This window comes from Novosphingobium sp. FG90 (assembly GCF_057808725.1).
On sequence record NZ_JBMDIO010000010.1, the window covers coordinates 1 to 57210 of the forward strand.

A 57210-nucleotide genomic window follows, 5' to 3' on the forward strand; every position below is an offset into this window, starting at 1 on the left:
AGCGAAGCGAAGAAATCCAAGGCACCGATACACCCCCCTGGATTGCTTCGCTGCGCTCGCAATGACGAAGCGAGATTGGCCTCGCCTTCGCAACCAGCGGCACGGCCTTCAATTTACCTCCAGCACTGCTGCTTTTTCACTGGCGTTGCGCGCGCGTGTAACTAAGTTACGCGCCATCGCCGGTCGTCCTGACCCGGCCGAAATATCCTGTCGCCCCCGTCCGAAAGGTCACGACATGCTTCGTTATGCCGGCAAGGCGCTCCTTGCGAGCGCCGCGCTTTCCGTTCTCGCTTTCACCGCCCCCGTTTCCGCGCAGGATGCCGCGCCCGCAGCCAAGCCCGCGCTCGCGCCCTCGGCCGACTGGGGCAAGTTCGGCGTCCAGACCCAGTGGATCGACACTGCGGCCAAGCCGGGCGACGATTTCGACGCCTACGTCAACGGCGTGTGGAACAAGACCGCGGAGCTTCCCGCCGACCGCACCCGCTGGGGCTCGTTCATCGAACTGAGCGACCTTTCGGAAAACCGCGTTCATGGCATCCTCGACGATCTGGTCGCCGCCAACCCGGCGCCGGGTTCGGACGCGGCGCGCATCGCCGCCGCGTGGAAGGCGTTCATGGACGTCGATGCGATCAACAAGGCGGGCCTTGCTCCCGCGCGTCCGTACCTCGACCGGATCATGGCCGCGAAGACCCCGGCGGACATCGCCACGCTGTTCGGCGCGCCGGGCTATGTCTCGCCGATCAGCCTCTACGTCGGTGCCGACGACAAGCAGAGCGACATCTATGCGCTCAACGCCAATATCGGCGGCATGGGCCTGCCCGACCGCGACTATTACCTCAAGACCGACGCGCGCTCGATCGAACTGCGCGACAAGTACGAGGCCTACCTGACTTTCGTGCTCGGCAAGGCCGGCTACGCGAATGCCCCGGCCGCCGCTTTGGCGGTGCTGAAGCTGGAAACGCAGATCGCCCGCGCCGACTGGGACCGTGCCGCCGCCCGCAACCCGGACCTCACGTACAACAAGGTGCCGCTCGCCGAATTCGAGGCGATGGGTTCGCCCGGCGTCGTCAAGGCGTTCCTGTCGGCCGTGGGCGCCGAGAAGGCCAGCTACGTCCTCATCGGCGAGATGCCGCCGACGGCCGAGGAGTTCAGGAAGGCGGGCATCGACCCGGCCAAGACCGGCAACCAGTTCGGACCCGGCATGCCCGCCGTGGTCAAGCTGATCGAGCGCACCCCGATCGCCACCTGGCAGGCCTACCTCGCCGCGCACTTCCTCAGCAGTAACGCCGCCATCCTGCCGTCCGACATCGACGCCGCGACCTTCGACTTCTACGGCAAGACCCTGAGCGGCCAGCCCGAGCAGCGCCCCCGCTGGAAGCGCGGCATCGACGCGGTCGAGGGTATGGCGGGCGAACTCGTCGGCAAGCTCTATGCGGCGAAGTATTTCCCGCCCGCGCAGAAGGCGGCGATGGCTGACCTCGTCGCCAACTTGCGCAAGGCGATGGCGGCCAACCTCAAGGACCTCAAGTGGATGAGCCCGGTCACGCGGGTGAAGGCCGAGGAAAAGCTCGACGCCTTTACCCCCAAGATCGGCCAGCCTGACGTGTTCAAGACTTATGAGGGCCTGACCTTCTCGGCCACCGATCCGCTCGGCAACAGCATGGCGGCGAACAAGTGGCAGACCGCCTTCGACATGAACCGCATCGGCGGCCCGGTCGACCGCACCGAATGGGGCATGCTGCCCGAGACGGTGAACGCCTACTACAACCCGGCGATGAACGAGATCGTCTTCCCGGCTGCGATCCTGCAGCCGCCGTTCTTCAACCTGAGCGCTGATCCGGCCGTCAACTACGGCGGCATCGGCGCGGTCATCGGCCACGAGATGAGCCACGGCTTCGACGACCAGGGCGCCAAGTACGACGGCACCGGCAACTTGCGCGACTGGTGGACGCCGCAGGATCTCGCCGCGTTCCAGAAGCTGCAGGCGGCGCTGGCGGCGCAGTACGATGCCTTCTGCCCGTTCGACGACGGCAAGGACGGCAAGGCCTGCGTCAACGGCAAGCTGACGATGGGCGAGAACATCGGCGATCTCGGCGGCCTCAGCCTCGCCTACCGCGCCTACAAGCTCTCGCTGAACGGCAAGGAAGCGCCGGTGATCGACGGCGTCACCGGCGACCAGCGCTTCTTCATGGGCTGGGCGCAGGTCTGGCGTTCGAAGGTGCGCGAGGCACAGGCACGCCAGTTCCTCGTCACCGACCCGCACTCGCCGCCGCAGTACCGGGTCAACGGTATCGTGCGGAACTTCGACGAGTGGTACAAGGCGTTCGGCGTGAAGCCGGGCGACAAGCTGTACCTCGCGCCCAAGGACCGCGTGCGGATCTGGTGATCGCCGCAATTCCTCCCCGAGCTGGCTCGGGGAGGGGGACCGCCGCCGTAGGCGGTGGTGGAGGGGGATGGATCGCGCCCCCCTTCCGTCAGCGCTTCGCGCTGCCACTTCCCCGAGACAAGCTCGGGGATGAATTTCCTCTCTCCACCTCACAATTCCGCAATGCAGCACGTCCCCGGTTGACTTGCCCGCCCGGTACGGCATGACCTCCACCCATGGACCTGACCCTTACCGCGATCCTCCTCGGCATTGTCGAGGGCCTCACCGAGTTCCTGCCCGTCTCCTCGACCGGCCATCTCATCCTCGCCACCCGCCTGTTCGGCTATGATTCGAGCCAGTGGGCGACGTTCAACATCGTCATCCAGCTTGGCGCGATCCTCGCCGTGATCGTGCAGTTCTGGCGCACCTTCTGGGCGGTGGGCATGGGGCTGCTCAAGCTCAACCCCACCTCGATCCGCTTCGTGCGCAACGTGCTGCTGGCCTTCATCCCCTCGGCGGTGCTGGGCCTGCTGTTCAACAATTATATCGAGGGTCTGCTGGGCGAGCCCGCCGTTGTCGCCTGGGCGCTGATCATCGGCGGCATCGCGATCCTCGGCATCGAGAAGGTCGCGAAGCCCGGCCCGCTCACCGGCGTCGCAGAACTGCCCGCCGCCAAATGCATCGGCGTCGGCTTCGCGCAGTGCCTGGCGATGGTGCCGGGCGTCAGCCGCTCGGGCGCGACGATCATGGGCGCGCTGTCGATGGGTATCGAGCGGCGCACTGCGGCCGAGTTCAGCTTCTTCCTCGCCGTGCCCACGATGGTCGGCGCGACGACGCTGGAACTGCTCAAGCACCACAAGGAACTGATGGCGGGCGCGGGGCCAGTGGGCTGGAACGAGATCGCGATCGGCTTCGTGGTCTCGTTCATCGTCGCGCTGGTGGTGATCAAGGCTTTCATGGCCTTCGTCAGCAAATCCGGCTTCGCTCCCTTCGCGTGGTATCGTATCGTCGCCGGTGCGCTGGCGCTGTTCCTGCTGTCGAGGGTATGAAGCCATGAGCAACGGGGAGAAACTCGGCCGCAAGGATTACGAGAAGCTCCTCGAGCCGATGGAGGAGGAACTCGTCGGCATGGCGCGCTGGGCACAAGTGTCCGGCGCGCGCATCGTGGTCCTGTTCGAAGGACGCGACACGGCGGGAAAGGGCGGCGCGATCAAGGCCGTCGCTGGGCAACTCAACCCCCGCCAGTGTCGCACAGTCGCCCTTGCCGCGCCGAGCGAGCGGGAGAAGGGCCAGTGGTACTTCCAGCGCTATGTCGACCATCTCCCGGCCAGGGGCGAAATCGTCCTGTTCGACCGCTCATGGTACAACCGTGCCGGTGTAGAGCGCGTCATGGGCTATGCCTCGCAGGCGGAGGTCGAAGCCTTCCTGCGCCATGCCCCGACATTCGAGAAGATGCTGATCGACGACGGCATCCTCCTGTTCAAGTACTGGCTCGCCTGCGATCAGGACAAGCAGGAAGAGCGCCTGCACGAGCGGCTGGACGACCCGCTCAAGCGCTGGAAGCTCTCGCCCGTCGACATCGCCGCGCGTGAGAAGTACGGCGATTACACGCTTGCGCGTGAAGCGATGCTGGAGGCGACTCACACCGCCCATGCGCCCTGGACGCTGGTGGATTTCAACGACCAGCGGCTCGGCCGCCTGACCCTGATTCGCGATCTGCTGGCGCGGTTGCCCGATACGAAAGTGGAAGCGCCGGAACTCGACCTGCCGCCGCTCGGCACCGAGCCCAAGCGCGAGAAATTCGGCGTCCTGGAGCCGATAAAGCCGTTCGCGCTGCCTTGAGCATTACGCGAATCGCTGGCTCGCCCTTGACTTTGCGGGGGCAATCCAGCAAGGGGCGCAACCTTGAAGGGCGGCGCCTCGGTGTCGCCCCTTTATAGTTTTTCGTAACGCCGGCCTGCCAGGGCGGCTGCAACTTAGAAAGTACAGGATACCGCCATGGCGAAGCCCGCAACCGTCAAGATCCGTCTTGTCTCGACCGCCGACACCGGCTTTTTCTACGTGACCAAGAAGAATCCGCGGAACACGACCGAGAAGTTCAGCTTCAAGAAGTACGATCCCGTCGTGCGCAAGCACGTCGAGTTCAAGGAAGCCAAGATCAAGTAAGGTTCACTGTCGGTTCAAGGCGGTGGACCCAACGGGAAAGCCATGAACCACGTGATGAAAACCTTTCGATCCTGTGTGAGCGCGGCCGCTTTGGCCGCGCTTTCCGTGTCCGCCACGCTCGTTCCGGTGGCTGCCGTTGCGGCGTCACCCGATGACACGAAGCAAGTCGAGCAGGCCGTCGCGGCCTTGCGCGGCATCGGCACGATGAAGGCGAATTTCGTCCAGACCGACCGCTCGGGCCAGTCCGTCAGCGGCGTGCTGACGATGAAGAGCCCCGGCAAGATCCGCTTCCAGTACGAGCCCAGCGCCAAGATGCTGATCGTCGGCGACGGCAGGGCGCTGAATTTCATCGACTACGAAGTGCGCCAGGTCCAGCGCTGGCCGATCAAGAACAGCCCGCTCGGTGCGCTGCTTGATCCCACTCGCGACGTCGCGAAGTTCGGCAAGCTGGTGCAGACCGGCAATCCAGGTGTCGTCAGCATCGAAGTGCGCGATCGCTCGCACCCCGAGTACGGGGTGATCACCCTGATCTTCACGCGCAAGGCGTCGGCCCCGGGCGGGCTGGAACTGACGTACTGGGTCTCGCTCGATTCGCAGAACAAGCGCACCACCATAAGCCTGTCCAACCAGCGCTACGGCGTGCCGGTGACCGACAACGACTTCCGCTGGAACGACCCGCGCCCGCGTAACCGGCGTTAAGTACCCACCTCCTGATCGTCGATGGCGGGGGGCGTTTTGTCGCCGAATGTGCGGCCTTAGCGACAAACGGCGACAGTTTTCTTAACTTCGTTCACTTGGCAGTCAGGAGCGCCGCCCCATATAGGTTGTGTCAGAACGGTTGTGAGGCGGGTTTCCCCCCTGTTGCCCGCGCCTCCTGAGTGACCGCTCTGATACTAGCGTGACGAACGCTTACAGGAACCCTCGAGCCTCTGCCCCCGGCTCGAGGGTTTTCTGTTTTCTGCGGTCAGGATTGGCCCATGCCGGGCTGCGAACGGCACCGTTCTCGCTCCGGCCTGAGCCAATCCTGACCCAAGAAAAGCACACGCATCCTCCCCGGAACGGGGAGGGGGACCATCCGCAGGATGGTGGAGGGGCACCCTCGGTTTACGCGAGCCCGGGGACTGGCATTTCCCAAGCGCCATCCCTAAAGCCACGCCCATGAAGATCGCCACCTGGAACATCAACTCCGTCCGCCTGCGCATCGATCAGGTCGAACGTTTCCTCACCGAACAGGCCCCCGACGTGCTGTGCCTGCAGGAGATCAAGGTGGCGGAGCCCCTGTTTCCCTACGAGATGTTCGAGCGCCTCGGTTACACCCACCGCGCCATCCACGGCCAGAAGGGCTACCACGGCGTCGCGACGGTCTCGAAAGTGCCATTCCGCGACTTCTCGAAACATGACTGGCAGGACAACGGCGAAGCCCGCCACATCGGCGTGGAACTGCTCGGCCCCGGACAGGGCATGGTGCTGGAGAACGTCTATATCCCGGCCGGGGGTGACGTCGCCGACCGCGAGGTGAACCCCAAGTTCGGCCAGAAGCTCGACTTCCTCGAACGCATGACCCGCTGGGCCGACAAGATCGACCGCCCGACCCTGATCGTCGGCGACTTCAACATCGCCCCGCTCGAATCGGACGTCTACGACCACAAGGCGCTGCTCAAGGTCGTCAGCCACACGCCGATCGAGGTCGAGACGCTGAAGCGCTTGCAGGACGCGGCGGGCTTCGACGATCTCGGCCGCCGCTTCATCCCGGCGCCGGAGCGCAACTACTCCTGGTGGTCCTACCGCAGCTACTGGCGCCAGAAGGACCAGGGCCGCCGCCTCGACCACATGTGGGCCTCGCCCGAGCTCGCCCCGCAGGCGCGCGGGCACCATTTCGTCGAGGAAACCCGACGCTGGGAGCAGCCGAGCGACCACATCCCGCTCGTGACCGAGTTCGAACTCTGAGCGAAGCGCCCGCCTCGACGCGGCGTGTGGCGCTGGCGCTCGATGCGCTGCGCCATGGCTGGCCGATCCGCGTCGGCGGGCAAGCCCTGCTCCCCGCCGAGACCGCCTTCGCCCCCGGCGTAACCGCCCCGCGTATGCTGATCTCGGCCGCGCGCGCGGTGACGCTGAAGCTCGCCAACCAACGCGAGGCCGCCGTGCCCGAAGCGCCGGTGCTGATTCGCGCCGCCGAGCCCTTCGATCTCGACACCGCGCGCGCGGTGGCCGATCCGGCGCTAGACCTCGCTTATCCGATGAAAGGCCCGTTCGCGGCCGAGCACATCGAGGATGGCGATGCGGCGCGCACGGCGATGGAACTGGCGCGCCTTGCCGGCATCCTGCCCGCGTTCCTCGTCGCGCCAAATCAGGATGGCGAGGCGCAGGACGTTTCCAGCGCCGACCTCGCCGCGTGGAAGGATACCGCGCACCTCGCCATCGCCTCGCGCGCGAAGTTGCCCGTCGAGGCGGCGGAGAATGCCGAGATCGTCGCTTTCCGCGCGCTAGACGACTTGCGCGAACATGTCGCGCTCGTCATCGGCACGCAGGACGGCGACCGGCCGCCACTGGTGCGCCTCCATTCCGAGTGCCTGACTGGCGACATCCTCGGCAGCCTCAAGTGCGACTGCGGGCCGCAGCTGAACGCAGCGCTGCGGGCAATGTCGGCGGAGGCCGGAGAGGGGGGCTGGGGTGTGCTGCTGTACTTGAGGCAGGAAGGGCGCGGCATCGGCCTCGTCAACAAGCTGCGCGCCTATGCGCTGCAGGATGCAGGCTACGACACGGTGGACGCCAACAACCGCCTCGGCCTGCCGACCGAGGCGCGCGATTTCCCGGTGGCGGCGCGGATGCTGGACCTGCTGGGGGTCCATGCGATTCGCCTGATGACCAACAATCCCGCCAAGGTCGCGGCCTTGGAGGGTGTTGGGGTCGAGGTGGTGGAGCGGGTGCCGCACCAGCTTCCAGCCAACCCGCACAACGCGCGCTATCTCGAAACCAAGCGCGACCGGACGGGGCATATCCTCTGACCCTTCGACAAGCTCAGGGTGAGCGGAGGTAGTGTATGCCCTATCAATCCCGCTCAGGCTGAGCTTGTCGAAGCCCCATCGGCAAAGCGCCGCGTTCACGATTGGCGTCCGGCCTCAAGCACCCTATCTACCCTTCGATGCCTGAACTTCCCGAAGTCGAAACCACCGTGCGCGGCCTCGAGCGCTTCCTCGATGGTGAGCGGATCGCCCGCGTCACGCTCAACCGTGCGGACCTGCGCCGCCCGTTCCCGCCCGATCTGGTGCAGGTACTGACCGGCGCCCGGGTAACCGGCATGGGGCGGCGGGCGAAATACGGCCTCATCCATACCGACCGCGAGCAGACCATGGTGTTCCACCTCGGCATGTCCGGGCGCTGGCGGATCGAGCCGGAGACGCTCGACAAGCACGATCATCTCGTGCTGGAGACGGGCTCGGGTCACGTATTGGCGCTGAACGACGCGCGGCGGTTCGGTTCGGTCGATCTGGCCCCCACGGCGGGCCTCGCCGGCTGGGGCGCCTTCGCCTCGCTCGGGCCGGAGCCGCTGGGCGACGATCTCACCCCGGCGCATCTGCGCGCGGCCTTTGCGGGGCGCATCGCGCCGATCAAGCAGATGCTGCTCGACCAGACCATCGTGGCGGGGCTCGGCAATATCTACGTGTGCGAGGCGCTGTTTCGTTCGGGCATCCGGCCGGACAAGGAGGCGGGGCGCGTCAGCCTGCCTGCGCTGACCCGGCTGGTGCCCGCGATCAAGCAGGTGCTGGGCGAATCGATCGCGGCGGGCGGCTCGACCATCAAGGATTATGCTCAGCCCAACGGCGAACTCGGCTACTTCGCGGCATCGTGGCAGGTCTATGGGCGCGAGGGTGATCCCTGCACATGCGGCGCGCCGGTGCTGCGCTTCGTGCAGGGCGGGCGGAGCACCTTCTGGTGCCGCAAGTGCCAGAAATAGGCGGTTTCGCGCCACTGCCTCGGCTTGACGGAACCCCGCCCGAACTGTAAGGGGCGCGCTTTCCGGCGAGTCCGTTCGCCGAATAGATTCGTTAGGCAATTGGGGCCGCTCACCGTGTTGGCCGCCCAGACAGAGGAATATCGATGGCCAATACGCCGCAAGCTCGCAAGCGCATCCGTCGCAACGATCGCCGTGCAGAGATCAACACCAACCGCGTCAGCCGCATCCGCACCTTCCTGAAGAAGGTCGAAGGCGCCCTGGCCGGTGGCGACAAGGACGCGGCTGTTGCCGCCCTCAAGGAAGCGCAGCCCGAGCTGGCTCGCGGCGTTGCCCGCGGCGTGCTCCACAAGAACACCGCAGCGCGCAAGATGTCGCGTCTGACGAAGCGCGTCGCCGCGCTTTGATCCGGAGCGCTCTCTCTGATTCGAGAGAGTGATTCGCAGGCTGGGACCGGTTGCTAGTCACCTGTCTCAGGACGAAACGAGAACGGAGCCGAGGTCGCCTGACCTCGGCTCCGTTCTCGTTTTTGCGGCGTTGCAGCATAGCTGAAAGCAAAGGCCCGGAAATGCTGCGATTCGGAGTGCTGCATTGCGCAACGCATTGATTTTGAAGCGCATTACAGTTTGGCTACGGATTTTAGGCACTCACACGTGAGTCAACCTTCATAATTTTTTTTATTTGGGGACCGCTGTCTTGCCTGCGCTGCGAACGGGTTTCTAAAAGGGTTCCCGGCCGTTGCGGAACGGGCCGGGGATACAGCGATTCACAGTGGAACAACCGCCGCGAGCAAGCGTTCGCGGTACGGGGAAGTTTTCACTCTGGGGCCGCTGGCGACCTTGTTTCGCGTCACCGGCGGGATCACGCGATGCGAGCACAGGGGGTTCGAAACGATGTCGAATACATCTGCAGGACGACCCTCGATGCATGGAGCCTCGGTGAATCCCCCAGTGGCTTCGCTGGGGGAAGTCGCCCCGATGGTCGAAGGTACAAACTTGAATAGGAAGTCGAAGGCGGTGCGAGTGGCGATGGAAGAGGATCAGGAAGCCGTAAATCTGGCGGCGGACTGGGCTGACATCAGCCAGGGCCTGCGCAAGGATCTTGGGCATCAGGCGCACAGCCAGTGGATCAAGCCGATCCAGCCCGGCAACTGGTGCAAGGAAACCGGCACGCTCGATTTGTACCTGCCGACGGAGTTCTCCGCGAACTGGGTCAACGACCGATTCGCCGATCGCCTCTCGCTGGCGTGGAAGATCGCGCGTCCCGACGTGCGCCATGTGCGTATCCTCGTCCATCCCGGCCGTCGCCAGCTGCCCGAACTGCGTCTGGGCGGCGGTGGTGGACGTCCCGCCAGCGCACCGGCCAATGATTCGGCCGTCGGCGTCGCCGATCCGCTGTCGGTCGCGCTGGCAGGCGAATCGTTCGCCTCGCTCGGACAAGGCCCGGCGGGCATCGACGCTTCGCAGACCTTCACCAGCTTCGTGACCGGCACGTCCAACGTGCTGGCCTGCAACGCCGCGCAGCGCATGGCCGCCACCGAGCAGCCGCAGTTCTCGCCGCTCTACCTCAAGGCCGCGACCGGGCAGGGCAAGACGCACCTGCTGCACGCGATCGGCCACGCCTATCTCGCGGCGCATCCCCATGCGCGGATCTTCTATTGCTCGGCCGAGCGTTTCATGGTCGAGTTCGTGCAGGCCCTGCGCCAGAACCAGATGATCGAGTTCAAGGCGCGCCTGCGCGGCTTCGACCTGCTGCTGGTCGATGACATCCAGTTCATCATCGGCAAGGCTTCCGCGCAGGAAGAGCTGCTCTACACGATCGATGCGCTGCTGCAGGAAGGCAAGCGTCTGGTCTTCGCCGCCGACCGTGCGCCTCAGGCGCTCGACGGTGTCGAGCCGCGCCTGCTCTCGCGCCTGTCGATGGGCCTCGTCGCCGACATCCAGCCCGCCGACATCGAACTGCGCCGCTCGATCCTCGAGAATCGCCTCGGCCGTTTCGCTTCGGTCGAAGTGCCTGCCGACGTCATCGAGTTCCTGGCGCGCACCATCAATCGCAACGTGCGTGAACTGGTCGGCGGTCTCAACAAGCTGATCGCCTACGCGCAGCTGACCGGACAGGCGGTCTCGCTCCAGCTTGCCGAAGAGCAGCTGACCGACATCCTCTCGGCCAACCGCCGCCGGATCACCATCGACGAGATCCAGCGCACGGTCTGCCAGTTCTACCGCATCGACCGCACCGAGATGAGCAGCAAGCGCCGCGCCCGCGCCGTCGTGCGCCCGCGTCAGGTGGCGATGTACCTCGCCAAGGTGCTGACGCCGCGCTCGTACCCGGAGATCGGCCGCAAGTTCGGCGGCCGCGATCACTCGACGGTGATCCATGCGGTGCGCCTGATCGAGGAACTGCGCACCCGCGATGCCGATATGGACGGCGACGTCCGCTCGCTGCTGCGTCAGCTTGAGAGCTGACAGGTTCTCCCGGCGTCATGCCGGGATATGAACGGGTTTTGCACGAAATTATCCACAAGGGCCGGGGGCTGGTTCCCCGGCCATTTTCGTTTGCCTGCAAGCCAAGGTTAACGCGGCGTTTCATCACGTAATTTAACGTTTGCATAAGATTCCGCCCCCTAACCGGGAGGCGGCGCAATCGCGTTTCATTCTCAATTCCAGCAGAAGAGGCATTCCCCCCATGCGCTTCTACCAGGCCACGACTTTCCTTTTCCCCCGCAGTTATGAGCGGCGGATCCTTTTCGTATGCTTCGGCGCCGTCCACGTCCCTCTGATCGCCTGCATCGTACTGCAGGCGACGACCGGGCATTGGCAACTCGACACCCTTCTTACGCTGCTCGTCGCGACGCTCGTCGGCACGGGCCTCGGCCTCGCGGCGATCCATGCGCTGCTCGCCCCGATCGGGCAGGCGACGACGATGCTCCAGTCGATCCAGATGGGCGAGCGCATCGCCATGATCCCGCAGGGCGCCGACGACCTCGTCGGCCGACTGCTGCACGGCGTCACTACGGCAGCCCACGAGACCGCGGCGCGAATCGAGCGCCTCGTCGATGCGGCCGAGCGCGACCCGCTGACCGGCATCCGCAATCGCCGTGGCTTCCTCGATTCGGCAGAGCAGGTGCTGCGCGGCCGCTCGAATGCCGTGCTGGCGCTGATCGACGTCGACCATTTCAAGAGCATCAACGACGAGTACGGCCACGCCGCCGGCGACCTCGTGCTCAAGTCGCTCGCGCGGCGCATCGAGGATCACATGCGCCGCAGCGACATTGCCGCGCGCTGGGGCGGCGAGGAATTCGCCGTGCTGCTGCCCGACACCACGCTCGACGAAGCGCGCCTCGTCATGGAGAGGCTGCGTGCGACCGTGGCGCTGGATACCAACCTGGGCGTCGAGGACCGCGCCGTCACCTTCTCCTGCGGGCTGGCGCCGGTGCGCGACTTCGCAATGCTGAACGATGCCACGAAGCAGGCGGACGGCGCGCTCTATGCCGCCAAGACCGGCGGTCGCAACCGGGTCCACGTGCTCGGTTCCTGAACCCTTGCCCGAAGGATTGCGTGGAGGCGCCAGAGTCTCCAGCGCCTCCACGCAATCTGCTTCACCGGCCCGCCCGCATGATGTAGGCGCTTGAGGCATGATTCCCGCCACGTTCTCGCAGGCCCTGCTACGCGGCCTTCGCAGCCGTTGCCCGCGATGCGGCGAGGGCAGCCTGTTTCGCAAGTGGCTCAAGCCGCGCGAGCGTTGCCCGGTCTGCACCCTGGACCTGACGCCGCAGCGCGCTGACGACTTTCCCGCCTATATCGCGATGATCGTCACCGGGCACCTGATGGCGCCGCTCATCATCGCGCTCTCGGTGGACTACGATCTCGGGCCGATGGCGATGTTCGCGATCCTGGTGCCGCTGGCCGTCGCGATGATGATCGGGATGCTCCAGCCCGCCAAGGGCGGTGTCATCGCGACGCAGTGGTGGTACGGCATGCACGGCTTCGTGAAGGAGCGGGTGCCTGAGCCCGCCGTATCGGACGCGGGCGGGGACGAGCCCTCGCGATGAGCCTGAGCGCGGATCGCCTTGGCCGCTTCGCGCGGCATATCGTTCTGCCTGAAGTCGGCGGAGTCGGGCAGGTTGCGCTCAGCAAGGCGCATGTGGTGCTGGTCGGCTGCGGCGGGATTGGCAGTCCATCCCTGCAGTATCTCGCCGCAGCCGGCATAGGCCGCCTGACCCTGATCGATGATGACGTGGTCGACGTCAGCAACTTGCAGCGTCAGACGATTTATACGCCGTCGGATGTCGGCAGGCCCAAGGCGGAAGCGGCGGCCGAATGGGTGCGGCGTTTTGATCTTGGCCTGGAGGTCGATCCCGTCGTGGCGCGGCTGGGGGATGACAACGCGCATGACGTCCTTTCCGGCGCGGACCTCGTACTGGACGGCTGTGACAACTTCGCGACTCGGCTGCTGGTGTCAGATACCTGCGTAAAACTGGGAATTCCGCTGACCACGGCAGCGATCGGGCGGTTCCAGGGACAAGTCGCCAACTTCGCCGGACACTTGCCGGGGCAGGCCTGCTATCGCTGTTTCGTGGGCGATGCCTTCGATGCGCAGGACTGCGACACTTGCGCCGCCGATGGCGTGCTGGGGGCGATGGTTGGCATGGTCGGCACGTTCGCCGTCATGCATGCGATGCGGGTGCTGCTGGCGGGGCATACCGCGCTGGGCGAGCCGCAGTTCGGTACGTTGCACCTGATCGACGGGCTCGCGCCTTCGATGCGGCCGCTGAAGATCGCCAAGGACCCGGCATGCCGGGGATGTGGCGGTTAGAGGCAGTTTGTTCCGACCTTTTCGTCCTTGCTTCGCTGCGCTTGCAATGACGAGGAAAGTTGGCCGATCAGGTGCGCGGTGAGCCCAGCACCTCATCCACCCAGGCAGGCACCAGTTCGCTTGCGGGACCGTGCCGCGCCTCGTCGAACCACGCGGTGCCCTGCGAGGGTTCGAGGTTCAACTCCAGCGTGTCCACGCCCAGTTCGCGGGCGTTGCGCACGAAGCCTGCCGCCGGGTAGACCGCGCCGGAAGTCCCGATCGAGACGAACAGGTCGGCCTGCTCCAGCGCGGCGAAGATCTCTTCCATGCGATAGGGCATTTCCCCGAACCACACGATGTCCGGCCGCAGCGCTGCCTCGCCGCATTCGGGACAGGCAGGGCGATCGATCAGCGGTCCGCTCCAGCGGGGACGCTCGTTGCAGGCCATGCACCAGGCGTTGAGGTGCTCGCCATGCATGTGGAGCACGCGCGAGGTGCTCAAACCGACTTGGGCTCCGGCACGTTCGTGGAGGTCGTCGACGTTCTGGGTGACGATGAGGAGGTTACCCTCCCATTCGGCGTCCAGCCTTGCCAGTGCGAGGTGGGCAGCGTTGGGCGCCTTCGTCTGGATCGCTTCGCGGCGCATGTCGTAGAAGCGCAGGACGAGGTCGGGGTCGCGCGCGAAGGCCTCCGGTGTGGCGACGTCCTCGACGGCATGGTTTTCCCATAGACCGCCTCCGCCACGAAAAGTGTCGATGCCACTTTCGGCTGAAACGCCTGCTCCCGTGAGAATCACGATGTTTCGGATCGTCGTCATAGCTTCGACTATGACCGATGTGCTTTATGTGGCCAATGATGGAGCAAGACCGTCGCCAGCGATGTGAAGGCAGACGTCAGCGACGTGGGTCAATTGCCGGAAGGTCCAGAAGGGGACGGAAGCGGGCACGATTCCGGCCAGCGCTTTATCGGAGCCGTTGCATACCGCTATCGGACCAACGTGCCTCCACTTCTCTAGGCTGGCTGCGAATGCTATCTGTCCCCTTAAAATAGAAGATCGCACCATTGGTTTCACATGATACAGAACTCGATGACAACGCCACCATGCTCGAGGCAATCCACGAATTAAGCTGATTTATGTCTGATTTATCAGCAATATTATCGCCCACGGCGATGCTGATAACTTCTACCACGCCAAGTCCTTGCCGCACCCTAAGGATTACCGTCTTAGAGTTGTCGCAGTAATACTCATCTCTCAGGAGCATCCCTTGAGGTGGCCGTGAGTGATTAAGCGGAGGTGGGGGTGGGGACGAATCGGCTGCTCCGGGGGCATTCGCAGAAACCAGCATCAACGCAGCCGCAATAGGGATCATCGTCGTATCTCAGTAGTCTATCTGCCAACTGAGATTTTGCACAGCGACTGCTGCTTGGTCCAGATTAAACGTCTGAAATGCGGCGCTTCCAGAATGGCGACCGGCATGGCAGCCACCCTCGCACCGCTCATCCTTGTGCTTGCAACTCTTCACCGGGGCTCGACGCGGTGCTGTTCCCAAAAGCCGCCGCCTCCACGAAAGGTGTCGATGCCGCTTTCGGCGGAGACGCCCGCGCCGGCGAGGACGACAATGTTGCGGATGCTGCTCATGCCTCACCATAGCTTGCGGTCGGCAGTCGTCGAAGGGCGCGCTTGTCGAACCGGTGTGTTTGCGCCATGCGGCCCTGACAGGACTTCAGGGCCGGACGGAGACAGCAGCGTGGCACGAATCGGAATTATCGGCAGCCAGGGGCGTATGGGCCAGGCGATCGCGGCGGCCATCGTCGATGCTGGCGAGAATCTGGCCGGCGGCGTGGACAAGGACGGTGACGTCTCGACCGTAGCATCCGGTGCCGACATCCTGATCGATTTCTCCAGCCCTTCGGCGCTCGAAGGCAATCTCGATGCCGCCATCGCCGCCGGACTGCCCATCGTCATCGGCACCACGGGCCTTGAAGAGCGCCACCACTGGCTGATCGATTCGGCCGCCGGGCACATCCCCGTGCTCCAGACCGGCAATACCTCGCTCGGCGTGACCCTGCTGGCCCATCTGGTCCGCGAGGCGGCATCGCGGCTGGGCGAGGACTGGGACATCGAGATCGTCGAGACGCACCATCGCATGAAGGTGGACGCCCCCTCCGGCACCGCCCTGCTGCTGGGCGAGGCTGCTGCCAATGGGCGGGCCGTCGATCTGGCGGACAACGCCGTGCGCGGCCGCGACGGCATCACCGGCAAGCGCGAGACCGGCACCATCGGCTTCGCGGCGCTGCGCGGCGGCACCGTGGCGGGCGATCACACCGTGCATTTCCTGGCCGACAACGAACGCCTTTCGCTCTCGCACCTCGCCGAGAACCGGGGCATCTTCGCCAAGGGCGCGGTGCGTGCGGCGCAGTGGCTGCTGGGCAAGGAACCGGGCCGCTACACGATGCCCGAGGTGCTGGGCCTGTGAGGAGTTTGGGTCTTTGAAGAAGGACCAGATATTCGAATTCTTCCGCCGTCTCGCCGAGGAAAATCCCTCGCCCGAGACGGAGCTGGAATTCGGCAATACCTATCAGCTCCTCGTTGCCGTGACGCTTTCGGCGCAGGCGACCGACGTCGGCGTCAACAAGGCGACCCGCGCGCTGTTCGCGAAAGTGAAGACGCCGCAGCAGATGGTGGACCTCGGCGAAGAGGGGCTGAAGGAACACATCAAGACGATCGGCCTGTTCAACACCAAGGCGAAGAACGTCATCGCGCTCTCGCAGATCCTGGTGGACCGCCACGGCGGCGAAGTTCCCGAGGATCGCGATGCGATGGTCGAACTGCCCGGCGTCGGTCGCAAGACCGCCAACGTGGTGATGAACTGTGCCTTCGGGGCCGAAACCTTTGCGGTCGACACGCACATCTTCCGCGTCGGCAATCGCACGGGGCTCGCCAAGGGCAAGACGCCGCTCGCGGTGGAGAAGCAGCTGGAGAAGAAGGTACCGCAGCCCTTCCGGGTCGGCGCGCATCACTGGCTGATCCTCCACGGCCGCTACATCTGCAAGGCGCGCACGCCGGAATGCTGGCGCTGCCCGGTGGTGGACTTGTGCGGCTTCAAGGACAAGGTGCTAGGCAAAGGCCTGAAGAAGGCAACTTCGGCGAAGGTTGGGGCCTGACGTCTCCGTCCTCTTGACGAAGGCGGTGTTCGGGGAGCCAATGAGCTTTGCCGGATGCCGCCGAACGAGAGGATGAGTCGATGAAGACTGCCGTGTTGCTGCTTGCCACCGTTACTCTCGCCGCCTGTTCGCAGGAAGGGCCGGGCGAAACGCCGCCGCCAGCGCCCGCGGCCGAAGCGACCGGGGCAGCCGTAGACTGCCTCTCGGTGACGCGCTTCAACACCACGCGCATTCGCGACGATCACACCATCGACTTCATCGGCGGTGCGGGCGGTCAGGTGTGGCGGGTGACGTTGCCCAACCGCTGCGGCGGGCTGAAGTCCGCAGGGACCTTCACGTATGAGACGTCGCTGTCGCAGCTGTGCCGGCAGGACATCATCTATCCGCTGCAGCAGATCGGCAGCCAGTGGCAGCGCATGGGCGGCTGCGGGATGGGGCCGTTCGTGCCGGTGAAACTGGCGAAGTAGCGGCGCTTTTCGATCAGCATATGACCGAGGGGGCTTCGACAAGCTCAGCCTGAGCGGATTGGAAAACTGGTCCCTAATCCCGCTCAGGCTGAGCTTGTCGAAGCCCCCTCGGCCTATACTTACCCTTCGTACTGCTCGGGATCGATGTTGAGCCCGCGTCGCCCGTCCGCGGCCGTGTGATGCGGCGAGTGCAGGGCGTCGGCATCCGGGTCCATCAGTGGCTGGAGCATCCCTTCCGAGCGGGTGATGACGGCGGTGGCCACCGCGTTTCCGACGACGTTGGTGGCCGAACGGCCCATGTCGAGGAACGTGTCCACGCCCAGCAGCAGCGCGATGCCTTCCACCGGCAGGCCGAACTGGGTGAGGGTGGCGGCGATCACCACGAGGCTGGCGCGGGGCACCCCGGCGATGCCCTTGGAGCTGACCATCAGCGTCAGCAGCATCAGGATCTGGGTCATCAGCGGCACATGGATGCCATAGGCCTGCGCGATGAACATCGACGCGAAGGTCATGTAGATCATCGAGCCGTCGAGGTTGAAACTGTAGCCCAGCGGCAGGATGAAGCCCGAGACGCGGCGCGGCACGCCGAAGCGGTCGAGCTGTTCGAACAGCTTGGGCAGGCTCGCTTCCGACGATGCGGTCGAGAACGACAGCAGCAGCGGCTCGCGGATATAGCGGAACAGCGTGACTACGCGCTTACCCAGGAACAGCCCCCCTGCGCAGAACAGCAGCACCCACAGCAGGGCCATCGCGAGGTAGAACTCGCTGACCAGTACGCCGTAGGTCACGATGATGCCGAGGCCCTGCGTGCCGATGACCGCCGCGATCGCGCCGAACACCGCAAAGGGCGCGAAGCGCATCACGTAGCCGGTGACCTGCAGCATGAGTTCCGACAAAGCCTCGGCCCCGCGCACGATCGGCGCGCCCTTTTCGCCGATGGCGGTAAGGCCGACGCCCACGAACACCGAAAAGACGAGGATCTGCAGGATGTTGTTCTCGGCCATCGCCGCGAAGGGGCTGGCCGGGAAGATCTCGAGGATGAAGTGGCGCAGCGTCAGCTCGCCCATCTCCAGGTCGCCGACGCCCTGTCCGGTGTCGAGGCCGACGCCGACGCCGGGCTGGAACAGGTTCACGAGGATCAGCCCGAGGCCGAGCGAGCACAGGCTGGCGGTGAGGAACCAGGCCAGCGCCTTGCCGCCGATCCGGCCGAGCGCGGTGCTGTCGCCCATGCCGGCGATGCCGGTCACGATCGTCGAGAAGACGAGCGGGGCGAGGATCATCTTGATCAGCTTGAGGAACACGTCGGGCAGCAGGCGGAAATAGTCGGCCCATTGCTTCAGGTGCGGATCGCCCGCCGGAAGGCTCGCGTGGAGCATGTAGCCCGCGGCAATGCCGAGGACCATGCCGATGAGAATATAGAGCGTCAGGCGCCTGCCCATTGCGAACCCCTTGTTAATGGTGGCGTCGTGAAAGCGCCGGAGCCTATCAGCGTGGCCGGTGCGGTCAATGACGGGGGCGAGGTTTCACCCGGTTGCAAGACGCATGGCTATCGATTTCTTCCCGCGTCATTCTGAACTTGTTTAGCTGCGCTAGCCTTCGGCTCAGCGTCCATCGTGCAGTTGCGACCGGGACCGTGGTTTCGCCAGCTGCCCGGTGGTCCGGGAAATCAGCGATCAGGCTGGCGGCCTGATGGACCCTGAAACAAGTTCAGGGTGACGGGAGAGAAAGCGGCAGCTGCGCTCGCCCCCGCATTAAGCCAGAGCCGCCAGCGTCACCCGCTCGTAGATGCGCGCGAGGGCGTCGAGGTCGGCCACGGCCACGGCTTCGTCGCGCTTGTGCATGGTCGCGTTGCATAGGCCGAACTCGATAACCGGCGACAGGTCCTTGAGGAACCGTGCGTCCGAGGTACCGCCGCTGGTCGAGAGTTCCGGCTCCACCCCGGTCTCGGTGCGGATCGCTTCGGCCAGCATGGCGGAGAACGCGCCCGGCTGCGTCAGGAACGCCTCGCCCGAGATGACGGGGCGGGCGGAGCCGCCATGCCGCTGCGCAATCTCGGCGACGCGGGCGGCAAGGCCCTCGCCGGTGTGCAGGTCGTTGAAACGGATCGAGATGCGCGCCGAGGCCTTCGCCGGGATCACGTTGGTGGCTGGATTCCCGCAGGACACGTCGGTGACTTCGAGGTTGCTCGCCTGGAACCAGTCGGTGCCTTCGTCGAGCACGATGGCGTCCAGTTCAGCGAGCATCGAGACAAGCTTGGTGATCGGATTGTCGGCGAGGTGCGGGTAAGCGACGTGGCCCTGCACGCCCTCGACCTCCAGCCAGATGTTGACCGATCCGCGACGGCCGACCTTCATCATGTCGCCGAGGCGGTTCACCGAAGTCGGCTCGCCGACGAGGCACAGGTCGGGAATCTCGCCCTTTTCGCGCATCAGGTCGATAAGGGCGAGGGTGCCGAAGCGGGCCGGGCCTTCCTCGTCGCCGGTGATGATGAAGCTGATCGTGCCTGCTTCGGGCGGGATATGCGTGACGGCCGCGACCATCGCCGCGATCGAGCCCTTCATGTCCACCGCGCCGCGTCCGTAGAGCAGCTCCTGCCCCTCGGGACCGCGCCGTTCGGGCAGGAAGGGCGCGCTCGTCCAGCCTTCGCCCGGCGGCACCACGTCGAGGTGGCCGGCGAAGGCGAAGTGGCGCGAACCCTCGGGGCCGCGGCGGATCGCGAAGAGGTTCTCGACCGGGCCGTCCGGCGCTTCCCCGGCGATGAAGCGGGTGACCTCGAAGCCGAGCGGCGCCAGCTGGTTCTCCAGGCTGTCGAACACCATGCCGGTGGCGGGGGTGACGCTGGGGCAGGCGATCAGCGCCTCGGCGAGATCGGCGACAGTTGCGGCGAGAGGAGCGGTCTGGGACATAGGGGCAGCGCAATCGCATAATAGGCGCACCATGACCATAGGAGACCGTCCATGCCCCGGCTCGACATAGAGGCCATCCCGCAGGCCAACCGTACTGGCTACCCGGCGCCTTTCGACGCGGCGGTGGAGGGCCGCTGGTGGCGGCGGCTCGCTCCTGCGGGCGGGCTGACGCGGATGGGCGCGAGCCATGTGGTGCTCAGGCCCGGTGCCTGGTCCAGTCAGCGCCACTGGCACGACGACGAGGACGAACTGCTGGTCATGCTCTCGGGCGAGGCGGTGCTGGTCGAGGACAGCGGACGCACGGTGCTGCGCGCCGGCGACGTCTGCGCCTGGGCGAAGGGCGTGCGCGACGGGCACCACCTCATCAACGAGAGCGAGGCGGACTGCATCTTCATCGCCGTAAGCGCGGGCGATCCGAACGGAAGTGGGGCCTACTCGGACATAGACATGAAGTTCGACGGCGAGGGCTATTTCCACAAGGATGGCACTTCGTATCCGACGCAGCGGATGCGCTAGAGGCTGGAAACCTGCGCGCTTGCGCCCCATATCGGCGCCAAAGGAGAGCCTCCCCAATGACCGACAAGATGCACCTCACCGACGAAGAATGGCGCGAGCGCCTGAGCCCGGAGCAATACTACGTACTGCGTCAGGCGGGCACCGAGCGGGCCTTCACCGGCAAATACGACGGCACCAAGCAGGAAGGGCTCTATACCTGCGCGGGCTGCGGCGCCCCGCTGTTCGAATCCGACGACAAGTTCAATTCGGGTTGCGGCTGGCCGAGCTACACCGCGCCGGTGGACGAAGCCGCGATCGACGAGCATCGCGATACCTCGCACGGGATGATCCGCACCGAGGTGACTTGCGCGAAGTGCGACGGGCACCTTGGTCACGTGTTCCCCGATGGTCCGGCGCCGACGGGGCTGCGGTACTGCATCAACAGCGCTTCGCTGGATTTCGAGCCGAAGTGACCTGTTCCTCCCCGAGCTTGTCTCGGGGAGGTGGCAGCCCGTCAGGGCTGACGGAGGGGGAATTTCCTGAACTCTCCCCCCTCCACCACCGCTTCGCGGCGGTCCCCCTCCCCGAGACAAGCTCGGGGAGGAAGTTCTTGCCCCGCCTTTCCCCTGCACCCGTGTTCACCTCGGGTTACAAATCGTCATGCAAAGTGTAGGAGCGACCCGACACATCCGTCCTTATTGGGGTTTGCATCCTACCCATGGCCAAGAATTCCGGCCCCAAAAGCTCCGGGGGCAGCCGTGCCTCGCGTGCAGCTTCCTCTTCTTCCGACAAGAAGCCGCTCTGGCGCCGCATCCTGCGCGGCATGTTCGTATGGGGCGGCGCGCTGGCGCTGCTCGGTGCGATCTTCCTGGGCACCGCCGTGTTCTTCACGATGCGCGAACTGCCCGACTATTCGGCGCTCAAGAGCAGCCAGAACGGCCAGATGATCGTCGTGCGCGCGCGCGACGGGCGTGAACTCGTCTCGCTCGGGCCGAGCTACGGCAAGTGGATGCCCTATGACGAGATCCCCGCGATCATGCGCGACGCCATCGTCTCGGTCGAGGATCGCCGCTTCCGCGAGCATCCCGGCGTCGACCCGATCGGCCTTGCCCGCGCGGTCTATGTCTCGCTGACCACCGACAGCCGCGCTAAGGCAACCTCCACGCTGACGCAGCAGCTGGCGCGCAACATCTTCCTCACCAATGCGCGGTCGTGGAACCGCAAGGCGCGCGAGATGGTGCTGGCGCTGGCGCTGGAGCGGAAGTTCACCAAGGACCAGATCCTCGAGCTGTACCTCAACAAGGTCTACTTCGGCGGCGGCGCCTACGGCATCGACGCGGCCAGCCGCAAGTTCTTCGGCCACCCGGCCACCGAGCTTTCGACCGCCGAGGCCGCGATCATCGCCGGACTGGTGAAGGCGCCGTCGAACTATTCGCCCACTGCCGATGTCGAGGCCGCCAAGGATCGCGGCAAGGTCGTGCTCGGCCTGATGGCGCGCGAAGGCGTGATCTCGCAGAGCGAGGCCGACAGCGTCGATTTCTCGGACGTGCAGGTCGCCAAGGAAAAGGGCCAGAACTCGGTCCGCTACTTCACCGACTGGGCACTGCCGCAGCTCGACATGCTGCTGCCCGAGAACAACGAGCCGATCGAGGTGTGGACCACGCTCGACCCGGCGATGCAGGACGCGGCGACCAAGTCGATCGACGCCAACGTGCCCAAGGGCGCGCAGGGCGCGCTCGTCAGTCTCGACAAGGACGGCGCGGTGCTGGCGATGGTTGGCGGCACCGATTACGTGAACTCGAACTACAACCGCGCCACTTCGGCGCTGCGCCAGCCGGGTTCGTCGTGGAAGCTGTTCGTCTACCTCGCCGCGCTTGAGGCGGGCTACACCCCTGACGATCGCGTCGTGGACGAGCCGGTGACGATCCAGGGCTGGAGCCCGCAGAACGACGGTCGCAACTTCGCGGGGCAGATCGACGTTCGCACCGCCTTCGCCTATTCGAAGAACACCATCGCTGCGCAGCTGGGCAACGAGGTCGGCTTCGGCACCGTCGCCAGCATGGCCAAGCGTTTCGGCATCACCACCGACATCAACACCAAGCCTGCGATGGTGCTGGGCACTTCCGAAGTGCGCGTGATCGACATGACCCGCGCCTTCGCGGCGGTCTCGGCGGGCGGCACTTCGGTGGAGCCCTATGGCATCACCAAGGTCACCACGACCTCGGGCGAGCTGCTCTACGAGCACAAGTCGGTGCAGGGACAGGTGCTGGTGCCGCATTACGTGGCGGCGGGCATCACCGACCTGCTGCAGACGGCGGTTGCCATCGGTACGGGGCGCGCCGCGCAGATCGGCCGTCCGGTGGCGGGCAAGACCGGCACCACCAGTTCGAACAAGGACGGCTGGTTCCTCGGCTTCTCCAGCGGCATCACCACCGGCGTGTGGATGGGCCGCGACGACGCCAAGCGAGTTGCGGGCCTTTCCGGCGGCCATGCTCCGGCGCGGGCGTTCTCGGACTACATGAAGGTCGCCGTCGCCAAGCGCCCGGTCGAGCAGTTCGACACCGAACTCAAGCTGCCCGAATGGCAGCTGGAGCCCGATGACGAGCAGATGCAGGGTAATCCTGAGGATTATTACTACACCGACGAGAACGGCAACCTCGTCCATCCCGACGGCGGTGCGCCGGACCAAACGCCTTATGGCGATGGGCCAAACGGGCAGGCGCCGAACGGCGGGATGGTCCCGCCGGACTACGGCCCGCAGGGCGCGCCGGGCAGACCGCCGCCTGCGGCTGGCAACGACTTCCTCGATCGCGCCACCGGCCGCGAGCGCGAGGATCCGGGCCTGCGTCCGGGGCAGGGCACCGGGGCCTATCCGGGAGCGCGTGCGACGCCGATCCCGCGTGTGATGCCCACGCCGCGCCCGACGCCGACGCGGATACCCGGCACCACCCAGCCCTGACCGCCGCGTCGTCTAAAACCAAACCGCGTCATCCCAGCGAAGGCTGGGACCGCTGGCCTGTTACGGCGGGCTATCGTCAAGGGCGCCCTGACGAGGGTTGGGTTTCACGCGGCCAGCGGTCCCAGCCTTCGCTGGGATGACGTTTATGCGAATGATCCACACGAAAAGGCCCGCCGGATCGCTCCGGCGGGCCTTTTCCTTTTACGCCGTCAGCGTCGTGTCAGCGCAGGCGCACCGGCACGAAGGTCGCCTGCTGGCCGCGCGGCTGGACGCGCAGGAGGAGGGCCGAGCGGCCTTCCGCCTTGGCGGCGTTGATTGCCGCGGTCAGGTCCGCTGCGGTCGTCACCGGGCGGCCATTGGCCTGCAGGATGATGAAGCCACGCTGGAAGCCCTTCTGGCCCGCGTCCGAGTTCGGATCGACGGCGACGATCACCACACCCTTGGTGCCGTCCGCCGCGCCGAGCTGGCGGGCGATGGCCGGGGTCAGCGGGGTGACGGTCAGGCCCAGCGAGTTCTCGATCACGCCCTTTTCCTGCTGCGCAGGCGGATTGTTGAAGGCGTCGTCGTCCTGGTCGCCGTCGGGCGAGAAGGACTGCGAAAGCTCGTCCTCGCTCGGGCGCTTGGCGACCATCGCGGTCAGCGTCTGGCGCTTGCCGTTGCGGATCACTTCGACCGGGATGCGCGAACCCGGCGCCGTGTTGGCGACGATGTACGACAGCGACTGGTCCTTGGTGACTTCCTTGCCGTCGACCTTGACCACCACGTCCCCGGCTTGCAGGCCGGCCTTGGCGGCGGGGCCATCGGGCTCGACGAGTTGGATGAACTCGCCCTTGTTGTGCGCGATGCCCAGCGAATCGGCGAGATCCTCATTGATCGGCTGGATGCGCACGCCAAGGTAGCCACGCTCGATCGTCTCGCCCTTGATGAGCTTCTGGACGAGCGGGGCGGCGGTTTCGGCCGGGATGGCGAAGCCGATGCCGACGCTGCCGCCGGTGGGCGAAAAGATCGCGTTGTTGATGCCGATGACCTGGCCGGCCATGTCGAACATCGGGCCGCCGGAGTTGCCCCGGTTGATGGCCGCGTCGGTCTGCAGGTAACGGTCATAGGCGCCGCTGCTGCCGGTGCTGCGGTAGACGGCCGAGACAATGCCCGCGGTCACCGTGCCGCCGAGGCCGAACGGGTTGCCGATGGCGATGATCCAGTCACCCACGCGCGCCTTGCGGCTGTCGCCGAACTTGACGAACGGCAGACTCTTGCCAGCGTCGATCTTGAGCACCGCAAGGTCCGAGGCGGCATCCTTGCCGATCAGCTTGGCGGGATACTCGGTGCCGTCGGGCATGGTCACGGTAATGGATTCGACCTGACCCTTGCCCTCGGCGGTGATGACGTGATTGTTCGTCACCACGTAGCCGTCGGCCGAGACGATGAAGCCCGAACCCAGCGACTGCGCCTCGCGCGTCTGGGGCGTGCCGCCGCCTCCGCCTCCACCCTGGCCGCCGAACAGGCCCTCGAACGGGGTGCCGGCGAAGGGGTTGCCGCTGTTGCCGGCGACCTGCACCTTCTGGCGGGTCGAGATGTTGACGACAGCCGGCTGCAGCTGCGCCGTGAGATCGGCAAAGCCGGAAGGCGCGCCGGCACGCGGCACGACCTTCGAGATTTCGCTGGCCTCGTTCTGGGCCACCTGCGCGCCTGCGGGGTAGCCGGTGACGAGCGATGCGGTCATGCCTCCCAGAAGGAGTGCAGTGGTCAGTCCATAAGCATATCGCACTGGCTTCACGTCCTTTGATTCCTCCGTTTCGGCGGCTTGCGCCAAGATCCGACTGGTAACCCCGAAGCGGTTTCACGCCCCGCGAGCTTAACCGGATTTGAATGATGCGGAAATCCGCCACTTTTACGCGCGTTCGACCGTTTACTCCGAAGGGCAACGGCCGAAATCGCTCACGGCTCCCTGAAATGGTTCAGATAGGCATTGTCGGGTGACAGCAGGATGGTCTTGGCGCCGTTCGGGCTGCCCGGCGCACCCTTGCCGAACGAGACCGCGTAGCTCTGCATGGCGCGGTAGAAGTCGTAGAACTGCGCGTCCTTGCCGAAGCTCTCGGCGTAGATCTTCGCGGCCTGCGCCTCGGCTTCGGCGCGGATGATCTGCGCATCGCGCTGGCCTTGCGCGGCGATGGTCTTGGCCTCTTCCTGACGGCCTGCCTCCATGCGCACGAAAGCGGCGGCCAACGCCCCTTCGGGCAGGTCGGCGCGCTTGATCCGCACGTCCACCACCTGCGCGCCGTATTCGGCGGCCTCGCGGTCGAGCAGCTTGCGGATGTTCTGCATCGCCGCGCCGCGCTCGGCGGTGAGCAGCGACTGGAAGGTGCGCTTGCCCAGTTCCTGACGCACGACCGAGGACAGGATCGGCTCCAGCTGCTGGGTCACCCGCTCAGTCGTCCCGGCGGAGCGGACCATCTTCACCGGATCGACGATGCGATAGCGCGCGTATGCGTCCACGTTCAGCCGCTGCTGGTCGGTGGAGAGCACCTGCTGCTGCTGCATGTCGACCGACAGCAGGCGCTTGTCGATGCGGATCACCTGCTCGACCAGCGGGATGCGCCAGTGCACGCCCGCGCCGGTCTGCCCGTAGGCCGCATTGGCGATATAGGGGTTGTACACCCGCACCGGGCGGCCGGTCTGGACGACGACCGCCTGCTCGTCCTCGGGGACGACGATGGTGCTCATCATCAATCCGACGACGACGGCGCCCGCCGCGATCCACGCGGCCTTGTAGTCATGCCACAGGTTCATCACTGGCCTCCCGTGCTGGTCGGTACGCTGACCGACGTGTCGGGAGCGGGGGCGACACGGCGCTGCATCTCGGGCAGCGGCAGGACGGTGTTCACGCCCTTTTCGCCGACTACCGTGTCATTGTCGCGCAGGACGCGCTCCATCGTTTCGTAGTACATGCGGCGCTTGGTCACTTCGGGGGCGAGCTTGTATTCCTCGTAGACCTTGTCGAACGAGCTGGCATCGCCCTGGGCGCGGGCGATGACCTGCTGCGCCCAGGCGCGGGCTTCGGAGCGGTCGCGCTCGGCTTCCTGCTGGGCGACGTTGACGTTGTCGAATGCGCCCTTGGTCTTGGCGGGCGGGTCGGCCTTCTTGATCTCGACGCCCTGGATGGCGATGCCGGAGCGGTAGAAGTCGAGGATGCGCTGCATGCGCTCGCCCACGTCCTGCTCCACTTGCGCGCGGCCTGCACCGGACAGCGCCTGACCCAGCGTGACTTGCGCGATCGAGGCGCGCATAGCGGCCTCGGCGACTTCCTGCACGGTGTCGTCCGGGTCGGCGAGGCGGAAAGTGTAGTCCTTAAGGTCCTTGATGTTCCAGCGCACGAGGTAGCTGAGATCGACCAGGCTCTTGTCGCTGGTGAGCATCAGCTTCTCGTTCTCGTTATCGGGAACGGTCACCACCTGGAACGAGCTGACATCGACGACCTTCACCTGCTCGATCGGCCAGGGAAGGGTCAGGCTCACGCCCGAATCGACGGTACGCGAATACTGGCCGAGCGTGGTGACCACGCCCTGTTCCTTGGGGCCGAGCATGTGGACGCTGGAGAACCCGAGCACCACCAGCACCGCCGCGCCGATGCCGAGCGGCAGCCACGACTTGCCGTCCGGACGGCGCGGCAGGTTGGGGAAGCCGCCGGGGCCGCGCGGGCCGCCGCGTCCGCCACCGGGGCGCCGCTGATCGCCGCGCCGGAAGATGTCCTCGATGCTGGCCGAGCGGCGGGGCGGGGTGCCCTCTCCGCTGGGGAGCCAGGGATTGCGGGGGCCTTTGCGCTCGGGGGGTTCGGACTGCGGCTCTTCGGGCTGGCTGCCGGATGCGTCTGCGCCGTCGGAGCCTTCGCCGTCTCCGCTACCGCCGCCGTCATTGCCGCCGCCCCACGGGCTGTTGCGTCCCGTCATCCGGGAAATTCCCGTTCCGTCCCCCGGCACGCCGCCAGGCGTGTCTGCACCACCGATAGCTGTCATGAGGCTATCTATAAGAACCCCTCGGGCAAATAACAGTGCCTCTCTTGCCCTTTTTCCCCGCGTGTGCCACCTGAGCGGCGAGCGCCGGGGTATCCCTCGACCATGACGAACACCCCGGAAACGAACCGGCAATCTACTGGAGACGACGAGTGAGCAGCGCCGACGGCATTGGGGCAGGAACCGAAAGCGACGATCTCAAGGCGCTGCTCCAGCCCGAGGCCGCCGCGCGTGTCCGGTCGCTGCGGGTGGCGGATGGCCGCGCGACGCTGGTGCTCGACGCGACCGGGCTCGACGCCGCCGCGCGGGCGGGGATGGAAGCGCTGGTGCGCGATGCGCTCGGCGGCAAGGTCGCCGAAGTGCGCGTGGCGATGATGGCCGACAAAGCCGAGCCCGCGCCTCCCAAGGGACCGCGCATCATTGCGGTGGGATCGGGCAAGGGCGGCGTCGGCAAGTCCACGCTTTCCGCCAATCTCGCGGTGGCGCTGGCCCGGATGGGGCGGCGCGTTGGCCTCGTCGATGCGGACATCTACGGACCCTCGCAGGCGCGGCTGCTCGGCACCGAGGGCCAGCGCGCCACCGCGCACGAGGGCAGGCTGGTCCCGGTCGAGAGCCGCTGGGGCGTCCCCGCGCTGTCGATGGCGCACTTGTCCGCCTCGGGTCAGGCGATCGCCTGGCGCGGGCCGAAGATCTCCGGCGCGTTGCTCCAGCTGGTCGAGGGGCATTGGGAGGGCGCCGAAGTGCTCATCGTCGATCTGCCGCCCGGCACCGGCGACGTGCAGCTGACGATGCTGCAGCGCTGCAAGCCCGCAGGCGCGGTGATCGTCTCGACCCCGCAGGACCTCGCGCTGATCGATGCGACCCGCGCGGTCGAGCTGTTCACCAAGGGCGGCGTCCCCGTCGTCGGCGTGGTCGAGAACATGGCGGGCTATGCCTGCCCCCACTGCGGCGAAGTCAGCGATCCGTTCGGCTGCGGCGGCGCAGAAGCCTCCGCGAAGGAGATGGACGTGCCCTTCCTCGGCCGCATCCCCCTCGACATCGCGATCCGGCGTGAGGGCGACGCGGGCACGCCCACCGCCGCCGGAACCGGCCCGCAGGCCGAAGCCTTCACCGCGCTCGCCGCGCAAGTCGCAAGCTGGCTGGACGCCAACACCTGATGGCGGTTTCCCGCCGTAAAGTGCTCATCGGAGCGCTGGCGGGCGGCGGGCTCGCGCTCGGCTACATGCTGCGCCCGCGCAGTTATCCGCTGCCGCTGCAGCCGCGCGAGGGGGAGTTCGCCTTCGATGCCTGGATCCGGATCGGCACCGATGGCGTCGTCACCGTCTCGGTCCCGCAAGTGGAGATGGGGCAGGGCGTCACCACGCTCATCCCGCAGATCGTCGCGCATGAACTCGGCGCGGACTGGCGGCAGGTCGCGGCCGAGCCCGCCCCTGTCAGCGCCCGTTACGCCAACCTCGCGCTGGCGGCGAAGTGGGCGCCGCTCTGGATGCCGTTGCTGCCCTCGCTCGCCGATGAACCGGACGACCTCCTGACCCGCCGCTGGGCGGAGAGCCACGTCTTCGATGTCACCGCCGACGGCACCGAAATCGCCGCCTACGAAGCCGGAGCCCGCGCCGCCGCCGCCTCTGCCCGCGCGATGCTGGCACAGGCCGCCGCCGCCCGCTGGAGCGTCGCCTGGGAGGAATGCGAGGTCGCGAACGGCTTCGTTACGCACGAGGGCAGGAAGCTGCCCTTCGGCCCGCTGGCCTCCGAGGCTGCGCGGTTTTCCCCGCCCTCGACCCCGCCGCTGCGCCCCGAGGCCATGGCCGAGCGCCCCGGCGAATTCCCGCCCGGCGCGCGCCTCAGCTATCCGCGTCTCGACCTGCCCTCCAAGGTCGATGGCTCATGGACTTTCGCGGGCGACGTGCGCCTTCCCGACATGGTCTTCGCCGCCATCCGCCATGGCCCGATCGGCCGAAAGACCTTCCTCTCCGACCTCGACGAAAGTTCGGCCAGAAACATGCTCGGCTTCCTGCGCACCGTGCGTAGCCCGCAAGGACAGGCCGCATGGGTCGCCGCCGTCGCCACCGACGGCTGGGCCGCCGAGCAGGCGCTGACCCGCATGGAGCCGGGCTTTCGCGTCGCCGCCGGGGCCGAGTCCGACGCCGTGGACACCGCGATGGACGAGGCGCTGCACAACGCCAGGGCGCACCGCATCCACTCGGCGGGCGATATGTCGCTGGTGAAAGACCGTCTGCCGATCCAGCTGGGCTACGAAGTCTCCCCCGCAATCCACGTCACCATCGAAACTTCGGCTGCGACCGCATGGCTCCATGACGGCAAGCTGGAACTCTGGGTCGGCACGCAGGCCCCGCAAGCTACGCGCGAGGCGGTCGCGGCCGCGCTCGGCATGGATGTGCGTGACGTGGTGCTCTACCCCGTCGCGATCGGCGGCAGTTTCGACCGCCGCCTCGAATTCGGCCATGCCGTAGAGGCCGCGCTGATCGCCCGGGAGGTGGGCAAGCCCGTCCAGCTCACCTGGTCTCGCCGCGAGGAATTCCGCGCCGGTCTGCCCCGCGCGCCGGTCTCGGCGGTCATGGCCGCGCGCCCCGATACCGACGGCCAGATCGCCGGCTGGCGCTCGCGCATCACCGTACCCGCCACCGCGCGCGAGTTCGGCCGCCGCCTGCTGGGTGGCGAGGCGCTTTACGAAGCACTCGAAGCAGTCGCGCTCGATGCCGATCCGATGGCGCTCGAAGGCGCGGTGCCGCCTTACGCCATTCCCAACCTCGCGATCGACCATGTCCCCGTGCGCGTAGGCCTGCCCACTGCCCGGATGCGCGGCAATGCCCACGGCTGGACCGCCTTCTTCAACGAGAGTTTCGTCGACGAACTCGCCCACAAGGCCGGGCGCGAGCCCTTGTCCTACCGCATGGCGATGCTGGGCCACGACCCGCGCCTCGCCGCCTGCCTCCAGCGTGTCGCCGCGCTCGCGCAGTGGGGTGGCGGCTCGGACGCCAGCGGGCAGGGCCTCGCCTGCCACGTCATCGGAGGTGGCCGCATCGCCGTCATCGCCAGCGCCCGGCGCGAGGCCGAAGGCGTGCGCGTCGACCGCCTGAGCGCCGTCGCCGACGTGGGCCGGATCGTCAATCTCGACATCGCCCGCCAGCAGATCGAGGGCGGGCTGGTTTTCGGCCTCGGCCTCGCGCTCGGCTGCGCGGTGCGCTATGCAGGCGGGCGGCCGGACAGCGAGAGCCTCGCCGCGATGGGCCTGCCGACGCTGGCCGACTGCCCCGCGATCGAGGTGGACTTCATCGAGAGCAAGGAAGACCCCGCTGATCCGGGCGAACTGGGCGTCGCCGCCGTCGCCCCGGCCGTCGCCAACGCACTTTTCTCGGCGACGGGCCTGCGCCTGCGCCGCCTCCCCTTCTTTGCCGAGGACGTATGACGCCAGACCTTTCCCAGCCCGTAGAGGGAGGCATCGGCGTCCTCCTCGTCAATCTCGGCACCCCCGATGCGCCCACCCCCGACGCGGTGCGCCGTTACCTTGCCGAATTCCTCTCCGACCCGCGCGTGGTGGAGATCCCGGCGATCGCATGGAAGCCGATCCTCCACGGCATCATCCTGCGCACCCGCCCGGCGAAATCCGCCCATGCCTACAGCCAGGTCTGGACGCGCGAGGGTTCGCCGCTCGCCGCCATTACCGCCGCGCAGGCCCGCGCGCTGCAGGAGCGGCTGGGCGACGGCGTCAAGGTCGATTGGGCGATGCGCTACGGCAATCCCTCGCTCCCCTCGCGCCTGCAGGCGATGAAGGAGGCTGGCTGCGACCGTATTCTCGTCGCCTCGCTCTACCCGCAGTATTCGGGCGCGACGACGGCCTCGGTGATGGACAAGCTGGGCGATGCCCTGCGCGCGATGCGCTGGCAGCCCGCGCTGCGCACCCTGCCGCCGTACTATGCCGATCCGGCCTATATCGCGGCGCTGGAGGAGGACGTCGTCGCGCATGTTTCCGCGCTCGATTTCACGCCCGAAGTGCTGCTGCTTTCCTACCACGGCATGCCCGAGCGCACCCGCCAGCTTGGCGATCCCTACCACGACCACTGCCGCGAAACCTCGCGCCTGCTGGTCGCGCGGCTGGCCCAGCGCCTACCGGACCTGCGCGTGGAAACCAGCTTCCAGTCCCGTTTCGGCCGCGCCAAATGGCTCGAACCCGCCACCGAGACCGTGCTGGAAGCCGAGGCCAAAGCGGGCACCCGGCATCTCGCCATCCTCGCGCCCGGCTTCTCGGCCGACTGCGTCGAAACCCTTGAGGAACTGGCGATCCGGGGGCGCGAGGTCTTCGAGGAAGCGGGCGGCGAACGGCTTGCCGTGCTCCCCTGCCTCAACGCTCGCGAGCCCGGCATGGCGATGCTGGAAGCCCTCGCACGGCGCGAGTTGTCGGGCTGGGTTGCAGCAATTTAACTGTCGGTAGCGGCACGTTTGTTCCAACTCTGTTCTCGTTTAGAGGGAAGGATTTGGATCATGCGCGAGGCGGACTATCTCCAGCCCGACTTTGCTTATGGTGGGCCGGAGAAATCGGCGTCCGGCGGCTCGGGCACGGCGCTGTCGATCTACGCCAACCGCGCCCACTTGCGCGCGACCTTGCGGGAAGATGCCGACGCGGCGGGAATGCGCATCGCCGCTGCCGCGCCGCTCGCCGATCTCGTCACGATGGGAGAAGGACTGGCGCAGGCCCGCCTTGCCGACGTGGTACTGGTCGATTGCCCGCAGGTCGATGCAGGCGTGCTGGCGGCGCTCGCCCGGCTGGATTTGCGCGCGGCGAGCGGCGCGACCCGGCTGATCGTCTCGACCGGGGTGGAGGCGCTGGACGATGTCTTCGCCTGCATGGACCAGTCCGCGCCCGTCCTGCTCGTCGATCCCGACCGGGCCGAGCGGGTGCTGGCGCTGGGCCGCGTGCTGGCGACGATGCCTTCGGGACGGGTGCGCGAACTCTCCGACGACGACCGCCTGATGCTGCTGCGCCTGACCGAGCAGGTCGGCCAGATCGCGGGCCGCATAGACCGCCTCGATCTGCACGGCGGCGTCCCTCAGCCACCGCCTGCGGCTTTCGCAGGTGGTCCCGCGCCGGGGCAGCTTCCCGATGCCCGGCTGGTGCGCCGGATCATCCGCCAGCGTCAGTTGCGCGCGCGGTTTCTGGACAAGGATCTCTTCGCCGATCCGGCCTGGGACATGCTGCTCGACCTCACTGCCTCGCGGCTGGAGGGCAAGCGGGTCTCGGTGACCTCGCTGTGCATCGCGGCCGGAGTACCGCCGACCACCGCGCTGCGCTGGATTGGCCAGATGGTCGATGCAGGCCTGTTCGTGCGCCTCAGCGATGGCACCGACAAGCGCCGCGCCTTCATTGACCTCAGCGACAAGGCGGTGCAGGCCATGGCACGCTATTTCGCGGAGATCGCCCTGACCGGGCCAGCACCGATCTGAGCCGCTTTCAAAGGCGCACCGTGCCGTCCACCCAGTTGTGCGCCACCTGGCGCAGCAGTTCGCGGTCGCGCGGCAGGCGCGACAGGTCGTCGAGATCGCGCGTGGCGATGAGTGTGGGCTCCTCGATCGGGTCGAGGAACGAGAGGCCGCAGCGCTCGCCATCGCACCAGACGACTTCCCCGAAGGCATCGAAGCCGCTCCATTCGAGCACCGCCTCCTGCCCGGGCTCCATCCTGCGTCCGGTGATGACCCGGGCGCCGCGCATCGACAGGTCGGAAAGGATGACGTGCCAGGTATCGGTGCGGGTTACCAGCCGGGCGGGCAGCCGCACACGCAGGCGCCCGTTCCCCCGCCGTCCGCGTTCCGTCTGGAGATGAGTCTCGCTGCCCGTGCGGAGGCTCTGCCTTCGCGCGGCCTGCCAGGCGGTTGCGCTCTGCATGAGGGAAGGCACGTAGTCGCCTTGCCGTTCTCCACCGACTCGGGGTTGCTTCGCTGCGCTGTCAATGGCGAATGGCGGGTTCCGGTTTCAGGTTGCGCCCGTTAGACGGGCCAGCCGCGTGTGGCGGCGCTGGAAGCCATACGCCGCCATGGCGTTCCGGCGCGTCAGCGTATAAAGGCGCGCGGATGCTTCGCCTCACCGATATTGCCCTGCCGCTCGACCATACGCCCGCCGACCTCGATGCGGCGGTCGTCCAGCGCCTCGCCATCGCGCCGGCCGACCTCGAGCGGGTCACCGTGTTCCGCCGGGGTAACGACGCGCGGCGAAAGAATGCGATCAAGCTGGTCTACGCGCTCGACGTCACGGTTAAGGACGAAGCCGAGGTACTCGCCCGCTTCGCCGACGACCAGCACGTGCGGCCTACCCCGGACATTTCCTACAAGTTCCCCGTCCACGCGCCGGCGGACTGGTCGGGCCAGCGCCCCGTGGTCATCGGCGCGGGTCCGTGCGGCCTCCTGGCCGCGCTGATCCTTGCGCAGATGGGACTGAAGCCGATCATCATCGAGCGCGGCAAGGCGGTGCGCGAACGTACCAAGGACACCTGGGGCCTGTGGCGCCGCTCGGAACTGAACCCGGAAAGCAACGTCCAGTTCGGCGAGGGCGGCGCGGGCACGTTCTCCGACGGCAAGCTCTACAGCCGCATCAAGGACCCGCGCCACCTCGGCCGCAAGGTCCTGACCGAATTCGTCAAGGCGGGGGCGCCCGACGACATCCTGACCGAAGCGCATCCGCACATCGGCACCTTCCGCCTCGTCACCATGGTCATGTCCATGCGCGAGACGATCGAGCAGCTCGGCGGCGAATACCGCTTCAGCACCCGCGTCGAGGATTTCGAGATTGCCGAAGATGGCGGCGAGCGTCGCCTCACGGGCCTGCACCTGTCGACCGGGGAATACCTGCCCGCCGAGCACGTCATCATGGCGGTGGGCCACTCTGCGCGCGACACCTTCGAGGTCCTCCATAACCGGGGCGTCCAGATCGAGGCCAAGCCCTTCGCGATCGGCGTGCGCATCGAGCACCCGCAAAGCTGGGTGGACAAGGCGCGCTATGGTCCTTGCGCGGGCAACCCGATTCTCGGCGCTGCGGCCTATGCCATCTCGCACAAGGCGAAGAACGGGCGCACCGTCTATTCCTTTTGCATGTGCCCAGGCGGGCGCGTGGTCGCTGCGGCAAGTGAGGAAGGCGGCGTCGTCACCAACGGCATGAGCCAGTATTCGCGCGCGGAATTCAACGCCAACTCCGGCCTCGTCGTGGACATTAGCCCCGAACGCGATTTCCCCGGGCATCCGCTGGCGGGCATCGCGCTCCAGCGCAAGTTCGAGAAGCTGGCTTACGTGGCAGGCGGATCGGACTACCGCGCGCCCGGCCAGAAGATCGGGGATTTCCTTGCCGGACGCCCCTCGACCGAACTCGGCGAGGTCAATCCCAGCTACCAGCCCGGCATCCGCCTGACCGATCTGGCGCAGTGCCTGCCCGACTACGTGGTCGAGGCGATCCGCGAGGCTCTGCCGGTATTCGGGCGGCAGGTACCCGGTTACGACCATCCCGACGTCGTCATGACCGGGGTGGAGACGCGCTCGTCCTCGCCGGTGCGGATCGGACGCGGCAAGGACTGCCAGAGCCTCAACACGCGCGGTCTCTATCCGGCGGGCGAGGGTGCGGGCTATGCGGGCGGAATCCTTTCCGCCGCCGTCGATGGCATCCGCGTGGCCGAGGCGCTGGCGATGGAACTGCTCGGCGGGGGTTTCGATGCGTCGACAAGCTCAGCACTCAGCCCGAGCGGGAATTGAGATGTACCGAATTTTCCCGCTCGTCCTGAGCCCGTCGAAGGACGGATGGCCCAACGCATGACCCAATACGACGCCATCGTGCTCGGTGCCGGGGCGGCCGGGCTGTTCTGCGCCGCCACTGCCGGCCAGCGCGGTCGCCGCGTGCTGCTCATCGACCACGCGCCGGAACCGGGCCGCAAGATCGTCATCTCCGGCGGCGGGCGGTGCAATTTCACCAATATCCACACCGCGCCCGATCGCTATCTGTCGAGCAACCCGCACTTCGCCAAATCGGCGCTGAGCCGTTATACGGCAGCGGACTTCCTGGCGCTGATGGAGAGCCACGGCATCGCCTGGCACGAGAAGACGCTGGGCCAGCTGTTCTGCGATGGCTCGGCCCGGCAGGTCGTCGCGATGCTGCTGGAGGAGTGCGAGAAAGGCGGCATCACCCTGCGCTGCGGTGAGGCGGTGGGCGAAGTCGAGCATGCCGACGGTCTCTATCGCGTGCATCATGGCGAGGATCTGGCGAGCGCCCCCGCACTGGTGATCGCCACCGGCGGGCCGTCGATCCCGAAGATGGGCGCGACGGGATTCGCCTACGATCTTGCACGCAAGTTCGGGCTCAAGATCGTGCAGCCGCGCCCGGCGCTGGTGCCGCTGACCCTGCCGGGCGACGAGGCGCTGTTCCGCGAGCTGTCAGGCGTCTCCACCGAGATCGTCGCGCGGTGTGGCAAGGCCGCCTTCCGCGAGGCGGCGCTGTTCACGCATCGCGGGCTGTCCGGCCCGGCGATCCTGCAGATTTCCAGCTACTGGAAGCGCGGCGACACTGTGACCGCGCAGTTCCTGCCCGATCGCCCGGACGGCTGGCTGCGCGCCCTCAAGCGAGAGCGTCCGCGCCTTTCGTTCCGCAAGGCATTGGGCGATGGCCTGCCCGAGCGGTTGGCCGATGCCCTGTGCGGACGGCTGGGGCTGGAGGGCGAACTGGGCGCACTGACCGACAAGGCGCTCGGCGCGGCGGAAGCGCGGCTGGCGCGCTGGCCTTTCCTGCCCGATGGCTCGGAGGGCTTCGCCAAGGCCGAAGTCACGGCGGGCGGGATCGACACCGCCGAACTCTCGTCCAAGACCATGGAAGCGAAAAGCGCGGCGGGGCTCTATGTGATCGGCGAGGCGGTGGACGTCACGGGCTGGCTGGGCGGCTACAACTTCCAGTGGGCCTGGGCCAGCGCGCGGGCGGCCGGGCTGGCACTCTAAAGCGTCATCAGGATGTCGTGCCGCTCCTTGCCCTTCCAGTCGAGCGCGGCCTTCAGCAGCGAGATCGTTGCCACGCAGCGGTTCGGATCGGCGTCATTGCGCATGGCGGCGGAAACCTGCTCCTTGCTGAGACCGCTGGCGGCGATGACCTCGCGCACGAGCTGCGCGGGCACGCTGGCTGAACGGGCAGGCGCCTTTTCCGGAGCCTTGAGCATCCCCCTCTGAGCCAGCGCGGCGGCGAACTGGCGCTCCTTGTCACGGACTTGCGCGGGGACCGGGGTGCCCGGCGGGGGCGCGCTGCGCAGCATGGTCTGGCGGCAGGCTTCGGTCCCTTGCGCCTTTGCCGCTTCCAGCAGCGCCAGCCGCAGATTCATCGTCGTCTCGAAGTCGTCACCGGTCAGCAGTCTGCCATCGAGGTAGGTGCGCGCGCGAACCAGTTCCAGCCCGCCTGCCACCGTGGCCTTCTCGTCCACGGCGCCGTCTTCGGTGAAACGGATGCGCCGGGCGAGCAGGCCTGCGAGTTCCGGCTCATGGCTGCTGAGCCAGGCCGGATCGTGTTCCGGCCCGAACACTTCGGTGACGGTCGCGACGAAGGCATCCTGCCGGGCCTGCGGGGCCTTCGGGTTATCACCAATGGTAAGCAGGAACGCGAGGAGGATCAGTCCGCCCAGCACGATCAGTCCGGTCGGCCAGGATTTCGCTTCCTCCCACGATGCCACGCGCTGAGAGTCGAAATGGTCTTCCAGCTCCGGGAAATGCTTGCGCACGCCCGCGAGCAGGCCGCGCACGTCGCCGCCGGAGGCGCGCAGGAAGCGGAGCGCTCCGGCGGAACCCGCGCGGTGCAGTTCGGCCCAGGCCTTGTGGTAGCGGTGGCCCTTGTCCTGCACCTTGCGCTGGAAGCGATAGCCGCGCAGGCGCGCGCCGAGGTAGTCCACCGTCTCGCGCGCGCCGATGCGGCCCCACTCCGCTTCCCAGCCGAGCGCGGCGGTGGTTCTCTCGAGAACAGGCGCACTGCGGGGCCAACTGCGGGCCAGCAGTCCGGCAAGCCAGTCCTCCATCTCCCCTTGCTGGTCGATGGGGGACCAGTGGATCGCATCCAGTACGGTGTCGAGGAGCGTCAGGGCCTGCGCCGCCTGCGCCTCGTCCAGTGGCTCGGCGGCGTCGCCATCGAGCAGGGCGGCGAGGCGGGCGAAGGGGGATTGCAGGGCGTCGGTGCCGATGGGAGCCCTATCGGTATACCCCTCGATCAGCGGGGGCGTGAAGGGATGGGCCGATACGGGAGGGGGGGCTTCGGCGAGCGCGGCCGTTTCATCCGGCACGAAGTCCGCGGCCAGCCTTTCGAACAAGGGCGCATCCTCCATGGCGGGAATATGCGCGGCGAGCGCCGGGTCGATGGGCCACTCGCCGGGACCCGGGTTCGGCAGTGTCGGCGCGGCGTGGAGCCATTGTGGAGGAGAGGTTTCGTGTCCGGGCGCAGTTTCGGGCACAACTTCAGACACAGCGTCAAACGAGGGCATAGACTTCGCGATGCGCAGTGCGGTGTCGCGGGCGCTGCGCAATTGTGCGTAGCCCTCGACGTCGGCGTCGAGGTCCATCATCTTGATCCGGGCCGCATAGGCGCTGCGGATGGCCCTGGCGTCGCCAGTCGGCACTATGCCGAGCAGCGACCACGGAAACGCCGCCATTACTCCCATCGCCTCAGAGCGGGCTGACGCGGTCGAGTTCGTCGAGGCGCTCCATCAGGAAACCGCGCGCATCGGCGATGCGGCGGGGGTCCTGCGTGTCGAGGGCGCCGACGAATTCGGTGATCCAGTGACCGATCGCCTGCCTGAGGTCGCCGATGTGGTCTTCGTAGCAGCGTTCGGCGCGGGCGATCAGGGCGACGTTCCCTGCCTCCTCGCGCGGATGGAACTTGAGCTTCGCCAGCGCGGCGCGGCGCTTCTCGATGTCCCTGGGGTCGGGCCGGTCCTCCTCGTCGATGATGACGAGGTTGCGGGTGGTGCCGCTCAGCGGCACGTGGACGTCGATCTCGAGCAGGCCGGAACTGTCGTAGGAGAAGCGCACTTCCGCGCTGACTTCCCCGGCCGGGCGCGCCGGGACGGGGACCTGCAGCAGGCCCAGCTTGACGTTGCCCGAAACCTCGCGGGCCTCGCCCTGGTAGATGCCGAATTCGATCTGCTTCTGGCCGTCGCCCATCGTGTGATAGGTGCTCATGCGGCTTACCGGGACGGGCGTGTTGCGCTCGATGATGGGAGAGAACAGTCCGCGCTGGAGGCCTCCGTAGCGGTCGTGCTCGGCCACTTCGACGCCCAGTGTGAAGGGGCACACATCCGTGATGCGGATCTCTTCCAGCGCTGCGTCGCGCCCGACGAGGCCCGCCTGGATCGAGGCGCCCAGTGCCACCGCATGATCGGGATGGACCGAGGAGTTGGGGAAGCGGCCGAACAGGCGGGTGATCGCCTTGCGCACCACCGGCATGCGCGTCGCGCCGCCGACGAGGACGATGTCGGAGAGTTCCGCAGCCTCGATTGAGGAATCGCGCAGGGCGCGCACGACGGGGTCGCGCAGGCGGCGCACCAGTGGTTCGCAGGCGGTCTCGAACTCGGCGTCGGTGACTGTCGCGGAAAGGCGCGTCTCGTCCACGGTCAGGGCGAATTCGGCCTCGTTCGCGGTGCTCAGCGCCCGGCGGCAGGTTTCTGCGGCACGCTTGAGCAGGGCGTCGCGGCGCTCTTCGGGCAGGGTGTCCAGCAGGCCCTCGGGGTCGAGGGCAGGGTTGGAGCGGCTGCGCACGAAGGCGGCGAGCGCTTCGTCGAAGTCGTCCCCTCCCAGGCGATTGTCGCCCGCCGAGGCGCGGACCTCGACGATGCCATCGAACATCTCGACGATGGAAACGTCGAAGGTGCCGCCGCCGAGATCGAATACCAGGAACGGCTCGCGGTCGCCCTTGTCCTGCAGGCCGAAGGCGAGGGCGGCGGCGGTCGGCTCGTTGATGAGGCGGCGCACGGTCAGGCCCGCCAGCTCGCCCGCGCGGCGCGTGGCCTTGCGCTGTCGATCGTTGAAGTAGGCAGGGACGGTGATGACCGCCTCGGTCGGCTTCTCGCCGGTCAGCGCCTCTACGTCGCGGACTAGGGCGGTGAGGACGAGGGCGGAGATGTCTTCTGCCTTGTAGTCCCTGCCGCCCAGCTTCGCGCTGCGCTGAGTGCCGATCATGCGCTTGAAGCTGGTGGCGGTGTCCTGCGGATGCGTCGCCATGCGATCGAGCGCCGGGGTGCCGACCCAGAGCTGCCCGTCCCCTGCAATGCCGATGGCGGAAGGGGTCAGCAGTTCGCCCAGCGCGTTGGGCACGAGCTGCGCTTCTCCGTCGCGCCAGAAGGCGACCGCGCTGTTGGTGGTGCCGAGGTCGATCCCGATCAGCATCGCCAGCCGGCCAATCCGTTCAGAAGCACGCTATTCCCCGAAGATTCAATACGTGCCGGGAGTGGTAGCGGGATCGTGGTCTGCGGGTAAAGGGCGAAGTGCCTCCACCATGGTTACCAACTTGATCCGGGGGCAAGTGTGAGCTTGTCGAAGCCCCCGCGCTGCAAACCGCCAGCGGTCCCGGGACGACGTCAGGACCGCGTCGTGTCGCGCGCGATGAGCGTCGGGGGCATGACCTTGCTGTGGCGCGTCTCGCCTTCGATCAGTGCCCGGATCTTCTCGACCATGACTTTCGCGCCCTGGCCGATTTCCTGCCGGACGGTGGTGAGCGGGGGTGAGGTCAGGCGGGCTAGCGGCAGGTCGTCGAAGCCGACGATCTGGACGTCGCCGGGGATCTTCCGCCCGCTTTCGTGCAGGACGTGGAGCGCCGACATGGCGATGAGGTCGGAGGCGGTGACGATGCCGTCGTAATCCGCCTCGGGCGCGGCGAAGGCGGCTTCGAGTTGCGGCCCCATCTCGGCGTCGGCGAGCTTGATCGGGACGTGAGCGATGTGCAGGCCCGCAGCTTCGGCCGCCGCACGGGCGCCGCGAAAGCGCATGGCGATCTCAATGCCCGCAGTGTCGCCGAAGAAGGCAAGGCGCCGGGCTCCGCAGGCGATCAGGTGCTCGGCGGCGAGGCGGCCGCCCAGTTCGTTATCGGTGCCGACGACGATGTGCTTCTGTCCCTCGCGGTGGTTGCCCCAGGCGACGAGCGGGCGATAATGCGAAACGACCTGGTCGATCAGCTCAGACTGGTCCGACTGGCCGATCAGCAGCACGCCATCGACCATGCCCGAGCCGGTGATGCGCTCCAGCCAGTCGGTCGTCCCATCCGGGATCGCACGGCTGAGCATGAGGTCGTAGCCCGCTTCGGTCAACTGGTCGGCGAGGTGGCCGAGCAGCGTCAGGAAAAACGGGTCGGAAATCTGCTGGCGCCGTTCGTGGCCGAGCGGGATGACCACGCCGATGACGCCGGTGCGGCGCGAGCGCAGCTTGCTGGCCATCTGGTTGGGACGGAAGCCATATTGCCGGGCAAGGGCCTGAATCCGCTCGCGCGTTTCGGCGTTGACGAGGGACTTGCCCGCCAGCGCGCGCGAAACCGTGCCTGCGGAAACACCGGCCACGCGCGCAAGATCGGCAAGCGTGCGCACTTCTACATCCGGGCCGGCCAGATCCGGACCAGACGCATCCGTGCCGTCGTTCCCCACGTTGTTCTCTTCCATCCTTGCCGCCATGTCGTACAAAGCCTTAGCACCCGGATCGGCGCGCCGGAAGTAACTTGTTCAGTTAGTTGCCAGTTTCGGCTCCGGTCGACCTCCCGCCTCGACAAAGACGGTGGCAATTGCGCCCGCTACCATCAGCAATCCGGCAAGTATCAGGGCATTGCGCGGATCGTTGCCCAGAATGGGGCCGTAGATGAGCGGCATCGTCAGGCTTTCGATCAGCATCGGGATGACGATGAACAAGTTGAAAACCCCCATGTAGATGCCGTTGCGAGCGGGAGGAATCGAATCGGCGAGGATTACGTAAGTATTTCCCATCATGCCCGCCCAGCCGAAGCCGATGCCCACCATCAGTATGCCGAGCAGCGGCAGTTCGCTGGTCGATGGTATCGCCAGCATCGAAAGGCCCGAGGCGGCAAGGCAGCCGACATGGACGGCACGTGCCCCGAACCGGCTAACCACCGGGATCAACCCGATCGCCGCGACGAAAGCGACCGAATTGTAGAGCGCGCCGAGCTGCTGCTCGGTCAGCACCGCCTCCCGGAATCGGGCCGAATGCACGTCCCCAGTCCCGAACACCGAGCGCGAGATGGCGAAGGCGATATACTGCCAGTAGACCATCATCGCGTACCACTGGCACAGCATGGCGACCGCCAGCTGGCGCATCGGCCGCGGCATCTCGACCACGGCTTCGCGCACTTCGCGCAAGGTGGCGCGCAGCGTCAGCGGAGAGGCCGCGATCCGCTCCTGCTCTTCTGGCGTGAGCGGCAGTTCGGGGACGCGGGTGATCGACCAGATGATCGTCGAGATCGACAGCACTGCTCCGATCACGAAGGCCATGCGCACGATCACCGGGATGCCGTTCGGCCCAAGCAGGTCACGATCCACGAACACGGCCATGATCGAGGGGGCGAGGTACGAGAGCGTATGCGCCAGCCCGGTAAAGGCGCTCTGCACCATGAATCCGGTCGGTCTCTGGTGCGGCGCCAGCCGGTCGGCGATGTAGGCGCGATAGGGCTCCATAGTCACGTTGTTGCCCGCGTCGAGCGCCCAGAGCACCCCGGCCGCCATCCACAGCGTAGAGGAATTGGGCATGGCCAGCAGGCTCAGCGTGCACAGAATCGCCCCGATCAGGAAATAGGGCGTGCGCCGCCCCAAGCGGGACCGAGTGCGGTCGCTCATCGCGCCGATCAGCGGCTGGATGATCAGCCCCGTCACCGGCCCGGCCAGCCAGAGCAGGGGCATGCGCCCCTCGCTCGCGCCGAGGTAGCCGTAGATCGGCCCCATGTTCGCCTGCTGCAGGCCGAAACTGAACTGCAGGCCGAAAAAGCCCAGGTTCATCTCGACGATGCGCGGCAGCGACAGATGCGGCTTGAGGCCGAAGGGCATCCGTTTCTCCGAGTGCGACCATTCCATGCCAGGCACCCCCGGCAAGAACCCGCTGAGTACCGGATGATATTCGCAAAGGCCAAGCAGAGATTGCTCCAGTTTCCCGCACCGCGAGCGCAATAATGGAGCAATTAACATTTGCAGATATTGCAAACGATTGTACACCAACCGCCCATGAACCCTCATCCCGCGACGCTCGAAGCATATCCCACTTTGCAATGGACGGCTCGGGATCTGGCGCGGTTGCGTGAAGGATCGGTGCCCCGCGCGCCTGTGCTCACACATGCCGATGTGCGACGGATCGCCGACGATCTCGATGTGTGGGACGCCTGGCCGCTTGCTTCCATGGGCGGAATCCCGGTGCATTGGCGCGGCGGTGAGCTGTGGTTCGCGCTGGCCGCTCCGGCCTTCGATGATCCGGAGGAGCGCCACGGCGCCGCGCGCATCCATCATTTCCACCGGATCGATGGAGGGTTCCGCCACCTTGGTGCGACCTTCGCGGAAGGGTTCACGCCGGGAAGCCGCGAATGGTCCGGTTCGGCGCTATTTGAGGATGGCGTCGTCACGCTCTATTTCACTGCCGCCGGGGAGCGGGGCGAGGTGGAGCCGACCTTCCACCAGCGCATATTCGCCTGCACCACGCGGCTGGCCGAGAACGGCGATGCGGTCTTCACCGGCTGGTCCGATCCGGTCGAGCAGGTGATCCCCGCCAATATCGTCTACATGAACCGGCATGACGGCACCGGCGAACTCGGCGAGATCAAGGCGTTCCGCGATCCCGCGCCGTGGCGGAGCGAAGGCGGCGAGGACCATCTGCTGTTCACTGCGTCCTCGGCGCGGCACCTCGGGTTGCATAACGGCCTCATCGGCTGCGCGCGGCGCGGCGATGCCGATCCCGAGGGCGGCGTGTTCGAGAAACGGCCGCCGCTGGTCGACGCCTCGGGCATCAACAACGAACTGGAGCGCCCGCATATTGTTGCGCATGGCGGGCGGCTTTACCTGTTCTGGTCGACGCAGGCGAAAGTCTTCGCGCCCGGTATCGACGCGCCGACCGGGCTTTACGGCGCGGTGGCGGACCGGTTCGCGGGGCCGTGGCGCCTGCTCAACGGGCACGGCCTCGTCTTCGCCAACCCGGCCGCAGAACCGTTCCAGGCCTATAGCTGGTGGGTTCTGCCCGACCTTTCCGTGACCAGTTTCGTAGATTACTGGGGGATCGACGATGCCGCGGCGGAGCGCAAACCCGAAGGGCGCGCGCACTTCGGCGGAACCTTCGCGCCCTTCCTGCACTTGCGTCTGGAGGGCGACGTCGCCACGCTGAGGGACGGATAAGGACCATGCACAAGCTAGCGGGGATCGAACTGGGCGGCACCAAGACCGTAGTGGTCCTCGGCGCGCCGGGCCGCATCGACGAGCGGCTGGAATTTGCGACCACCGACCCGGAAGACACCCTCGGCCGCGCGGTCGAGGCGATCGAGGGCTGGCGCGACGACACGCCGGTGGACGCCGTCGGCATCGCCTGCTTCGGCCCGATCCGCGTCTCGCGCGATGCGGCGGACTACGGGACGATGCTCGATACACCCAAGCAGGGCTGGGCCGGGGCCGAAGTGCGCGCCAAGGTGGCCGAGGCGCTGGCATGCCCGGTCGCGCTCGACACCGACGTCAACGGCGCCGCCATGGCAGAGCATCGCTTCGGTGCCGGGCAGGGCTGCGACACCATGGTCTACCTCACCATCGGCACCGGGCTTGGCGGCGGAGTGCTCATCGGCGGCCTGCCTGCGCACGGCATGCTGCACCCGGAGATTGGCCACGTCCGCCTGCGCCGCGCGGCTGCGGATCGCTTCGAGGGTGCCTGCGCCTTTCACGGCGATTGCATCGAGGGCTTGTTGAGCGGCCCGGCGCTCGCCGCGCGGCTCGGCACGCATCCTTCGCGCGTCGATCCCGACAATCCGGTCTGGGAGCCGGTCGCGCATGATCTTGCCGAACTGCTGGTGATGCTGGTGCTGACTGTCTCGCCCCAGCGCATCGTCATCGGCGGCGGGGTTGCAGGCCATCAACCGCACTTGCTGCCGATGGCGGTGGCGCGGATGCCTGCGTTGCTCGGCGGCTACTTGCGCGACTGCACGCGCGAGCGGCTGGCGGGGATGGTCGTGCCGCCGCTGCTGGGCGAGGATGCCGGGCCGATGGGCGCGCTGCTGCTGGCGGCCAAGGCGTTCGAGGGGCATGTCGTGGCGGCTTGACGCGGCGGAGTGCTCAGAACGTTCGCGAACGAATATTGCGCGACTAAGAAATCGTGTTACACCCGCCACCCATTGAAAAATCCTGCCATCACCCGGATGCAGGATCCATCCTACCGGCCTATATGGTCACCCTAAGTATCAATGGGCCGCAGTCCTGACGCGCAAGAAGCAGGCACGGCACACGTTGGAAGATCGCGGAGAAAGCAATGAGCGCAGGCGAACTGACCGTCCCCAAAAAGGCTTCGAAGAAGCGGGGGGCTCTCTCGCCCGCCGCCTTGCACAAGGCGCTCGCCGGAGAGGTCTGCGACGCGCTGCTCCCCGGCGATGACCCTGAGGGTAACTGGATCGACGAGGCCGTGCGCTTCCTGTTGGCCACCGCCGAAGTGCGCGAGGCGGGCGAGGCGGTCATCGACCTGACGTCCGCCAGCGAGGAGCGCCGCATCCTGCGTATCGCGCTGATCAACGACGACATGCCGTTCCTCGTCGACTCGGCCGCCGCCGTACTGGCCGAGGCCGGGCTGGTGATCGATCGCCTAGCGCACCCGGTCGTGCCGGTGCGCCGCGACGACAAGGGCCGCCTGATCGACATTCCCGCCGACCCGGCCGAGGCGACCGGCCGCGAGTCGATGATCTACATCGAAACCCCGCGCGGCGACGCCCGCCAGCGCCGCGAACTGCTGCGCGCGCTCGAAAGCGCCATGGCCGACGTGCGCGCCGCGGTCACCGACTGGCCGCAGATGGTCGAGGCGATGCGCGCCGATGCGGACCGGATCGAGGATACAGAGGGCGCCGAACTGCTGCGCTGGTTCGCGGGGACCATGCTGACCCAGCTCGGACACGTAACGCGGGGCCGCGACGGCAGCCGCAAGGCGCGCCTCGGCATCTGCCGCCGCCGTCAGGAGGACGTGCTGTCCGACGCCAGCTACGACCGCGCCTTCGCGGCCTTCGACGAGGCGCTGGCGGCTGGCAAGGTCAGCGCGCCGCTGGTGGTCAAGGCCAACCGCATCGCCACCGTCCACCGCCGCGTGCCGATGGACCTGTTCCTCGTGCCCGTGATCGAGCAGGGCAAGGTCACCGCGCTGTCGGTCCACGCGGGCATCTGGACGAGCGCCGCGCTCGCTACCCCGCCCGACCGCGTGCCCCGCCTGCGCCGCCACCTCGCCGCCTTCGCCGAGCGCCTGGAGTTCGACCCCAAGGGCCACACCGGCAAGGCGCTCGCCCACGCGCTGACCAGCCTGCCGCATGACCTCGTGCTGGGGCTGGGTGAGGCCGACGTCGAGCGTCTGGCGATGACCATGACGGGCCTCGTCGACCGTCCGCGTCCGCGCCTGCTGCTCACCCGCTCGCCGCTGATGCGCCACTTGTTCGCCTTCGTGTGGCTGCCGCGCGATCTGCTCTCCACCCAGATGCAGCGCCGCATCCAGACCATGATCGAGGAGGCCGCGCAGGCCCCGACGCTCGACTGGAGCATGCAGGTCGAGGCGGGCAACCTTGCGATGCTGCGCTATACCCTCGACATTCGCGAGGGCGTGCATGAGCCTTCCGAAGAGGAGCTGGACCACAACCTCCAGACCCTGCTGCGCGGCTGGACCGAGGCGGTCGAGGCGGCACTGGCGACGATGCTGGAGCCGGGCCGCGCGGCCGCCGTCGCGGGCCGCTATGCCGAGGCGTTCCCGATCGGCTACCGCACCGATTTCGGCCCGCACGAAGCCGCGACCGACATTGCCGTGCTGCGCCGCATCGCGGTCGGCGAAGGCACCGAGGGTGAGGCCGCCGCGCATCGCGACGTGCGCTTCCACAAGCGCGAGGGCGATCCCGAAACCTGGGTCCACCTCAAGATCTACCAGTCCGAAGGCGGCTTGCCGCTGTCCGATGCGGTGCCCGCGCTGGAGAACTTCGGCTTCCGCGTCATCGCCGAAGTGCCGACCGCTCTGGAGAAGGGCAAGCTCGGCGTGATCCACGACTTCGTGCTGGAAACGCTCGACGGCCGCGCGCCCGCAGACGTGCTCGATCAGGCCGCCTCGATCGAGGACGCGCTGCGCGCCGTGCTTAACGGTTCGGGCGAGAACGATGCCTTCAACCGCCTCGTCCCCGGCCTCGGGCTTGATAGTGGCGAAGCGAACTGGCTGCGCGCCTGGTATCGCTACTTGCGGCAGGCGGGGACGCACTTCGGCATCCCCACCGTGGTCGATGCGCTGCAGGGCGCGCCCGCCGTCACCACCGCGATCATCGCGCTGTTCCGCGCCCTTCACGACCCCGCGTTCGAGGGTGACCGGGCCGAGGCGCGCGGCGCAGCCGAAGAGGCGATCCGGGTCGGTCTGGCGAACGTCAACGCGATCAACGACGACCGTTTGCTGCGCGCCTTCCGCGACATCGTGCTCGCCATGCTGCGCACAAATGCCTTTGCTGCAGCGGGCGAGACGGCGCTGGCGTTCAAGTTCGATTCCGCGCTCGTTCCGGGCCTGCCCAAGCCGGTGCCATGGCGCGAGATCTTCGTCTATTCGCGGCGGGTCGAGGGCATTCACTTGCGCGCCGGGCCGGTGGCGCGCGGCGGCCTGCGCTGGTCCGACCGCCGCGACGACTTCCGCGTCGAGATCCTCGGCCTGATGAAGGCGCAGCGCGTCAAGAACGCGGTGATCGTGCCGACCGGCGCCAAGGGCGGCTTCTACCCCAAGCAGCTTCCTGATCCTTCGCGCGACCGCGCCGCATGGGCGGCCGAAGGTCAGGCGAGCTACGAGGTCTTCGTCGACACGCTGCTGTCGATCACCGACAACATCGTCGGCGACAAGGTGGTGCACCCCGAGGGCGTCGTGATCCGTGACGGCGAGGACCCCTACTTCGTCGTCGCCGCCGACAAGGGCACGGCCAAGTTCTCCGACGTCGCCAACGGCATCGCCGACCGCCGCGACTTCTGGCTCGACGATGCCTTCGCCAGCGGCGGCTCGAACGGCTACGACCACAAGGCGATGGGCATCACCGCCAAGGGCGCGTGGCTTTCGGTCCAGCGCCACTTCCTGGAAATGGGCGTGGACGTGCAGGTCGATCCGGTCCGCGTGATCGGCTGCGGCGACATGTCCGGCGACGTGTTCGGCAACGGCATGCTGTTGTCGAAGGCATTGAAGCTCGTGGCCGCCTTCGACCACCGCCACATCTTCCTCGACCCCGAACCCGATCCGGCGAAGGCCTGGGCCGAGCGGCAGCGCCTGTTCGACCTGCCGGTGTCGAGCTGGAACGACTACGACAAGGCGCTGATCTCGAAGGGCGGCGGCGTCTTCCCGCGCAGCCTCAAGTCGATCCCGCTGAGCGAGGAAGTGCGCGCGGCGCTGGACATCTCGGCTACCGAGATCGACCCGGATTCGCTCATCACCGCGATCCTCTCAGCGCCGGTGGACCTGCTGTGGTTCGGCGGCATCGGTACTTACGTGAAGTCCTCGGCCGAAAACAATGTGCAGGTCGGCGATCCCACCAATGACGCCCTGCGCGTCAGCGGCAACGAACTGCGCGTGAAGGTGATCGGCGAGGGCGCGAACCTTGGCGTCACGCAGGCGGGGCGGATCGAGTTCGCATCACGCGGCGGGCGCATCAACGCCGACTTCATCGACAACTCGGCGGGCGTCGACTGCTCGGACAACGAGGTCAACATCAAGATCGCCCTCGCCGCCGCCAAGCGCGCGGGCAAGCTGCCCGAGAAGAAGCGCGTCGAACTGCTGCGCGCGATGACCGACGAGGTCGCGGCACTGGTGCTGGAGGACAACCGCCTGCAGGCCCTCGCGCTCTCCATCGCCGAGCGCGGCGGGGCGCAGGCGATCCCTTCGCACATCCGCCTGATCGAAACGATGGAGGAAAGCGGGCATCTGGATCGCAAGACCGAGGGGCTGGCCGACAACGACGTGCTCAGCCGCCGCGCGCAGGATGGACGCGGGCTGACCCGGCCCGAACTGGCGGTGCTGCTCTCCAGCGGCAAGCTGCAGCTTCAGGCTGCGATCGAGGACAGCGCGCTGGCCGCCGATCCGGCGCTGACCGGGCTGCTGCTCGCCGCCTTCCCGCAGCCGATGCAGGACAAGTTCGGCAAGTTCATCAAGGGCCACCGCCTCGCGAAGGAGATCATCGCGACCAAGCTGGCCAACTGCATCGTCAACCGCCTCGGCATCGTCACGCCGTTCGAACTGGCGGAAGAAGAGGGCGCGCACTTGTCGCAAGTCGCGGCGGCCTTCGCGCTGGCGGACGGGCTGCTGGGGCTCACCGCGCTGTGGGAGAAGCTGGAAACCGCGCCCATGGCAGAGCCCGCGCGTGTTGCGCTGTTCGATACCGTGGCGGTCGCGGTGCGCGGGCACATGGCCGACCTGCTGCGCGCGGGTGCGGGCCAGATCGCCCCGTCCGAACTGGCGGCAAGGCTGGAGAAGGGCATCGCTGCGCTCTCGACCGACACGGCGGAACTGCTCGGAGAGCGCATCGCCGCGCATTCGCGCAAGCTGCGTGACGGGCTGGTCGATCTGGGCGCGCCCGAGGATGTGGCGACCGAAGTGGCGCACCTGTTCGACCTCGACGGCGCGGTGGGGATCGCCTCGCTGTCGGCGGAGACGGGGATCGCGCCGCGTCGTCTGGTTACGGCCTTCACGCGGATCGGCGCGGGGCTGGGGCTGGACTGGGCGCAGGCTTCGGCGGCGCTGATGAGCCCGTCGGACCCGTGGGAGCGGCTGCTGGTCGCGGGTCTCGCGCGCGATTTCCAGCAGATGCGGCTGGACTTCCTGCGCGGCCTTGCCCGGACCAAGGCGGGCAAGAGCGATCCGCTCGCCGCCACCGAGGAATGGGGCCGCCAGCACAAGAGCGCGATCGATGCCTTCCGGGGCATCGTCCACCGCGCGGAGAATGCCGTGGCGATCACGCCCGCGATGCTGGCGCAGATCGCCAGTCAGGCGCGGAACCTGCTGGGGCGGTGACCCTTCGACAAGCTCAGGGTGAGCGGGGTTAAGGTAAACCTTTCAACCCCGCTCAGGCTGAGCTTGTCGAAGCCCCGGTGGTACAGACCTTCGTTCCAACCCGCCGTCACCCTGAACTTGTTTATGGGAGCGGGGAGTGCTTTGTACGGGTCACTCCACCGGCACCGCGCGGTCTTCCTTGATCGTCTCCAGCACGATGATCGACTTCACGTCCCGCACCCCCGGTATCCGCAGCAAGGTGCGCAGCGTGATCTGCGAGAGATGCTCCACGTTGCGCGCGATCACTCGCACCAGATAGTCCATGTCCCCGGTCACCGCATGGCAGGCGATGACGTGCGGATTTTCGGCAATCGCCTGCTCGAAGCGGGCGATGTTCTCATCCACGTGCGCGACGAGGTTGATGAGCACGTAGGCTTCCAACTCGAAGCCCAGCCGCCTCGGGTCGAGCACCGGCGCATAGCCCCGGATCACGCCTTCATCCTCCAGTCGCTTGATGCGGCGGCTGACCGGCGTGGCGGACAGCGCCACCCGTTCCGCCACTTGCGCCACCGGCATGCGCGCGTCTTCCTGCAGGGCAGCGATGATCCCGCGATCGAATTCGTCCAGTTGCACGGATCACCTTTCCAGATCGATTTTCTTGGGCGATTCCACCAATAGCACGTCTCTACGCCCTCGCAATCGCACGGAACTGAAGGGGGTGCTCTGGTATTGTACTTTCATGAAGACGCCGTCGACGATCACGTCAAACAGCGGCCTTCGGGGAGAGTACGAAGGCGCCGCCGACGATTATACCGTCGCGCAGGATTGGCATGCCTATACCCCGGAGATGCACGCGCGCTGGCGCCGCCTCTACGCGCGCCAGTCCGCGCTGGTCCGCACTCATGCCTGCGCCTCGTTCCGCGAAGGGCTGGCGCGGCTGGACTGTGCCGGGGGCATCCCGCGCTTCGCCGACGCCAACCGCGTGCTGCAGGCGGCGACCGGCTGGCGGCTGGTCGCGGTGCCGGGCTTCATCCCCGACGCGGTGTTCTTCGACCACCTTGCGCACCGCCGCTTCCCGGTGACCCGCTGGCTGCGCGAGGAGCACGAACTCGACTACCTCGCCGAGCCCGACGTCTTCCATGACTTCTTCGGCCATGTGCCGATGCTGCTCGACCCCACCATCGCCGATTTCCTGGAGCTTTACGGCAAGGCCGGGGCGCGGGCGATGGCGATGGGCGCGCTCGACATGCTGGCCCGTATCTACTGGTACACCATCGAGTTCGGGCTGGTGCGCGAAAACGGCGCCCTGAAGGTCTTCGGCGCGGGCATCATCTCCTCCTCGGGCGAAACGCGCTTTTCGATCGAGGACCGCGATGTGCTGCGCCTGCCGTTCGCCCCGGTGCGGGTCATGCGCACCGGCTACATGATCGACAGCTTCCAGAAGACATACTTCGTTCTCGAAAGCCTGCCGCAGCTGATCGAGGCGCTCGTCAGCCTCGATTTCGGCCCCGTTTACGAAACCTGGCGGCACGAACCGCCGCTACCGGCAGGCGAAGCGCTGCCGCAGGAAACCCCGATAGGAGCACTCGCATGACCGACCTTTTCGACAATCCCATCGGTCTCGACGGGTTCGAGTTTGTGGAATTCTCCGCGCCGGAGAAGGGCGTGCTGGAGCCGGTGTTCGAGGCCATGGGCTTCACCCGCATCGCGCGCCACCGCTCCAAGGACGTGGAGCTGTGGCGGCAGGGTTCGATCAACTTCATCACCAATTACGAGCCGGGCAGCCCCGCGTGGTTCTTCAGCCGCGAGCATGGTCCTTCGGCCTGCGGCATGGGTTTTCGCGTGCGCGATGCGCGCGCCGCCTATGCCGAACTGCTGGCGCGCTCGGCCGAGCCGGTGCAGGTGGCGACCGGGCCGATGGAACTGCACTTGCCGGGCATTCGCGGCATCGGCAATTCGATCATCTACCTGATCGACCGCTACGAGCGCGGCGGCGACGGTGCGCTGTCGATCTACGACATCGACTTCGATTACCTGCCCGGCGTCGATCGCCACCCGGCGGGCGCGGGCTTTGCGGAGATCGATCACCTGACCCACAATGTCTACGGCGGGCGCATGGCCTACTGGGCCGATTATTACGAGAAGCTCTTCAACTTCCGCGAAATCCGATACTTCGACATCAAGGGCGAATACACCGGTCTCACCAGCCGCGCGCTGACCGCGCCTGACGGCAAGATCCGCATCCCGCTCAACGAGGAAGCCGAGGGCGGGAAGGGCCAAATCGACGAATTCCTGCGCGCCTTCAACGGCGAGGGCATCCAGCATATCGCGCTGATCTGCGACGATCTTCTCGGCGCGTGGGACAAGCTCAAGGCGCTCGGCGTGCCGTTCATGACCGCGCCGCCCGAGACCTATTACGAGATGCTGGAGGAGCGCCTGCCCGGTCACGGCCAGCCGACCGAGTCGCTGAAGATGCGCGGCATCCTGCTCGACGGCACGGTCGACGGCGGCCAGCCCCGCCTGCTGCTGCAGATTTTCGCCGAGGCGCGCGTCGGGCCGGTGTTCTTCGAGTTCATCGAGCGGCGCGGCGACGACGGTTTCGGCAACGGCAACTTCAAGGCGCTGTTCGAGAGCATGGAACGCGACCAGATCCGGCGCGGTGTGCTAAAGGTGAGCGAACCGGCGGAGTGACATGACCCACCCCTTCTCGTCATTGCGAGCGTAGCGAAGCAATCCAGGGCGGCTCAATACTGCCTTGGATTGCTTCGCTACGCTCGCAATGACGGGGCAAGGGGGAAAGATCGGGAGAGAACCAATGACCAATACCGCACCCACCCTCGGCGGCATCCATCACGTGGCCTACCGCTGCAAGGACGCCAAGCAGACCGTGGATTTCTACCGCAACGTGCTCGGCATGGATTTCATGCTGGCGATCGCGGAGGACACGGTGCCCTCCACCGGCGCGCCCGATCCCTACATGCACGTCTTCCTCGACTGCGGCGGCGGCAATGTGCTGGCCTTCTTCGAGCTGCCCAATGCACCCGACATGGGCCGCGACGAGGCTACCCCCGCGTGGGTGCAGCACATCGCCTTCAAGGTGGACAGCGAGGGCGACCTCCTCTCCGCCAAGGCCCGCGCCGAGGCCGCCGGGCTGGACGTGATCGGCCCGACGCATCACGGCGTGTTCAAGTCGATCTACTTCTTCGATCCCAACGGCCACCGCCTCGAACTGGCCTGGCAGTTCGGCACCGTGGACCAGATGGCCTCGCTGCGGGCCGTCGCCGACGACATGCTCGACGAATGGGCGCGCACCCGCAAGGCGCCGCGCCATGCGGCGTGGCTGCACGAGAAGATCGCGGCGGAAAGCTGAGTGCCATGCTGCGGCTCCACGGCTACTGGCGCAGTTCGACGAGCTACCGGGTCCGCATCGCGCTGAACCTCAAGCGGCTCGACCATGAGAACGTGCCGGTGAACCTGCTGGCGGGCGAGCATCGGGGCGAGGGTTATCGGGCGCTGAACCCCTTCGCGGGCGTGCCGGTGCTGGAGGCCGACGGCGCGGCGCGGGCGCAGTCGATGGCGATCCTCGAATGGCTGGACGAGCGCTTTCCCGAACGCCCGCTGCTGCCCGAGGGCATCGAGGAGCGCTTCATGGCGCGCGAACTCGCCTCGGCGATCGCGACGGAACTGCATGCGCCGCTCAACCTGCCGGTGCTGCAGTACCTCAAGCACGACCTCGGCCATACGCAGGCGGAGGTGGACTTGTGGTACTGGCACTGGCTGGAGAAGACCCTGACCGGCGTGGAAGCGCGGCTGGCGCAGCGTGGTGCGGGCGATTTCCTGTTCGGCGCGCCGGGCTACTTCGAGTGCGTCGCCCTGCCGCAACTCTACAACGCGCGGCGCTTCGCGTTCGACCTTTCAGGCTATCCGCACCTCACAAGGATCGAGGCGGCGTGTCTGGAACTGCCGGAATTCCTGGCGGCGCACCCGGACCATCAGCCCGAGGCCACCGGGGCGACGGTCAGCCCTCGACCGGCGCCATGAGCAATTCGCGCAGCGCGTCGAGGCTCGGCAGCACCATCGCCCCGGCCGCGGTCATCTCCTCGGTCGCGGGGAGCAGGTCGGGCACCATGATCGTGGCGATCCCGGCCGAGGTGGAGGACAGCACGCCCGCATAGCTGTCCTCCACCGCCAGGCACTGCGCCGGATCGAGGCCGAGGCGGCTGGCGGCGAGCAGGTAGGGTTCCGGGCTCGGCTTGGGCAGGGTCACGTCGCTGCGGGTGACGATGACGTCGAAGTAGTCGAGCAGCCCGGCCTTCTCCAGCCGCCGCTCGGCCAGCCCGCCGTTGGTTGAGGTGCACAGGGCCATCGGGATGCCCGCCGCGCGGAAATGCTCGAGGATCAGGACCGCGCCGGGGCGCAGTTCGACGCCCCGGTCGAGCATGGACATGAACAGCGCGTCCGCTTCGTCATAGAAGCGCGCCAGCGGAAACTCCGGCCCGAGGCGTTCGGCGAGCATCTTTTCGTTGAGATCGCGGCTGATACCGACCATCGCGTCGAGCACGTCCTCCCCCAGCGGCCACCCGATCGCCTCGGCCGTCAGCGTGTAGCTGCGGTGGTGCGCGGCTTCGGTGGCGATGAGGGTGCCGTCCATGTCGAAGATGGCGGCGCGGATGGGATCGGGGAGTTGGGGCATGGTCTCAATATGTAGCCATCGTGCGGCGGAGCTATTGCAAAAAGCGGAACTCGCCATGGCGCTCGCGCAAGTGGGTGCTACCCTGCCAGTTCCTCCAGCCCCAGTTCCGCGCACAGGGCAGAGCGGGCTTCGACGCAGGCGGCCCATAGCGCCGGACTGGCGAGGTCCTCCACTGCGATGTGTTCGGGCCAGAGGCGGGCGACCAGCGCCTCGATCCGGTCCAGCTTTTCGGCGCCTGCGATGAAGCGCGGGTCGACCGTCGCCGGGTCTGCCACCACGCGCAGGCGCAGGCATGCGGGGCCGCCGCCATTGGCCATGCTCTCGCGCAGGTCGTGGACGAAGAGGTGGCGGATCGGGCCGTTCCCCGCGACATGCGCCTCCAGCCAGCGCCAGACCGAGGGCGTCTCGCGCGCCTCGCCGGGGAGCACCAGCGCGGCCTCTCCGGAGGGCAGCGTCACCAGCTGGGCGTTGAACAGGTACGAGGCGATCGCGTCGGCCAGGCTGACCTCGGCGGCGGGGACTTCGACGATCTCGATCTCGGGCAGCTTCGCGCGTAGCTCGGCATAGAGGGCATCGCGGTCGGCGAAGGCGAGTTCGTGAGTGAACAGCACCCGCTCGTTGGCGACGGCGACGACGTCGTTGTGGAACGCGCCCGCCGCGATCGCCTCGTCCGACTGGCGGGCGAAGACCGTGCGTGCCGGATCGAGGCCGTGGATGCGGGCGACGGCTTCGCTTGCCTCGCGGTGCTGGCGGGCGGGGTAGGGGCCTCCGGTCACGCCGTAAACGAAGACCTCGACGCCGGGCGTGTCATGGCCTGCGCACAGCCGCATGTGATTGGCCGCGCCTTCGTCGCCGAACGGCGCAGGGACCGGCGCGTGGATGGCGAAATGGGCCTCGTTGGCGAAGGCGATCTGCAGCTGCGCCAGCGTTTCGCGCCATTCGTGGCTGCGGTGGGGCATCGTCACGAGGTTCGCGACGGTGAGGTGGCAGCGGCCGTCGGCGGTGTCAGCAGCGGGCGAGACGGTGGCCGCGTTCGCAGCCCACATCGAGGAGGCCGACAAGGCATTGGCGCGCAGCACCGCGCTCGCGGCCTCGACGCTGGTGCCGAGCTGACGGAGCCACACCTCGTCCGGGCGGCGCTGGGGGAGGAAGAATCCCTGCGCCAGCCCGCGCTCAAGGTTGGCGCGCATCTTCGCCAGCCCCTGCAGCGCGGCGGCGCGCGGGGCGGAAACCTTGCCGAAGTTCTTCGTCGAGGCAAGGTTGCCGAGGCTTAGCCCTGCGTAGTTGTGGCTGGGGCCGACGATGCCGTCGAAGTTGATTTCTGTGCGCATTCGGGGAGCCTAGCTTTCCGGGGCGGTGTAGGAAAATGGTTTTGGGCGGGGCGTGTTCGGCGGGGGCTTCGACAAGCTCAGCCTGAGCGGGATTTAAAGACCTGCTCTCAATTCCGCTCAGCCAGCGCAGGGGGGCGAAGACCTGCTCTCAACCCGCTCAGGCTGAGCTTGTCGAAGCCCCCGCCACGCGCGCGGCTTATCCGCTCAAGCCGGAGCGACCGTCACTGCATCGCCCACGCCGATCCCCAGCAACGCCGCCGCCGCCTCGTCCAGCGCGCCGTTGTCGCTCACGCTACCAAGACAGGCGCGGAAATCCGCCAGCCGCCCGGTCGCGATCAGGTGTGTAGGCTCGCCCTCAAGCACGGGAACCACCGCCGATACCTCGACCGTCTTCGCCGCCTTCACCGTGCGGATGCCATCGGTCTTCGCGATCATCGTCGGGCCGCCGTCGAAGATGTCGATGTAGTTCTGGAAGGCGAAGCCCTCGCTTTCCAGCATCCGCATCGCCGGGCGTCCGGAATAGTGCGGCTGCCCCATCACCTGCCGCGCGCCCTCGGAGAGCAGCGCGGTGTAGATCGGATGCTTGGGCATCAGGTCGGCGATGAACTGGTTGCCGTGCTTGGCGTTGAACTCGTCGGCGTCGCGAAAGCTCATGTCGAAGAAGCGGCCCGCGAGGCCATCCCAGAACGGCGAGTTGCCCGCATCGTCGATAGCGCCGCGCAGTTCGGCCAGGGTCGTCTCGCCGAAGCGCTCGCGGTGCATGGCGATGAACAGGTAGCGGCTGCGCGCCAGCAGCTTGCCGACGCCCGCCGACCGCTCGGTGGCGTCGAGGTAGAGCCCGCCCACTTCGCTCGCCCCATCGAGGTCGGTGGAGAGCGTCAGCATCTCGGCGCGGAAGGTGCGGTCGAGTTCCTTGGAATGCTGCGTGATGCGGCCGATGCGGTAGGAGTAGAACGGCAGCTCGGTGCCGACTTGCGAGAACGCCTGGCAGGTGCCGCGCACCTTCCCGGTTTCGGTGTCTTCGAGGATGAAGGCGAACAGGTCGTTGGCGATTTCGCCGTCGTCGCGGGCGAAGCATCTGGCGGCGCGTTCCAGCTTGGCTTTCAGCGTCGGCTTGTCGGGCGGCAGGTTGGTGAAGCCGCCGCCGGTACCCTTGGCCATGCGGTAGAGCGCTTCAAGGTCGCCCTCGCGCGCGGTGCGCAGCAAGAAAGTCATGCGTGCAGTGCCCCCCGATCCAGACGGTGCAGGACCAAGGCCGTGAGGCGGGCGCGGGCGTCTAGCGAACTGGCGATCATGAACTCCTGCGGTGAATGGATAGAGCCGCCCAGCACCCCCATGGTGTCGAGCACGGGAACGCCGCAGGCGGCGATGTTGTTGCCGTCGCACACGCCGCCGGTGTCCTGCCAGCGCATCGGCTGACCCAGATCGGTGGCGGCACGGCTGACGAGGCCGAACAGCGCCTCGGTCTTCGGCGTGATCGGCTTGGGCGGGCGCGAGACATGGCCGTGAAGGTGGATGTGCACGTCATGCGCGGCGCTCACGTGTGCCACCGCTTCGTCCACCAGCACGCGGGCGACTTCCGCCAGTTCCGGTGAGCGTGGGCGCAAGTTGAAGTGCAGGATCGCGAGGTCGGGCACGGTGTTGTTGGGCGCGCCGCCCTCGATCCGCGCGGGGTTGATGGTCAGGCCGTCGCGAATGCCCGCC

The 57210-nt window shown here is 67.1% G+C and carries 48 protein-coding genes and 1 pseudogene (1 of these 49 only partly in view); 32 read left to right on the forward strand and 17 right to left on the reverse strand.

Going from position 1 to position 57210, the window contains the following annotated elements; translation table 11 throughout:
• Window positions 1-235: 235 nt before the first annotated feature.
• From ACODRZ_RS11180 to ACODRZ_RS11240, 13 genes are all read left to right on the forward strand, one after another.
• Window positions 236-2386: a M13 family metallopeptidase gene (locus ACODRZ_RS11180; protein WP_488970311.1), complete on the forward strand. Its 2151-nt coding sequence runs from the start codon at window positions 236-238 to the stop codon at window positions 2384-2386.
• Between the two features lie 215 nt (window positions 2387-2601).
• Entirely contained in the window at window positions 2602-3414 is an 813-nt protein-coding gene (locus tag ACODRZ_RS11185) for an undecaprenyl-diphosphate phosphatase (RefSeq protein ID WP_488970310.1), read from the forward strand.
• 4 nt (window positions 3415-3418) lie between these two features.
• On the forward strand, window positions 3419-4207 hold the full coding sequence (gene ppk2, locus ACODRZ_RS11190; RefSeq protein WP_488970309.1) for a polyphosphate kinase 2: 789 nt from the start codon (window positions 3419-3421) through the stop codon (window positions 4205-4207).
• 156 nt (window positions 4208-4363) lie between these two features.
• On the forward strand, window positions 4364-4531 hold the full coding sequence (gene rpmG, locus ACODRZ_RS11195; RefSeq protein ID WP_008831595.1) for a 50S ribosomal protein L33: 168 nt from the start codon (window positions 4364-4366) through the stop codon (window positions 4529-4531).
• A 42-nt stretch (window positions 4532-4573) separates the two neighbouring features.
• Complete coding sequence (locus ACODRZ_RS11200) at window positions 4574-5230, forward strand: LolA family protein (RefSeq protein ID WP_488970308.1); 657 nt, start codon at window positions 4574-4576, stop codon at window positions 5228-5230.
• Between the two features lie 459 nt (window positions 5231-5689).
• Entirely contained in the window at window positions 5690-6478 is a 789-nt protein-coding gene (xth, locus tag ACODRZ_RS11205; RefSeq protein ID WP_488970307.1) for an exodeoxyribonuclease III, read from the forward strand.
• A gap of 26 nt (window positions 6479-6504) precedes the next feature.
• A complete protein-coding gene (gene ribA, locus ACODRZ_RS11210; RefSeq protein ID WP_488970306.1) occupies window positions 6505-7536 on the forward strand; it encodes a GTP cyclohydrolase II in 1032 nt (343 codons plus the stop codon).
• A gap of 137 nt (window positions 7537-7673) precedes the next feature.
• Window positions 7674-8486, forward strand: a complete 813-nt coding sequence (mutM, locus tag ACODRZ_RS11215) for a bifunctional DNA-formamidopyrimidine glycosylase/DNA-(apurinic or apyrimidinic site) lyase (RefSeq protein WP_488970305.1) — start codon at window positions 7674-7676, stop codon at window positions 8484-8486.
• Window positions 8487-8629: 143 nt separating this feature from the next.
• The gene (gene rpsT, locus ACODRZ_RS11220) at window positions 8630-8890 is read left to right on the forward strand and encodes a 30S ribosomal protein S20 (RefSeq protein WP_008829123.1); all 261 of its coding nucleotides are present in this window, start codon (window positions 8630-8632) and stop codon (window positions 8888-8890) included.
• Window positions 8891-9511: 621 nt separating this feature from the next.
• A complete protein-coding gene (gene dnaA, locus ACODRZ_RS11225; protein WP_488970384.1) occupies window positions 9512-10948 on the forward strand; it encodes a chromosomal replication initiator protein DnaA in 1437 nt (478 codons plus the stop codon).
• A 220-nt stretch (window positions 10949-11168) separates the two neighbouring features.
• A complete protein-coding gene (locus ACODRZ_RS11230; protein ID WP_488970304.1) occupies window positions 11169-12020 on the forward strand; it encodes a GGDEF domain-containing protein in 852 nt (283 codons plus the stop codon).
• 97 nt (window positions 12021-12117) lie between these two features.
• Window positions 12118-12534: a DUF983 domain-containing protein gene (locus ACODRZ_RS11235; RefSeq protein WP_488970303.1), complete on the forward strand. Its 417-nt coding sequence runs from the start codon at window positions 12118-12120 to the stop codon at window positions 12532-12534.
• The gene (locus ACODRZ_RS11240; RefSeq protein ID WP_488970302.1) at window positions 12531-13298 is read left to right on the forward strand and encodes a HesA/MoeB/ThiF family protein; all 768 of its coding nucleotides are present in this window, start codon (window positions 12531-12533) and stop codon (window positions 13296-13298) included. Before ACODRZ_RS11235 ends, ACODRZ_RS11240 begins: the two co-directional genes overlap by 4 nt.
• 67 nt (window positions 13299-13365) lie before the next feature.
• On the opposite strand, the gene ACODRZ_RS11245 is transcribed toward ACODRZ_RS11240, so the two are convergent.
• Together ACODRZ_RS11245 and ACODRZ_RS11250 are read right to left on the reverse strand one after the other, a co-directional pair.
• Window positions 13366-14094: an NAD-dependent deacylase gene (locus tag ACODRZ_RS11245; RefSeq protein ID WP_488970301.1), complete on the reverse strand. Its 729-nt coding sequence runs from the start codon at window positions 14092-14094 to the stop codon at window positions 13366-13368.
• Window positions 14095-14805: 711 nt separating this feature from the next.
• Window positions 14806-14916: pseudogene (locus ACODRZ_RS11250) on the reverse strand (Sir2 family NAD-dependent protein deacetylase); the annotation flags it as partial.
• A gap of 109 nt (window positions 14917-15025) precedes the next feature.
• Between ACODRZ_RS11250 and dapB the strand changes: the two are divergent.
• The 3 genes from dapB (at window position 15026) to ACODRZ_RS11265 (ending at window position 16909) form a co-directional block, all read left to right on the forward strand.
• The gene (gene dapB, locus ACODRZ_RS11255) at window positions 15026-15754 is read left to right on the forward strand and encodes a 4-hydroxy-tetrahydrodipicolinate reductase (RefSeq protein WP_488970300.1); all 729 of its coding nucleotides are present in this window, start codon (window positions 15026-15028) and stop codon (window positions 15752-15754) included.
• Window positions 15755-15767: 13 nt separating this feature from the next.
• Window positions 15768-16442, forward strand: coding sequence for an endonuclease III (gene nth, locus ACODRZ_RS11260; protein WP_488970299.1), 675 nt, complete (start codon window positions 15768-15770; stop codon window positions 16440-16442).
• 80 nt (window positions 16443-16522) lie between these two features.
• Window positions 16523-16909, forward strand: a complete 387-nt coding sequence (locus ACODRZ_RS11265) for a hypothetical protein (protein ID WP_488970298.1) — start codon at window positions 16523-16525, stop codon at window positions 16907-16909.
• Between the two features lie 119 nt (window positions 16910-17028).
• Here ACODRZ_RS11265 and ACODRZ_RS11270 read toward each other — a convergent pair whose 3' ends face one another.
• Window positions 17029-18348 carry a dicarboxylate/amino acid:cation symporter gene (locus ACODRZ_RS11270; protein ID WP_488970297.1) on the reverse strand — a complete coding sequence of 440 codons (1320 nt, stop codon included), beginning with the start codon at window positions 18346-18348 and terminating at the stop codon, window positions 17029-17031.
• Between the two features lie 312 nt (window positions 18349-18660).
• Complete coding sequence (dapE, locus tag ACODRZ_RS11275) at window positions 18661-19815, reverse strand: succinyl-diaminopimelate desuccinylase (protein ID WP_488970296.1); 1155 nt, start codon at window positions 19813-19815, stop codon at window positions 18661-18663.
• 51 nt (window positions 19816-19866) lie between these two features.
• Here dapE and ACODRZ_RS11280 point away from each other — a divergent pair, with 51 nt between their 5' ends.
• From ACODRZ_RS11280 to ACODRZ_RS11290, 3 genes are all read left to right on the forward strand, one after another.
• Complete coding sequence (locus ACODRZ_RS11280; RefSeq protein WP_488970295.1) at window positions 19867-20331, forward strand: cupin domain-containing protein; 465 nt, start codon at window positions 19867-19869, stop codon at window positions 20329-20331.
• Between the two features lie 56 nt (window positions 20332-20387).
• On the forward strand, window positions 20388-20783 hold the full coding sequence (gene msrB / locus ACODRZ_RS11285) for a peptide-methionine (R)-S-oxide reductase MsrB (protein WP_488970294.1): 396 nt from the start codon (window positions 20388-20390) through the stop codon (window positions 20781-20783).
• A gap of 245 nt (window positions 20784-21028) precedes the next feature.
• The gene (locus ACODRZ_RS11290) at window positions 21029-23269 is read left to right on the forward strand and encodes a PBP1A family penicillin-binding protein (RefSeq protein ID WP_488970293.1); all 2241 of its coding nucleotides are present in this window, start codon (window positions 21029-21031) and stop codon (window positions 23267-23269) included.
• 220 nt (window positions 23270-23489) lie between these two features.
• Here ACODRZ_RS11290 and ACODRZ_RS11295 read toward each other — a convergent pair whose 3' ends face one another.
• The 3 genes from ACODRZ_RS11295 to hflK all read right to left on the reverse strand — a co-directional run bounded on the left by ACODRZ_RS11295 (window position 23490) and on the right by hflK (window position 27216).
• On the reverse strand, window positions 23490-25037 hold the full coding sequence (locus ACODRZ_RS11295; protein ID WP_488970383.1) for a Do family serine endopeptidase: 1548 nt from the start codon (window positions 25035-25037) through the stop codon (window positions 23490-23492).
• A 170-nt stretch (window positions 25038-25207) separates the two neighbouring features.
• Window positions 25208-26062: a protease modulator HflC gene (gene hflC / locus ACODRZ_RS11300; protein WP_488970292.1), complete on the reverse strand. Its 855-nt coding sequence runs from the start codon at window positions 26060-26062 to the stop codon at window positions 25208-25210.
• On the reverse strand, window positions 26059-27216 hold the full coding sequence (hflK, locus tag ACODRZ_RS11305) for a protease modulator HflK (protein ID WP_488970291.1): 1158 nt from the start codon (window positions 27214-27216) through the stop codon (window positions 26059-26061). The genes hflC and hflK overlap by 4 nt, the downstream gene beginning before the upstream one ends.
• Before the next feature lie 215 nt (window positions 27217-27431).
• On the opposite strand from hflK, the gene ACODRZ_RS11310 reads away from it, so the two are divergent.
• The 4 genes from ACODRZ_RS11310 to ACODRZ_RS11325 are packed head-to-tail and all read left to right on the forward strand — an operon-like array spanning window position 27432 to window position 32739.
• Window positions 27432-28436 (forward strand): Mrp/NBP35 family ATP-binding protein, encoded by a 1005-nt coding sequence (locus tag ACODRZ_RS11310; RefSeq protein ID WP_488970290.1) that lies wholly within the window; start codon window positions 27432-27434, stop codon window positions 28434-28436.
• Window positions 28436-30706 (forward strand): xanthine dehydrogenase family protein molybdopterin-binding subunit, encoded by a 2271-nt coding sequence (locus ACODRZ_RS11315; RefSeq protein WP_488970289.1) that lies wholly within the window; start codon window positions 28436-28438, stop codon window positions 30704-30706. Before ACODRZ_RS11310 ends, ACODRZ_RS11315 begins: the two co-directional genes overlap by 1 nt.
• Entirely contained in the window at window positions 30703-31719 is a 1017-nt protein-coding gene (gene hemH, locus ACODRZ_RS11320) for a ferrochelatase (RefSeq protein ID WP_488970288.1), read from the forward strand. Before ACODRZ_RS11315 ends, hemH begins: the two co-directional genes overlap by 4 nt.
• Before the next feature lie 60 nt (window positions 31720-31779).
• Entirely contained in the window at window positions 31780-32739 is a 960-nt protein-coding gene (locus tag ACODRZ_RS11325) for a MarR family transcriptional regulator (RefSeq protein ID WP_488970287.1), read from the forward strand.
• A gap of 7 nt (window positions 32740-32746) precedes the next feature.
• On the opposite strand, the gene ACODRZ_RS11330 is transcribed toward ACODRZ_RS11325, so the two are convergent.
• Window positions 32747-33190 carry a PilZ domain-containing protein gene (locus tag ACODRZ_RS11330; RefSeq protein WP_488970286.1) on the reverse strand — a complete coding sequence of 148 codons (444 nt, stop codon included), beginning with the start codon at window positions 33188-33190 and terminating at the stop codon, window positions 32747-32749.
• Between the two features lie 173 nt (window positions 33191-33363).
• Between ACODRZ_RS11330 and ACODRZ_RS11335 the strand changes: the two genes are divergently transcribed.
• Together ACODRZ_RS11335 and ACODRZ_RS11340 are read left to right on the forward strand one after the other, a co-directional pair.
• Complete coding sequence (locus ACODRZ_RS11335; protein ID WP_488970285.1) at window positions 33364-35028, forward strand: NAD(P)/FAD-dependent oxidoreductase; 1665 nt, start codon at window positions 33364-33366, stop codon at window positions 35026-35028.
• A gap of 57 nt (window positions 35029-35085) precedes the next feature.
• Window positions 35086-36258 (forward strand): BaiN/RdsA family NAD(P)/FAD-dependent oxidoreductase, encoded by a 1173-nt coding sequence (locus ACODRZ_RS11340; RefSeq protein ID WP_488970284.1) that lies wholly within the window; start codon window positions 35086-35088, stop codon window positions 36256-36258.
• Here ACODRZ_RS11340 and ACODRZ_RS11345 read toward each other — a convergent pair.
• From ACODRZ_RS11345 to ACODRZ_RS11360, 4 genes are all read right to left on the reverse strand, one after another.
• Window positions 36255-37943, reverse strand: coding sequence for a hypothetical protein (locus ACODRZ_RS11345; protein ID WP_488970283.1), 1689 nt, complete (start codon window positions 37941-37943; stop codon window positions 36255-36257). The two genes, ACODRZ_RS11340 and ACODRZ_RS11345, sit on opposite strands and share 4 nt — an antisense overlap.
• Window positions 37944-37956: 13 nt before the next feature.
• Complete coding sequence (locus tag ACODRZ_RS11350) at window positions 37957-39675, reverse strand: Hsp70 family protein (protein WP_488970282.1); 1719 nt, start codon at window positions 39673-39675, stop codon at window positions 37957-37959.
• A 191-nt stretch (window positions 39676-39866) separates the two neighbouring features.
• Entirely contained in the window at window positions 39867-40937 is a 1071-nt protein-coding gene (locus ACODRZ_RS11355) for a LacI family DNA-binding transcriptional regulator (RefSeq protein WP_488970382.1), read from the reverse strand.
• Window positions 40938-40997: 60 nt separating this feature from the next.
• Window positions 40998-42326, reverse strand: coding sequence for an MFS transporter (locus ACODRZ_RS11360; protein ID WP_488970281.1), 1329 nt, complete (start codon window positions 42324-42326; stop codon window positions 40998-41000).
• Between the two features lie 174 nt (window positions 42327-42500).
• Between ACODRZ_RS11360 and ACODRZ_RS11365 the strand changes: the two genes are divergently transcribed.
• The 3 genes from ACODRZ_RS11365 (at window position 42501) to ACODRZ_RS11375 (ending at window position 49503) form a co-directional block, all read left to right on the forward strand.
• Window positions 42501-43655: a glycoside hydrolase family 68 protein gene (locus tag ACODRZ_RS11365; RefSeq protein ID WP_488970280.1), complete on the forward strand. Its 1155-nt coding sequence runs from the start codon at window positions 42501-42503 to the stop codon at window positions 43653-43655.
• A 5-nt stretch (window positions 43656-43660) separates the two neighbouring features.
• Entirely contained in the window at window positions 43661-44563 is a 903-nt protein-coding gene (locus ACODRZ_RS11370; protein WP_488970279.1) for an ROK family protein, read from the forward strand.
• Window positions 44564-44769: 206 nt separating this feature from the next.
• Entirely contained in the window at window positions 44770-49503 is a 4734-nt protein-coding gene (locus tag ACODRZ_RS11375) for an NAD-glutamate dehydrogenase domain-containing protein (protein WP_488970278.1), read from the forward strand.
• Between the two features lie 150 nt (window positions 49504-49653).
• Here ACODRZ_RS11375 and ACODRZ_RS11380 read toward each other — a convergent pair whose 3' ends face one another.
• The gene (locus tag ACODRZ_RS11380) at window positions 49654-50115 is read right to left on the reverse strand and encodes an Lrp/AsnC family transcriptional regulator (RefSeq protein WP_488970277.1); all 462 of its coding nucleotides are present in this window, start codon (window positions 50113-50115) and stop codon (window positions 49654-49656) included.
• A gap of 106 nt (window positions 50116-50221) precedes the next feature.
• Here ACODRZ_RS11380 and phhA point away from each other — a divergent pair, with 106 nt between their 5' ends.
• From phhA to maiA, 4 genes are all read left to right on the forward strand, one after another.
• The gene (phhA, locus tag ACODRZ_RS11385) at window positions 50222-51076 is read left to right on the forward strand and encodes a phenylalanine 4-monooxygenase (protein WP_488970276.1); all 855 of its coding nucleotides are present in this window, start codon (window positions 50222-50224) and stop codon (window positions 51074-51076) included.
• Window positions 51073-52173, forward strand: a complete 1101-nt coding sequence (gene hppD, locus ACODRZ_RS11390) for a 4-hydroxyphenylpyruvate dioxygenase (RefSeq protein WP_488970275.1) — start codon at window positions 51073-51075, stop codon at window positions 52171-52173. Before phhA ends, hppD begins: the two co-directional genes overlap by 4 nt.
• 124 nt (window positions 52174-52297) lie before the next feature.
• Entirely contained in the window at window positions 52298-52852 is a 555-nt protein-coding gene (locus ACODRZ_RS11395; RefSeq protein WP_488970274.1) for a VOC family protein, read from the forward strand.
• A gap of 5 nt (window positions 52853-52857) precedes the next feature.
• Window positions 52858-53523 (forward strand): maleylacetoacetate isomerase, encoded by a 666-nt coding sequence (gene maiA / locus ACODRZ_RS11400; protein ID WP_488970273.1) that lies wholly within the window; start codon window positions 52858-52860, stop codon window positions 53521-53523.
• On the opposite strand, the gene ACODRZ_RS11405 is transcribed toward maiA, so the two are convergent.
• The 4 genes from ACODRZ_RS11405 to ACODRZ_RS11420 form a co-directional block, all read right to left on the reverse strand.
• Complete coding sequence (locus tag ACODRZ_RS11405; protein ID WP_488970272.1) at window positions 53501-54175, reverse strand: HAD family hydrolase; 675 nt, start codon at window positions 54173-54175, stop codon at window positions 53501-53503. The two genes, maiA and ACODRZ_RS11405, sit on opposite strands and share 23 nt — an antisense overlap.
• A 77-nt stretch (window positions 54176-54252) precedes the next feature.
• Entirely contained in the window at window positions 54253-55506 is a 1254-nt protein-coding gene (locus tag ACODRZ_RS11410) for an N-succinylarginine dihydrolase (RefSeq protein WP_488970271.1), read from the reverse strand.
• Window positions 55507-55710: 204 nt separating this feature from the next.
• A complete protein-coding gene (locus ACODRZ_RS11415; RefSeq protein WP_488970270.1) occupies window positions 55711-56721 on the reverse strand; it encodes an arginine N-succinyltransferase in 1011 nt (336 codons plus the stop codon).
• A protein-coding gene (locus tag ACODRZ_RS11420; protein ID WP_488970269.1) for a hydrolase crosses the window boundary here: on the reverse strand, window positions 56718-57210 show its 3' portion. Its footprint extends 713 nt past the window's final position; the window shows 493 of its 1206 coding nt (coding positions 714-1206); its start codon lies off the right edge, out of view; the stop codon is at window positions 56718-56720. Before ACODRZ_RS11420 ends, ACODRZ_RS11415 begins: the two co-directional genes overlap by 4 nt.

Excerpts from the sequence above, each read along its gene's own strand:
- ACODRZ_RS11180 (WP_488970311.1), top strand. The coding sequence starts at position 236 with ATGCTTCGTTATGCCGGCAAGGCGCTCCTTGCGAGCGCCGCGCTTTCC.
- ACODRZ_RS11185 (WP_488970310.1), top strand. The coding sequence starts at position 2,602 with ATGGACCTGACCCTTACCGCGATCCTCCTCGGCATTGTCGAGGGCCTC.
- ppk2 (WP_488970309.1), top strand. The coding sequence starts at position 3,419 with ATGAGCAACGGGGAGAAACTCGGCCGCAAGGATTACGAGAAGCTCCTC.
- rpmG (WP_008831595.1), top strand. The coding sequence starts at position 4,364 with ATGGCGAAGCCCGCAACCGTCAAGATCCGTCTTGTCTCGACCGCCGAC.
- ACODRZ_RS11200 (WP_488970308.1), top strand. The coding sequence starts at position 4,574 with ATGAACCACGTGATGAAAACCTTTCGATCCTGTGTGAGCGCGGCCGCT.
- xth (WP_488970307.1), top strand. The coding sequence starts at position 5,690 with ATGAAGATCGCCACCTGGAACATCAACTCCGTCCGCCTGCGCATCGAT.
- mutM (WP_488970305.1), top strand. The coding sequence starts at position 7,674 with ATGCCTGAACTTCCCGAAGTCGAAACCACCGTGCGCGGCCTCGAGCGC.
- rpsT (WP_008829123.1), top strand. The coding sequence starts at position 8,630 with ATGGCCAATACGCCGCAAGCTCGCAAGCGCATCCGTCGCAACGATCGC.
- dnaA (WP_488970384.1), top strand. The coding sequence starts at position 9,512 with ATGGAAGAGGATCAGGAAGCCGTAAATCTGGCGGCGGACTGGGCTGAC.
- ACODRZ_RS11230 (WP_488970304.1), top strand. The coding sequence starts at position 11,169 with ATGCGCTTCTACCAGGCCACGACTTTCCTTTTCCCCCGCAGTTATGAG.
- ACODRZ_RS11235 (WP_488970303.1), top strand. The coding sequence starts at position 12,118 with ATGATTCCCGCCACGTTCTCGCAGGCCCTGCTACGCGGCCTTCGCAGC.
- ACODRZ_RS11240 (WP_488970302.1), top strand. The coding sequence starts at position 12,531 with ATGAGCCTGAGCGCGGATCGCCTTGGCCGCTTCGCGCGGCATATCGTT.
- ACODRZ_RS11245 (WP_488970301.1), bottom strand. The coding sequence starts at position 14,094 with ATGACGACGATCCGAAACATCGTGATTCTCACGGGAGCAGGCGTTTCA.
- ACODRZ_RS11265 (WP_488970298.1), top strand. The coding sequence starts at position 16,523 with ATGAAGACTGCCGTGTTGCTGCTTGCCACCGTTACTCTCGCCGCCTGT.
- ACODRZ_RS11270 (WP_488970297.1), bottom strand. The coding sequence starts at position 18,348 with ATGGGCAGGCGCCTGACGCTCTATATTCTCATCGGCATGGTCCTCGGC.
- dapE (WP_488970296.1), bottom strand. The coding sequence starts at position 19,815 with ATGTCCCAGACCGCTCCTCTCGCCGCAACTGTCGCCGATCTCGCCGAG.
- ACODRZ_RS11280 (WP_488970295.1), top strand. The coding sequence starts at position 19,867 with ATGCCCCGGCTCGACATAGAGGCCATCCCGCAGGCCAACCGTACTGGC.
- msrB (WP_488970294.1), top strand. The coding sequence starts at position 20,388 with ATGACCGACAAGATGCACCTCACCGACGAAGAATGGCGCGAGCGCCTG.
- ACODRZ_RS11290 (WP_488970293.1), top strand. The coding sequence starts at position 21,029 with ATGGCCAAGAATTCCGGCCCCAAAAGCTCCGGGGGCAGCCGTGCCTCG.
- hflK (WP_488970291.1), bottom strand. The coding sequence starts at position 27,216 with ATGACGGGACGCAACAGCCCGTGGGGCGGCGGCAATGACGGCGGCGGT.
- ACODRZ_RS11315 (WP_488970289.1), top strand. The coding sequence starts at position 28,436 with ATGGCGGTTTCCCGCCGTAAAGTGCTCATCGGAGCGCTGGCGGGCGGC.
- hemH (WP_488970288.1), top strand. The coding sequence starts at position 30,703 with ATGACGCCAGACCTTTCCCAGCCCGTAGAGGGAGGCATCGGCGTCCTC.
- ACODRZ_RS11325 (WP_488970287.1), top strand. The coding sequence starts at position 31,780 with ATGCGCGAGGCGGACTATCTCCAGCCCGACTTTGCTTATGGTGGGCCG.
- ACODRZ_RS11335 (WP_488970285.1), top strand. The coding sequence starts at position 33,364 with ATGCTTCGCCTCACCGATATTGCCCTGCCGCTCGACCATACGCCCGCC.
- ACODRZ_RS11340 (WP_488970284.1), top strand. The coding sequence starts at position 35,086 with ATGACCCAATACGACGCCATCGTGCTCGGTGCCGGGGCGGCCGGGCTG.
- ACODRZ_RS11345 (WP_488970283.1), bottom strand. The coding sequence starts at position 37,943 with ATGGCGGCGTTTCCGTGGTCGCTGCTCGGCATAGTGCCGACTGGCGAC.
- ACODRZ_RS11350 (WP_488970282.1), bottom strand. The coding sequence starts at position 39,675 with ATGCTGATCGGGATCGACCTCGGCACCACCAACAGCGCGGTCGCCTTC.
- ACODRZ_RS11355 (WP_488970382.1), bottom strand. The coding sequence starts at position 40,937 with ATGGAAGAGAACAACGTGGGGAACGACGGCACGGATGCGTCTGGTCCG.
- ACODRZ_RS11360 (WP_488970281.1), bottom strand. The coding sequence starts at position 42,326 with ATGCCCTTCGGCCTCAAGCCGCATCTGTCGCTGCCGCGCATCGTCGAG.
- ACODRZ_RS11365 (WP_488970280.1), top strand. The coding sequence starts at position 42,501 with ATGAACCCTCATCCCGCGACGCTCGAAGCATATCCCACTTTGCAATGG.
- ACODRZ_RS11370 (WP_488970279.1), top strand. The coding sequence starts at position 43,661 with ATGCACAAGCTAGCGGGGATCGAACTGGGCGGCACCAAGACCGTAGTG.
- ACODRZ_RS11375 (WP_488970278.1), top strand. The coding sequence starts at position 44,770 with ATGAGCGCAGGCGAACTGACCGTCCCCAAAAAGGCTTCGAAGAAGCGG.
- phhA (WP_488970276.1), top strand. The coding sequence starts at position 50,222 with ATGAAGACGCCGTCGACGATCACGTCAAACAGCGGCCTTCGGGGAGAG.
- hppD (WP_488970275.1), top strand. The coding sequence starts at position 51,073 with ATGACCGACCTTTTCGACAATCCCATCGGTCTCGACGGGTTCGAGTTT.
- ACODRZ_RS11395 (WP_488970274.1), top strand. The coding sequence starts at position 52,298 with ATGACCAATACCGCACCCACCCTCGGCGGCATCCATCACGTGGCCTAC.
- maiA (WP_488970273.1), top strand. The coding sequence starts at position 52,858 with ATGCTGCGGCTCCACGGCTACTGGCGCAGTTCGACGAGCTACCGGGTC.
- ACODRZ_RS11405 (WP_488970272.1), bottom strand. The coding sequence starts at position 54,175 with ATGCCCCAACTCCCCGATCCCATCCGCGCCGCCATCTTCGACATGGAC.
- ACODRZ_RS11410 (WP_488970271.1), bottom strand. The coding sequence starts at position 55,506 with ATGCGCACAGAAATCAACTTCGACGGCATCGTCGGCCCCAGCCACAAC.
- ACODRZ_RS11415 (WP_488970270.1), bottom strand. The coding sequence starts at position 56,721 with ATGACTTTCTTGCTGCGCACCGCGCGCGAGGGCGACCTTGAAGCGCTC.